Here is a 57,671-nt window from a genome sequence, read left to right as displayed (position 1 = left end):
CATTTATTTTTTATGCAGGATAGAACATCAAGTAAATAACGCGAGTTAAACCCTATTTCTATAGGGGCTTCATTGTAGTCCACTTCTATGGATTCAGTTGCATCATTGCACTCTTGAGAGTTTGAATGCAGAGTCAGCAGCTTTTCTTGTAGTGAGAATTTAATGGATTTTACTTTATCAGATACAACAACGGAAACTCGATCTATAACATCTGAAAGTTTTTTACTTTCAATAATCATATGCTTATCTTGAGATGCTGGAATAACTGCTTTATAATTTGGAAAAGTCCCATCTATTAATTTTGATATTAGAATATATTCACCGCATGTAAACTTGATTTTTCTGTCTGAGAGTTTTACATTAATTTCACTACAGTCGTCCAATATTTTTAACAGCTCCATAACAGTTTTACGTGGAATGATCACACCAAATTCGCCATTGATGTTCCCAGGCTTTGGTCTCTTTATACATGATAAACGGTGACCATCAGTTGCAACGCAGTACAGAAACTGCTCGTCTGTATGTAGATATATTCCATTTAAATTATACCTTGTATCATCTAGTGATACAGCAAATTTTGTTTTAGTTAATAAGTCTATCAGGTCCGTATTTAGTAGAATAAAATCATGTTTATAATTGTCTTCTTCAAGAGCAGGAAAGCTGCTTGAAACTACATTCGGTAAAGAAAAGTTTGCATTTCCGCAAGACATCAATAATTTTCTTTGGTTGTTTACTTCAAAATTGACATCCAAATCAGCGGGTAACTTCTTCACTATGTCATGTAAAGTATGCGCTGAAATTTTTACTTCTCCTTCTGTTAATACGGTTGCAGCAAGTGAGGCAAACATTGAAATGTCAAGATCAGTTGCCATTAATTTTATGCTGCCGTGTTGTGCTTTGATATTTATACATGCCAAAACATCTATTGCATTACGCCTTTCAACCACTCCACTTACTCTGGATAATGTATTTAAAAGACTTGTACGGCTCACGCTAAAACGCATCTGCTCGCACACAGAATTTTTTTTGATTTCTGTATCTACACCTGCAACCTCTGACATTGCTAACTCTCAAAAATATATTTTAAATGATATCCACATCCTATATAAAGTAAAGTGCTATTTATATTTCCATTGAAAGAGTAGTCCAGTTTATACTATAGCTGGGTATTTTGTTACAATGATTTACTTTGTATGACATAAATCATGCATTTTTTGATACGCTTTTTGAAAACCAAGTAGGGAATAAGTATCATCAATGGTCACTGTTTTTGTTTTTCCATTAACTACCATTGATAATCCCTGCTTCATTTTTAGAATGAGATCTTGATCTATTTTTGTATGCTCTGCCCACGCAAAACTTCCCTGTATTATAGGCAGTGTATATTTAATTTTTTTGTCGATATTGAGAGCTACAGGCTCCTTATCATACTGAAAACCAGAGGTAACGCTTACCTCATCTGCTTTTTTATCAACATAACTGACCATTACATACGGCTTGCGATTGGTTGTATAATGCTCGCTTTTTGTCTTAGGGTAAGATACAATGTAACACACTTTCTCTCCATCTTCTGATGTAGTATATACAAGCCAGTCTTTGTATTTTTCCTTCAATTGCACATCACTAACCGATGCAAAAGCGCCTATTGAAAAAAATATTAGAAATATAAAAAAACTACGCATGCAAACCAAATTTCAAACTTTCTGATTGTATATATTGTTTTACCTTAGCCATCGCCTGCTCAGCCAACTGTCTTATTCTTTCTCTTGAAACACAATATTTTTTACTAAGTTCATCTAGAGTTTGAGTGTTTTCAGACAAATATCTACTGATAAAAATGTCTCTTGCCCTTTCGTTAAGGCTTGCTAGTGCATTGTTTAAAATTGTTTCTTTTAATTCTTTTTCTTCATGATTCTGATAGGTTACTTCTTGACTGACCAAGTTACATGGGATCATATCTTGCAACTCCCTTTTAGAGTCATCACCTATTTTTATGCAATCGTTTAGCGACTGATCCTTACAAGCCAAACGGTAATTCATCTGCAGAACATCTCCTTCGGATACAGAAAGCTCATTAGATATTGCTTTTATTTCTTCATTGCTTAAAGTCTCTCTGTTTGTATACTGTAAAATTCTTTTTTTTATTTTACGTAAACTAAAAAATAATCTTCTTTGTGCTTGCGTTGTGCCTATTTTCACGAACGACCAAGATTTCAATATAAAGTCTTTTATTGAAGCTTCAATCCACCACACTGCATAAGTTGAAAAACGAAACCCTAAATCAGGATTAAACTTTTTTACTGCATGCATTAAACCCATATTCCCTTCCATGACCAGATCCATCAACAATAGTCCATAATTTTTGAATTTCATTGCAATTTTCACTACCAAATTCAAATGGCTGGTAATCAATTTATGAGCAGAAGAAATATCCTTATATTGGTTCCAATTTTTTGCTAATCGTACCTCTTCCTCTTGAGACAGCATAGGAAATTTTTGCACTCTAGCAATATATTGCATGAGATTGGTTCTGCTATCAACACATAAGCTTGCCATTGGGGTCAACATAACAACTTAAATTAAAACTTCATATATATAATATATTGATTTTCAAGCAAAAATTCAAGCTTTGATTTGAAAAAAGTATAAACCTTCTATCTAATTGGGATCTTAAAGACGATAAGCCCCAGCACAGCTACCTGGGTAACACTATATATGACATCCTGCCAGCGTGTAATGATGAACATTATAGTTTAAATACTTAGTAAGTGGTGTTATTCCAGTGCCTTGACACTGGAATCCACATTTCTTTTTTCTAGATCCCAGTGGGCTTTGTTGCATAGCAACGTAAGTTTTTTCCAGAGTAAATAATTTTATGCGACTATTTCAAATTTAGGCATACCAATTGCAGTAAATTTGTTCATTAAGTAGCATTTAATAAGCAGTTTCTTCTCTCTATTTGTCTCAGATTTATTCTTAAAACTAAACCCAAATATTCGCTTCAACCTTGAGAAAAATCCTTCAATATACGATCTTTTTCCGTAATTTACTTCTTCTTTCCATCTTTTTATACCATTCTCACCATGTAATTTCATTAACTGAATAGCGGCATTTCTATCAAGCATATAATCCAATTTTGGATGCTCTGCTGCGTTGTTTTTCGGAGGAATTTTCGTTTTTATGCCATATTGATTACACAGCTTATAGAGCTTTTATAGCATATTTAACATCAAATTTCCCCAATGCTCCATAGTGATCAGAGTAAACGCCATTACTGTATTTTGTAGCTATGACTTGTTTGCTCAACATTATGTGCAATTTTCTTACTTGTTTATAGCCGCGGTACTCTCTATCTTTGCTATTCTCTTTGCTGTGTGTTGTTGTATATACTAATTCCTGTACTGTCTATAGCAATTTCGATATCTTCCATGTTATTTTTATCAACTCTGCAATCATTGATCTTAATATCAAGTTTCTTTTGATGCTTGTGAATAGCTGCAAATTTTTTCCTATTTGTTCAATGTATCCCTCTAAAAATCCCACTCAAACCTATTCTGAATAGATGGGTTATTATATGTATCAAAATTACCACTTTGTTGCTGTAAATATTGTTGCCACCCTACATTTTTGGCCCAATTTCATACCAATTTTCTATGGCTTCGTTGATATAATGAAAAATATTTCCTCTTTTTTCTAGAAATTTGTTATATTCTCTATGGTTACTGACTCTCATTTTTTGTGGCATATTTATCCTTAAATCGTCATTTTATAATGAATTTAGTCAGTAATCACTAGCTTTTCTGCTGCTATGCAACAAAGCCCACTGGGATCCAGATTGGATACTGAGTTGGTGAGTATAAAAGTATAGCTAACGTGAGCTCTGCGTCATGCCGCCACGGTATCTCAGCAGATCCCGCTAACAAGCAGCGGGATGACGATTGTCAGGGTGTCATCCCAGTGCCTCTTTTTTGTCATCCAAGTAGCCCCTTTTTTTGTCATCCCAGTGCCCAGACACTGGTTCACTCTATAATGGCAGTGCCTCTATGATGTAAGGAATCCAGTTTTTATGCAATCTCATCAAGAACGTTGTGTTTTAACGTAAGGTTGGCTACTGTTTACACTCACTAACTTAGCTGGATCCCAGTGTCTGGGCACTGGGATGACAGCAGTCCTACGTCATACCGCGATTCATTCGCGGTATCTCTTAACATAGATCCCGCTAACAAGCAGCGGGATGACACCTCTCTTGGGCTCTTTTAGCTACAAACGTTAAGAAATTTACCAAACGAAAAAAAAGGCAAAAGAAGCCCTGGTTATTGTCTATTTTCTGTATTGGCGTTTTTTTAAGTCTTAAACACTGCAATTTAGCTGCTTTTAAGTGCAGCTCACCTTAGTTCAAATGTTTAAGAAATTTACTAAGCAGAAAAAAAGGCAAAAGAAATCCCGTGTTAGCTAGTTGTCACTCTCTAATCCTGCAAATTGGCGTACTATACTGTCTTAAACGACTTATAAGCGCGTTTCAGCTTATATAGGTAAAAACCCAGAAATGTTGTGAAGACATAAGGTGCACATAGTGCAAAAAATTAAAAATAAGACGCCAACTACGTTGTTTTCTTGCTGTTTAATCTGCACAGATGAAGATAACTGAATACCTTCACTATCATAATAAGGGGGCTGGCGGAGTTTGTCAAGTAGTTTTGCATTGTGAAAACAACGATCACAAAAATCCTATATCACCGGTCATGAATACGTTATTTGCCCATTCGATTAATAACTTACCTCCTGGTAAATCTACTGAAGTCTGTTGGGCAGTCAGATATCCACGTAGTGTGGATGCAACAAGTGCTGCACAGGCTGCACTACCGCATGATGCAGTAATGCCTGTACCTCTTTCCCAAACTCTTAAAGCTATTTCTCCAGACTTTTCAACTTGTGCAATACTAATATTAATTTTCTGAGGAAATAGTACGTGATTTTCTAGCTTTGGTCCTAAATTTCGCAATGGTATTTCACTTATGTTATCAACAAAAAAAACTATATGAGGGTTACCAATATTTACTGCAACAGGATCTTTTAGCATTTCAAGCTCTATAGGTAAGTGAAGAGTGTCACACTCAGTAGACAAGGGAATTTCATGCCATTTTAGCAAAGGTTTACCCATGTTAACCTTTATGGATTTATCACCAACTTTAAAACACTCTAAAATGCGTTTGTTTACCAGCTCAATAGTGATATACTCAGTACCTTTTTCTGACATTATCAAATATCCAACACAGCGTGCTGCGTTTCCGCACATTTCAGCTCGACTACCATCAGCATTATAGATATGTATAAAGCAGTCTGCAGCATTAGACATTGTTATAATTATCACTTGATCACAACTGCTTTGATCAGCAATTTGTCTATAGTTCCAGTCTAAATTGTTTGTTGAACGTGAGTCTATGATAACAAAATTATTGCCAGTACCGTGCATCTTGATAAAATTTTTAGGACCTTGGCCACTCATCATAAAAAAATATTTCTTCTATTGGTCTTCTTTTTTTCTTACTTGTTTCAGCACCCTCTTCTTCGTAACCAACCGCTATCACTGACATTACATTAAAATCATCGGATATGTTGAATCTTTCTACTATTTTATCTCTATCAAATCCACCCATTTGATGAGCCATTAAGTTCACAGATGCAGCCTGTAGCATAAGTGCATAATTTGCTGCACCAGTATCATGACTAGCCCAAAGATTTTCTCCTTTACCTCGTTTACGGAAGTTTTTAGCACTGAAAGATATGATTAACACTTGTGCATCTTTTGCCCATTTTTGATTAGATTCATCAAGACAATTTAGCAGCTTTTCCCATGCGCTTTGATTGTTCTGTTTGTTGCATATCACATATCTCCAAGGTTCATCACCAAAACATGAGGGAGTCAGCCTTACAGCTTCCATTAAAATATCCATGTCTTCCTGAGATATTGCTCTTGTAGTATCGTATGAACGTCCGCTGTGTCTTACTTTCATCAACGATAATAGATCTTGTTTACTTATCATTTTTAATTTAATAGTGCATAAATAATTCATTGTAGCACAATATAAGCAAAATTTAAATTGCAAAACCTCTTATATATATTATATTTTATAAGTTATTTTTATTGGGAAGGTATGTTTATAACACAATCTAGCAGTAGATCAACACTGGCTGAAATATTGTCTTGCGTTTTACTTTTATTCTTGATGGCTCAAATAAGCGTACCATTGCAGCCTGTGCCTATCACATTGCAAACTTTAGGAGTAATGCTTATTGGGCTTAAATTTAACCGCAGAACAGCATTCTATTCTGTGCTTACATATCTATCACTTGGTGCAGCAGGATTTCCTGTTTTTGCGAATTTTTCTGGTGGTTATCACATTTTTCTCGGACCAACAGGTGGATATTTAATTGGCTTTTTAGCTGCTGTCATAGTGATGGGTGAAGTAAATGAACTCTTAAGCCTTAAATGTGAATTACTCGCGCGCAATTCTTTAAGTTGTCTGGCTGGTACAGTTGTAATCTTTATTTGTGGTGTTAGTTGGCTTGCTGTTTACTTGGGTCTGGGACAAGCAATAATGGTGGGTGTTTTACCATTTATCCTTCCTGGTTTGGTAAAAATTTTTCTACTCGTAGCGGTTTTGCAGTATTTGAAAAAGTGATAAGGTTTCGTCCTCATCATTTCATGTGCACCCTCGCGTTTCTGGGATATGGGTATTCTCAGGGTTTTGTAGAAAATTATAAAAAGATAGCAAGCAAAGTAATGAGTGATCCTAACACTCAAATCAAAGTAGTTGGCAATCTTGATAGTATTTGTAGTGCTTGCCCAAACCAGACTAAACAAGGTAAATGCACCGAACAAGCTAAAGTTTTAGAGCTAGATAGAAGGCATATGGGAATTTTAGGAATAAAAATTGGCGAGACTTTAACTTGGAATGAGGCGGTAAAAAAGATTAGAGAGAAAATGTCTTTAAAGAAATTTGATTACGCATGTGAGGGGTGCAACTGGCAGCCATATGGAATATGTAAAAATGCCCTTTTAAATTGTCGTTCCTATAAAGGTAGTTGACAAAATGTTAAGATAAATTGAAGCATTTTTGTGGAAATAGACTTCTTGCACTACCTCCCAAGCCACAACTGTCATTCAGTAGAAAAAAAACTTGCTTGACAAACTCCGCCAGCCCCCTTATTATAATAATAAGGGTATTCATGACTCAAAACTTGTTTTTGACCTGCAGGCTCAATGACAAAATTCAGTAAAAACTCAGGGTATTTATTGGCGGATTACATAAAATTATAGCGGCTGCATGTCTTTTAAATTTTTTCTACATTCAGCCAAATCGCGCTTATTTTAAGCGTTAGCACATTATTACAGCGCCACTTACAGTAATATAGAGTCAAAACTCGCACCACGGGGCTTCTTTTGCCTTTTTTTCCGCTTGGTAAATTTCTTAAATATCTTCTTAAATTTTATAGCTAATCAGTACTGGGATGACAAGAAAGGAGCACTGCTATTATAGAGTGAAATGAGATCCCAGTGTCACGCACTGGGATGACATTATAGGAGCACTGGGATGACATTATAGGAGTACTGGGATGACATTATAGGGGCGCTGGAATGACACCCTGACAATCGTCATCCCGCTACTTGTTAGCGGGATCTAGAGATACCGCGGCGGTATGATGCAGGAAAACCTAGCCAGCGTTAGCCATAACACAACACTTTTATACTCACCAAACCCAATGCATTACTTGCAATTAAGTTTCCTGGATTCCAGACTAGAATGACACCTTCATAAAAGAACCAGTGTCAGCTACTTGCATGACACCTTCCTGATAGACAATGTTCGTACAGTGTCAGCTACTCAGATAACAGGAAGAAGGTGCTGGGATGACAGGAGATACCGTCTTGTTAGTCAACAAAAAAATTATAAAAATTTCCCAAGTTGCATCATAAAATCAAAAAATACTTCCAATTGTGTAACAGTACACAGATTATAGTTAGTGGATATGTTGATAAGTAAACTTCATCTGTTTTGTGCGTATAAAACTAATTTACTTATCAACATATCCACTAACTATAATCTGTGTACTGTTACACAATTGGAAGTATTTTTTGATTTTATGATGCAACTTGGGAAATTTTTATAATTTTTTTGTTGACTAACAAGACGGTATCTCCTCTTTCTTTGAGGTCATTTAGCACTCCCAACCAGAAGTTAGCTCCTTCACTTTCAGCCAAATAAAAACCTAATACTTCTTTTTTGCCATTTTGATCTATGCCTAATATGTTATACATGCATTTACTTACGCAATGCCCGTCCTCTTTGACTTTAAAAAACCATGAAAACTATCGGATATACAGACTGCAGCGGGCGACTACGCCATTCGTTGATTACTGGTAGCAATTTGTCAGTAATACTTGATATCTCTGCCACCGATATTTTGTGATCATAAATTTCCTCAACATGTGACACTATATCTCTATAGCCCATACCACTGGCAAATGTGCTCAAAATCTTCGTTTCAAGCTCTGGATGTAAGTTTGTTTGCCTTTTTTTGACTATTTGTGGTTCGAAACTTCCTTCCCTATCTCTTGGCGTCAAAAGCTCAAATGACCCTGCGCTTGTACGTAAAGTCTTTGCATTCCTCCCATTTCTTCGATTATTCTCTTCGCTTTCAGCCGACAAGTGGTTTTCTATTTCACCTTCCAGGCTTACCTCCAGCAACTTTTTTATAAACGGTGTTAATGCTCCATCTCTTCCTGTCAACGGTCTTCCTTCTCGTATAGACAACAGGATATTTGTTTCTAATTCTTTATAATCTACCAAACCGGTAGTTCTGTTTACTACTTTCTGACTCATTGTCAAACCTCCATTTTTTTATATCAATTTATTACTTTTTTTTCGGTTTGACACAGTTTATTTAACACTCCCTTTACCTCTTAATAAATGGTACTTCTGTGTCCTATTTCTGTGATGATTACTGTGTTCTCTAATTTATCTACTTTATAAATAATCCGATAATCGCCTACTCTTAATCTTTTACTTCCTACTAATCTACCACTTAATGGTTTACCAAGATTAATTGGATCAATTGTAAGCCGCTCGTCTATAGCTCTTCTAATTCTTGATCTTATTGTTGGTGGTAAAGTAAGGAAATCTCTCTCAAGAACCTTTTCTGAATAGATAATATTGTATTTCACTCATCTTTAATTGTCTTTGCAGATAATATTTTATCCCAATCGACATCCTCACTTCTGACCGTCTTTGCATCTGGCACATCACGTTCTTTTATAATTTCAGCCATCTCTTTCTCTGCTTCAAATTCTTCTTTCACAAGACACACTAAAACTTCTGGTATAGTTTTATTCCATGCTTTTGCGACCTCTGTAAGATACTGAGCAAATTCACCCTCGAAACTTACATTAATATTGAGCTTTTTTTGACTTTGAGCCATATGATTAACCAGAAAACATCAACTATAGACTATAACATTTTTACACAATTTTGTCAATCCCCTTACTCGTTGAAATAACAATCTTTCTCTTTGGCTTCACACCTGCAACTTTTAACTCTGCTTTGATTCGTTGTCTTAAATCCAATAGATCTTTTATCTGAACTTCCCCATACCTAACCACATGATCGCTGTACGCAATTGATACTACTCTCTCTCCGCTCTGTAGCTTCTTTATCGCTTCTTCTACTTGAGTTAAATATTCTTGGTTGTACATCAACTTTTCTCACTCAACCATTGACTTCTTCTCACTCTCTTTGACTTTTTAGCTTTTTCACCTGCTAAACTTTCCCATTTACTCTCTGGCCAACGATCAATCCCCAGGGCAATAGACGCTGCTCTTGCGTAAATTCGGCAATCTAGTACTTCATTTCGGTCTCTTATCTTTTGCCACTCTTGTTTGGTATATCCTTTTACTACCTTGGTAATTAGTTGCTCTGCGGTTAGCTGCTTAAAATATTCAGGTGGATATTCGGGAAAATGACAATACCCCCGCGCCCCTTCTGTTAAAACATTAAGTAGCTGAAAAAGCTCGGACTTTAATATCGATACTCCAACTGGCCACAGCTTCATTCCTCTCTTTAGCTTTTGTCCGCTAACTGTTACATCTACTCTACTTGGGCTGCTAAGTGGCACTAGCGCTTTGTTTGCACCTTTCACTGCCATTACCCTCCCAGAGCCCTGGTGACCTCTTACCCAGTTGTATACTTCTTGTGTTGCATATCCAGCATCTACCGCCATCATACTTATCATGTATTCAAGCCCATTTTCACCGATAAAATGATGATTGAGTAGCTCCGAAAGTTTTCCCCATACTTCTTCTCCTCCCGGATGGCTTTGTTGCATCGCTAGCTATGATGGATTAAAGATAAAAAAGATGGAGAATATCAGTAGCTTATTATTCTGGTATTTATAACAAGAACGGTCAGTGAATACCTAAATTTGAGTAAAAGAAATTTCACTACCACTCACTAATCCGGCTAAAATTCAAGAATTTCAATGCTTTAGCTATTTTCAATAGAATTAAGTTTATTAATATAAATAATAAATTACTATTCTTAAATTTGATCAGATTGATTGCAAAAAAACAAGATTTTCAATAGGTTGCTTATAATCCTAGCTATAGTTAGCCTTTCATAAGTAGCGATGCAACAAAGCCATTCTGGATTATCGCTAATTAAAAAAAATGACTTCTACTCCTAGTTTCTTGAACTCTTCAAGTAATACCATCTGATATGCATACTTGCGAGATAAACGATCAGGAGAATGAATATAAACCTTATCAATGCTACCTTCTGCTATTTTATCACGTAATTTTTCTAAACCAGGACGGATTATATTAGAACCATTATCAATAAATTTATATTCATTTAATAATTTATGTCCGTCCATACTAATTTGATTCTCTATAGCAGCAATTTGACTTGCTATTGTACCTTCTTGTGCTTGTCTCCCTGAAGAAACTCTTGCATATAATCTAACTGTTACCATTTAACCCTCCTCAAATCTACTTTCTTACATTCAGAGTTTTCTTCCTTTTTGCTCACTTTTATTGGTTTACTTAACACTAATTTTTCATATGCATCTAATAGATACAACTCTGCTAATCTATTCACTTCATAACTACAACGAATACAAACTATTAATTTCTTGTTGCCCATTAGCTCTCCCATTTATTATTCATCGAGACATATGGTTATTTGATCACTAGCTCTATAAATAAATTCAACTCTCTGTTCTTTTTGTAGAAGCTTTCGGGAAATAGTTTTCTCAAGTTTCAGATTTCTTCCAATATTGTTGGCGGAGTCCCTACGTCATACCGCCGCGGTATCTCTTAGCCGCTAACAAGTAGCGGGATGACGATTCTTCAAATCGTCAAGGTGTCATCCCAGTGCCCTGACTACTTGGATCCAGAAAACTTAACTTTAAATAAGTGGCTGCATAATAAAGACTAGATTCCAGCGTCAAGCGCTGGAATGACACCATTTTCGGTCTCTTAAGTTGCTTTAGCTACAAACATTAAGAAATTTACCAAATAAAAAAAGGCAAAGAACTCCCGTGGTGCGAGTTTTGACTCTATATTACTGTAAGTGGCGCTGTAATAATGTGCTAACGCTTAAAATAAGCGCGATTTGGCTGAATGTAGAAAAAATAAAAAAGACATGCAGCCGCTATAATTTTATGTAATCCGCCAATAAATACCCTGAGTTTTTTACTGAATTTTGTCATTGAGCCTGCAGGTCAAAAACAAGTTTTGAGTCATAAATACCCTTATTATCATAATAAGGGGACTGGCGAAACTTGTAAAGTAATTTTTTGCAATATCAGGGGATAATTTCGACCATAAACCCCTACCAATAAATTTTAACAAAAATACTTTAGTGCATTTTCAAATATAAGCATTCCATCACCATATTTTGGCACAGCAATACCTAAACGCTTGCTCTTTTCTTTTTCAAGAGGCCAATTATCTTGCTGAGTAAAAAATATTCCCCTCTCTGGATGGGGCATTAAAGCTAGCACTCTTCCACTTTTATCTGATAAAGCTGCTAGGTCGTATGTAGATCCGTTCGGATTGTAAGGAAATTGTAGGTTAGCATAGTTGCCATTTTCATCAATGTAACGTAATGCGGTGGAATTGCTCTCAATCAATTGGTTCAAAATATCTTGATCCATAAAAAATTTGCCTTCCCCATGAGCAATAGGGAGATATAGTTCACTCAGGCCCCGTAGCCAAACAGAATTACTCTGCGGATTAACTCCCACTCTAATCCAACGGCATTGATAATTGCCTATATCATTATGGATTAAAGCTAGACTAGAGAACTCTGGAATTAATTTTACTAATATCTGACAACCATTACATATTCCTATAATCAGCTTGTCCTGAGATAAAAACTCTTGAAACTCATCCAACAAGTTGTTTTTAATACGTAAAGCAAACGCATTACCAGCACCAGTGTTATCACCATAGGAAAAACCTCCTGGAATTGCAAGTATATTGCTTAATTTCAGTTCACTTGGATTATCTATGATATCATTAATGTGAACGATTTTTACTTCAATATTACTAATACCAAGTTTTCTGCTGCATTCCATAAATGCAAATGCGGTTTCTTTTTCGCAATTTAAGCCATAACCAGATAGGACTGTGATTTTCATGAATTGCTAAAAATTAAAAAATTCGAATTTCTTTTTTACAAAATTTGCTACTAAATTTAACGCAAATAACACCAATAATAAAGCTATAATTGCAATAGCAGCAAGTTCAATAAATGCAATTTCAGGACTACTTGACCATATGTATATTTGCACAGGCAGAACAGTCGCCGGATCGAAAAAGGACGTAGGTGTATCAGCAATAAATGCCACCATACCTATCATAAGTAAAGGGGAAGATTCACCTAAAATCCTTGCAATTGCAAGCACAGTACCATGTATTATTCTTGGTAACGCAATCGGTAAAGAGTGATCTAATATCACCTTGATGTGAGGCGCACCGAGCGCAAACGCTGCATCTTTTATCGTAATAGGAACATTCGCAAAGGCATTTTTTGTTGCAATTATAATATTAGGTAACATCATAAATGAAAGAGTCATTCCACCAACAAGTGGTGAAGAGCGCGGTAGCCCAAATATGCCAAGATAGAGAGTTAAGCCCACTACACCAAATATTATTGAAGGCACTGCAGCAAGATTATTCATGCTAATTTCTACAATATTAGTCATTAGCCTATTTTTAGGCATAAATTCGTAAAGACAGATGCCCGACATAATTCCTATTGGTAATGCTAATGCTAGGCACACTATAATTGTCATTAATGAACCGATAAATGCCCCTAAAATCCCTGCATTCTCAGGTTCACGAGAGTCAGATTTAAGGAATAAAGACTTATTAAAAAATTTTTTCACTCTCCTCTTTTCTTTTAGCCAATCAAGTAATTTAGCATAACGATCATTCAAATGTTTATCTTTATTTATTGAATTAATTATACTTGACGCGGTAAACCAGATCTCATATTCACCACTATCTTTTACTTTCTTACGAAAAAATTTCTCTAGTTCTTTGTAAGAATTACGACTTAAAATTTCGTCACTGTCTTTAAAATCAGTTCCTTTAAACACCTTACGTAAAGAATCGTTGAGTAAGCCAATGGACTTATACCGCAAATCACTAGGATTATTTGTTAAAGTAAGATCAGCACTTATTTCAATTGGCAATAAAATTTTCGTTACTGTTAAGGCACTGTAAGAGTTAACTAATATACTCAACAATATACACACAGGACAGCCAAGTGAGATAACTAGTGCCGTGAAAGAGCAAAAGCGTAACGCTCTGTTCTTTTTATTTTTCCTTTTTATACGAGCATGTACACGCCTTGACTGAAGTAATTTAAGGAATTTTTTCTTTATACTCATTTATTTTCCCTGGATCCTATCGTCAAGCCCACAGCTGTACAAACGTCCAGTTTAATAAACGTTGATGTCATTCCAGTGCTTGACACTGGAATCCAGTTATAAAAATATTTACAAATCAGGCAATTGGTAACAGACTCCATGCTAAAAATAACATCCATGATATAGAATAAGGTAGATCCCAGTATCAGCTACTTGGATGACACTGGGGAAGTGCTGGGATGACACAATTGACATCACTCCCTATTGTATCTACTTAGATTTCTTTTTAACATAAGTAGTACGCTCTTTGATCCTTGCAGCTTTTCCAAATAGTTTGCATAGATAATACAGTTTTGCTCTACGAACCTTTCCTTTTCTTGTCACTTGCACTGAAACCAGTGCAGGAGAATAAACAAAAAATTGAGACACTATACTTTCTCCATGGCTCACTTTTCTGACTGCAAAAGAAGAATGCAACCCGCGGTTCCTTTTTGATATACATACACCTCCAAATATCTGTATACGTTCACTTGCACCGTCAACTACTTTAAAAGTGACCTTTAAATCATCACCAGGACGAAATTCTGGTATTTCTTTAGCTAACACTTGCATTTGCTGTTCGTTAAATTTTTTAAGTAAATTTGTCATTTATCTCTCCATTCAATAATTCAGGCCTACGCTTTTTTGTTATAACATGAGACTGCTTCTGCCTCCAATCACTTATTTTTTTGTGATTGCCAGATAACAAAACCTCAGGTACTTTATATCCCTTCCACTGCTCAGGTCTAGTATATTGAGGATATTCAAGCATACCACCATCATAACTAAAACTTTCTTCAATAATACTATCGGAATTATTTACTACACCTGGAAGAAGTCTAATGCATGCATCGAGAACCACCATCGCAGCTGGCTCACCTCCTGAAAGTATATAATCTCCGATACTTAATTCATAAGGAGTATACGCATCAATTATCCTTTGGTCAATACCTTCAAATCGACCACACAATATTGTTATATGAGGAAACTCTAATAATTCTCTGGCAATATTCTGATTAAACTTAGTTCCAGATGGAGTCATGTAAATAAACTTAGTGTTTTTATGAACAGAGAGCATACTATCTACTGCATCACCAACTACATCAGAACGCATAACCATTCCTGCTCCACCTCCATATGGAACATCATCCACAGTTGAATGTTTATCTTTCGCAAAAGAACGAATATTTATTACTTCAAGGTTCCATATTTTTTTTTCTAACGCTTTTCCGGCAAGAGAATAGTTCAAAAACCCGGGGAACATTTCTGGAAATATGGTTAATATTGTAACATTGAATGCCATTAAGGTTTATTTTAAGTTATTTGGAGCTATACTCTAAGAACAGTAAATTGATATAATATATAGTTAAATTAAGCATGTCACTGAATAAAACAATATACGAAGGTAAAGCGAAAGCCATTATTGAAACTGAAGACTCATCAACTGTTATACAGCACTTTAAAGATGATGTTACAGCATTCAATAAGAAAAAATATGAAATTATTGAGGGCAAAGGAATAATTAATAATCATGTTAGTGCTTTTATCATGGAAAAGCTTGAAGAAGCAGGAACTAGCACGCACTTTATAAAAACTCTAAACGAAAGAGAACAGCTAGTCAAAAAGCTCAAGATAATACCTCTTGAGGTGGTAGTTAGAAATGTTGCAGCTGGCAGCTTTTGCAAACGTTTTAATATCAAAGAAGGTGAGGCACTTACATCTCCTATAATCGAGTTTTTTTACAAAAATGATGACCTAGCCGACCCAATGGTGAATGAAAATCACATACTGTATTTTGATTGGCTATCTAGCAAAGAAATGGATGAAGTTAAAACTACAACTTTAAAAATCAACGAAATCTTAGTCCACCTATTTTCAAATGCAAGTATATATTTAGTTGATCTCAAGTTAGAATTTGGCAGATTAATAAATGACAGTACTAAAATCATTTTAGCCGATGAAATCAGCCCTGATAACTGCAGGTTATGGGATAAAAATACTTATAAAAAGCTAGATAAAGACGTCTTTCGTTTGAATTTAGGAGATTTAAAGGAAGCGTACCTAGAAGTTGCAAAAAGACTGTCAGTAAAGTTAGACTAACTAAATACTACTCTATCAAGTGGAGGGTTACATGCCTCATCAAGTTTTCCAATAATTTCAATTTTTTCTCCACGTTTTTGGAAATGATTTTTCACGTTTTGCATATTCTCAGGACTTACGATCAATACCATGCCAATACCACAATTAAATGTTTTTAGCATTTCTTTCTTCTCTATTTTACCCTCCTTTGTTAGCCATAAAAATATATCTGGCCATTTCCAGGAATTAATGTCTATGTTTGCAAATAAGTTTTTTGGAAGAATCCGCGGAATATTATCTATCAAGCCACCACCTGTTATATGTGCAATGCCTTTTACCTTTGGCATAATAGGCAACAAAGAATCAACATATATTTTTGTTGGTTCGAGCAACACTTCTTTCCAAAGCTGATTATTCCATGGAGATGAGTCGTTATAATTTATACCTAAGCCTTTGAAAATATGGCGCACCAAAGAAAACCCATTTGAGTGAATTCCACCTGACTCTAAGCCAACTATATAATCACCTACTTTCATCATGCTACAGTTTGGAAGAATTTGCTTTCGATCAACTACACCAACCACAAACCCTGCAAGGTCATAGTGATTATTATCATACATTCCAGGCATTTCTGCAGTTTCCCCACCAACCAATGCTATTTTAGCTTGCTTGCACCCCTTTGCAATGCCTTGGACCACAGATAATAAAACGTCCTTGCTCAAAACACCTGTTGCAAAGTAATCAAGGAAAAATAAAGGCGTTGCTCCTTGTGCAAGTAAGTCATTTACACACATTGCAACTAAATCTATACCTATAGTATCATGCCTATTCACTTCTTGAGCTATCAATAGTTTCGTACCTACTCCATCAGTTGAGGAAACAAGTACTGGATGGTCATATTTCTTACTTAGTGCAGCAAAATCAAACAACGCAGAAAATGAACCTATTTCGCTGATTACTTCTTCTCTAGTAGTTTCTTGAGCAATAGGCTTGACTTCTTTTATTAACTTATTATATAGTTCAAGATCTATTCCTGATCTGATATAAGTATTCATAATCCTTCTATAAATTTTAAAATTGTTAATACTATATTAATGCCTTGATATAAAAAGTGCAACGAAACTTTCTCTTAATTGACTATTATATGTTTACCAATATAGGGTAACTTAAATCATTTATAATTATCCAATGAACAAAAACATCAAAAACATACTGTTAATAACGGAGCTGCTATCAGGACGGCTGCTTCATGACTTTGCTAACTCTATGAATGGAATAATGTTTGGCTTAGAAGAGCTTGAAGTAATAGATAAGAACGATGCTGATGCGCAGAAGGAAGCATTGTCGTTTCTTAAAGAAAGCTCCGATGATTTAATATATAAACATAAAGTTATGAAGCAGGCATATTCTTCTTCAGCAGATAATTACAGCTTTGATCAGACCAAATCTAATATCGAAAATTATTTATTAAAAAAAAAAGTAAAGCTTACGTGGAAAATAGACGCATACTCTGCAAAAAATAAGGAAGATTTAATTGAAAAGATAAATAAGATAATTTCTAATATGGTGCTAACTATAGCCAGCGCAGTGGCGGAAGTTGAACTAGTGTCTGTTTTACTGAGTCAAACAGAAGATAAAATGCTATTAACTATAAAAATTCTAAATGAACACAAACCAATAAGCAAATCATTAGTAGACAAATTAATCAAAAAAAATGACACTAATTTAAATACAAAAGATATTAATATCTATATGACCTCTTTATTATTAGAGTACTATAAAACTGAAATGCATTGTACTTGCGAAAATAATTTGCTGGAGATAGGTTTAACTATACCTTGAGTTGCATATTTGGTTATTACAACTTTTTCTTCGTTTCAAGGCAAGACATTCCCCGACAAGGGGTACCAAATCTAATTTTTGTAATCACTTAAGTCTAGTACTATTTTATTAATGTAGCGCTCATTTGCATCTTTGATGATAAACTTCATACCATTTTTATATTTAATGACTTCATCTACAGAAGGCACTTTACCAGCAATCGAAAGAATCAAACCACTAAGTGTAACATAGTCTTCTTCAGGGTCACGTAATTCTATTTTTAGATCCTCTTCTATATCCTTTATAAGAACCCTTGCTGACACTTCAAACTTATTTTGAGACAATTCAGTAATGGTATATTCTGAATTTATTTCGTTCTCACTATCAATGTTTGGTATTAGCTCCTCTATAAGATCGGTCATTGAAATTAAACCATCAGTTCCACCATATTCATCCAATACAATAGCTAAGTATGACTTAGAAGATTTCATCCTAACAAAAAGATTAGTTGTCTTCATCGAGGGCGGAACAAATATTACGCTTTGTATAATATTTCTCAGATTAAAATTTTTATCCCTATTAAAAATAACATCTTTTACATAAAAAAAGCCTATTACGTTATCAAAGTTATTTCTATAAATTGGTATTTTAGTGTGGCAAGTGTTTTTTATCTTCTTTATTATTTCACGCTCGCTTGACTCAATGTCTACTGCGCATATCTCTGTACGTGGAGTCATTATATCCATTATACCACAATCGCGGAATTTTAATAGACCATTAAATATATTAAGGTCTGGCAGATCTTTCATTAATGCTTCAGTCGCACACTTTTTCAACACAGAAGCTTTTTTGAAAAGGAAGAGAAAAATTCTATATGCTATTTTTTCTACTAAGGTTCCTTTTTTACTCAATTTATTCCCTGTAATGGCAAAAACGTTTTCAGATCAGATTTATCAAGAAAACTGTTATTAAATGTTTAATAAGCATGTGAATAATGTCAAATTAATTTGTGAATTATTTGTTGATATAAAATACCAACAATTGATCAACAGTTTTTTCAACGACATATACATAGTTATGTAACAATGCATGATGGTAAAATGTTTTCCATAAAAGAAAATTACTAACACTCTGAACATCTTACTTATACACATAAATCATAACAGAAAATCAATAGCATATAGAAGTTGTTAACATATTTATCCACAAATTAAACAACGCCAATTTTTACTGAATTTTAAGTTAGTAACAAGTTGTTGATAGAACTATTATTACTACTATACTTTAGTATACAGAAAAATAGATAAAATAGATTGGAAAGCAGCAAAACAACAATAGTAGAAGTTATCAAACAAAATGAGCCAGGTGAAAGAGTGCCTATTTGGCTAATGCGTCAGGCTGGCAGGTCTCTTCCTGAGTACCGCAAAGCAGTGGAAAATATGAATAATTTTATGGAGATATGCTACAACACAGATTTAGTGACAGAATTGACGTTACAGCCAGTGACAAGATTTGACGTGGATGCGGCGATAATTTTTTCAGACATTTTAATAATAGCTGATGTTTTGGGTTGTGACGTGAATTTCCTGCGCAATGTGGGCCCGAGAATAAAACCTATAAAGAATCCTAAAGAATTGAAAAGTCCACAAGACATTGAAGCTAAAATTTTACCAATTCTAAACGCTATAAAGAAAGTCAGAAGTCAGCTATCAAAAAAAAAGTCTCTTATAGGATTTGCTGGTGGCCCATGGACAGTAGCTTCATATATCATAGAAGGTGGAAGCAGCAAAACTTTTTCCAAAGTATTAAATTTTTACCCTTCGTATTTGAAGGAAATAATTGAACGAATAACGGAAGCAACGATTATTTATCTAATTAAACAGATAGAATTTGGAGCAGATGTTATTCAGCTATTTGACAGTAATGCTGGTGCATTATCGGAACCATTGTTTAAAGAATATGTTATCGAACCAACAAAGAGAATTACCTTGGCAATAAAGGATAGATTTTCTGATTTTCCAATAATAGGATTTCCAAGGTCTGCTGGAAATCTTTATAAGGATTACTGCGAACAAACAGGTGTATCTGCAGTAAGTATAGATTATAATGTCCCAATAGAATGGGCGAAAGCGAATCTAAAAATCCCTCTACAAGGAAATCTTGATCCTAATCTTTTAGCCTATAATAAAACGGAAGCAATAAAAGAAGCAAAACGTATAATAGATTGCTTTAGAGATTCACCCTTCATATTTAATCTCGGACATGGAGTACTCCCTGATACTCCAGTTGAAAATATCACTGCGTTGGTGAATTTGGTAAAAAGCTACTAATACAATACACAAAATTCCTAGCTTTTTTGCTGTACAGGGTTTATCATTTGAATTTAGCTTCAGTAAGATATGTCAGACCTTGCAAAAAGAATGTCCCTAATAAAACCATCACCTACGATTGCTGTAACTGATAAGGCAAATAAGTTGAAAAATAAAGGAAAAAAGATCTGTGTTTTAGCTGCAGGAGAACCGGATTTTGATACTCCAGATCATATAAAAAAAGCAGCTATTCAAGCAATAAGTGAAGGTAAAACTAAGTATACTGCTGTTGATGGAACGCGTGAGCTGAAAGAAGCAATAATTAATAAGTTAAGAAGGGATAATAACCTCGAGTACACGTTTAACCAAATCTGTGTTGGTACTGGCGCTAAGCAGGTGTTATTCAATTTGTTTATGGCAACAATTAACTCTGGAGATGAAGTTATTATTCCAGCTCCTTATTGGGTTTCATATGTTGATATGGTAAATCTTTTTGGGGGCTTACCAGTTGTAGTGGAATGCAAACAAAATTTTAAACTGACAGCGGAATTATTGAAAAGCAGGATAACTAAAAAAACTAAATGGTTAATTCTTAACTCACCGAACAATCCTGCAGGAGTTGTGTACACATATGATGAATTGAAAGACATAGCACAAATATTGCTTGAATATCCACATGTGAATGTCGTTACAGATGATATTTATGAGCATATAATATACGACGAAAAGTTTTTTACTATCACTCAGGTTGAGCCAAAGCTTTACAACAGAGTTTTTGTAGTCAATGGAGTGTCAAAAGCCTATGCAATGACAGGCTGGAGAATAGGGTATATTGCAGGTAGAAGTGATGTAGTAAAAGCTATCTCTACGCTGCAGTCTCAGAGCACTTCTAACCCAAATTCGATAGCACAAGCAGCAGCAGCAGCAGCATTAAACGGTGACCATAGTTTTTTGAAAGAAAGAACAAGGATTTTTAAGAGTCGTAGAGATTTTATGGTGAAAAAGCTAAATTCTGCTCCGGGATTATCAGCATCCATTCCGCAAGGCGCATTTTATTTATTTGTCTCGTGTGAAGGATTGCTCAGTAAGAGTACAAAAAGTGGTAAAGTAATAAATAATGATCTTGATTTCACTGAATACCTGCTAGAGGATCATTTAGTTGCTGTGGTTCCAGGAATTGCGTTTGGTCTAGAAAATTTTATCAGAATTTCTTATGCAACCTCTCAGGAACAATTAGAAATTGGATGTGATAGTATTACTAAAGCGTGCCAGGAGTTAAAATGAAATAGACTATCCATAAATTACCCATTTCACCGCGTCAAAAATATTCACTAAGGGAGTATTAAATAAACTGTGTCAAACCGCATTTTTAGTTCAACTCAATTTTCAATCTGCCAGGAAAGAAAACATCAAGTTGAGAGATAGTTAATGCCCAATCATGTACAGGCATCGTCCACTTTTCCTCTGCCTTCTTTATAGCACAATATACCTGCTTATACAAGGCATTTATGCTGGTAAATGAGCCTTTGGTCTTAGTGAATTTCCTAATTTGCCTATGTAGCCCCTCTATGGGATTGGTGGTGTAGATTATCCTCCTAACTGGACCAGAATACTTAAAATAACCAGACAAGTTTTCCCAATTATTCTGCCAAGATTTTATAACCATAGGGTACTTTGTGTCCCATTTTTCATCTAATTCCAACAGATAATTCTCGGCAATTTCCTTGCTTGAAGCTTGATATACCTTCTTTAAATCGCTCAAAAAACTCTTCGCATCTTTACTGGCCACATACTTCAGTGAGTTGCGTATCTGATGCACTATACACATCTGCACTTCCGCATTAGGAAAGACACTGTTTATAGCTGCAGGAAAGCTTTTCAGCCCATCAACGCAGGCAATAAGGATATCTTCTACTCCTCTTTCTTTGAGGTCATTTAGCACTCCCAACCAGAAGTTAGCTCCTTCACTTTCAGCCAAATAAAAACCTAATACTTCTTTTTTGCCATTTTGATCTATGCCTAATATGTTATACATGCATTTACTTACGCAATGCCCGTCCTCTTTGACTTTAAAAAACCATGAAAACTATCGGATATACAGACTGCAGCGGGCGACTATGCCATTCGTTGATTACTGGTAGCAATTTGTCAGTAATACTTGATATCTCTGCCACCGATATTTTGTGATCATAAATTTCCTCAACATGTGACACTATATCTCTATAGCCCATACCACTGGCAAATGTGCTCAAAATCTTCGTTTCAAGCTCTGGATGTAAGTTTGTTTGCCTTTTTTTGACTATTTGTGGTTCGAAACTTCCTTCCCTATCTCTTGGCGTCAAAAGCTCAAATGACCCTGCGCTTGTACGTAAAGTCTTTGCATTCCTCCCATTTCTTCGATTATTCTCTTCGCTTTCAGCCGACAAGTGGTTTTCTATTTCACCTTCCAGGCTTACCTCCAGCAACTTTTTTATAAACGGTGTTAATGCTCCATCTCTTCCTGTCAACGGTCTTCCTTCTCGTATAGACAACAGGATATTTGTTTCTAATTCTTTATAATCTACCAAACCGGTAGTTCTGTTTACTACTTTCTGACTCATTGTCAAACCTCCATTTTTTTATATCAATTTATTACTTTTTTTTCGGTTTGACACAGTTTATTTAACACTCCCGAGCTTGGACCAGTATTCAATTCATCAGAAGACTCAGCTACTAAATTAGAGGCTTGAGATTCATGTATATCATGATTAATTGACCTACTTTCACTTCTTTCTTTATTAGTTTTCTTTTCTTGATTCTCCTGAAATCGTCTCATTAGCTCTTGTATTAACTCTTTTTGGCCCTCCATTAACTCTTTTTTAAAATCTTCCTTGTCTTGCTTCATTTGATTCATCCCTTCTTGATGTCTTTCCTCTGCTCTTTTCCTTTCTTGCTTCATTTGATTCATCTCTTCTTGATGTCTTGTCTCCGCTTCTTTTTTTGCTTTAGACATCTCTCTTATTAACTCTTTTAAGTTCTCTTGTTCAACTTTAGAATTCTCTCTTTCCTTTTTATACCTTTTTTCATCTTCCTCCGCTTGCTTCATTAAATCTTTTATCCCTTGTTCTAATTCATTAATCAACGCTTGATTCCTTCCCCCTGTTTCCTCCCCTTTTTTAACTGCTTCTTTCAACAGCTTTTGCAACCTTTCTGTTTCCTTTTGCAACTTCTCTCTTTCCTCCGTAGACTTTTCTCTCTCCTCTTTAGATTTGTTAATTGATTCATTAAGTTTGTCTGTTAGATTTTTGTTTTCTTGTTTTATTGCTGCGATTGCAGAATTACACTCCTCTTTAACTTCTGTCAATTGTTTCTCAAAACTTTCTAACATTTGCTTATTCTCAGCTTCTAATTTTGATATCATTTCTTCCTTCTGAGATATGGTATTATTTTGCACAGCTATAGCGTTATCCTTCTCAGCTACAACATCCTCTAGTGTAGCTATAGTATTATCTCTCTCAGCTATAGCTCGATTTCCAGTAGCACTACCAACAATACCACCTAACACCACCAATAGCACTACCAACTGCAGCACCAGCAACTCCAGCAGCAATAACTGCAGTATCCACTCCAAACATATAACCTCCTCTTAAAATAAAAATTATTATGTATAACAAAATTGATTAGTAAGTCAACTACCTTTTTCAAAAAATACTTTCAATAAAAATGTAAGTCAATTAGCACCACAAAAAATCTAATTATTGACTTTTTCTAAAATTGCAAAAAAGTACCTACCTTTGTGAGAACTTATTGGGTAAAAATAGGGTTGTGCAAATAAAGGTGTGAAATTTTTGCAATAAAGCTAGGTACGTTAGTTCGCACCTAAATATCACAAAAATAGGCTAATATAGCTGATTTTACGATATAGTAGAATTATTATATAGAAAAGTTCGCACAGAACAAGCGGTAGACCAACTGATTCCAAGAAAAATTGTTCTCACCGTCCCTGGTTTTGAGCACTGAAAATGGCTATATTATTTAAGCTATTAGTAAAATACGTTGTTAGATTAATACTAATTTTCTTAAGGAGGAATTTAAGGCAAACTCATAATGAAAACAGAATTTGAAGGTAAAGAAAAATCCCGTACCGACCTTCTTAAGAGACTTTTGCCTAAAACTACTTTGGGTTAGAAAATTTTCTACAATAATGATTGACAAGTTTTAAAGATAGAATACTATACTTGACTCCTGCAACAATGTTGCAATAAACTTTGGTCCGCTTTTCCACTGTGTGTGAAAGAGTCTGGCAGCTCTTTTACTCGAAACACGATATGCACGTCTTCATGGTTAATCTCAATTCGCTTAACTAATGTTCTAATGATATCACGTCTAGTTAGCCAATCTGCGTTATCAAGACTTGAGTTAACGCTAGAAGAAAACTCTTCTAAAGTAGTCACCACTAGAGTTAGGTCTTGTTCAAGTCTTTTTTGATCAAATATCTTTTTCTTTTGCTCTCCGATCATTTGTAAGGTTTGTTTCATTGCTTTAATTCTTGGTTTAAACTCTTCTTCATTGATGTATCCTTGAGTATAGCCATCAATAAGCCTTGCAATGCCACAGTTTAATTGATCTTCTTTTTTCTCAAGAAAGTCACTTTTTTGATCTAATGGTGATTTTTTAATCTCTGAAAGTCTACGCTTGTATTCTTCTAATATCCGAGTAGGATTTTTCAATAGGTATTTTACCTCTTCCCATACAGCCACGTCTAATACATCTGTACGAATCATTCTATTATTACACATTTTATTGCCACCAAAGTGACCTCGCTCCGTACCAGTACAACGATAATATGTTCGACGAGCGCTAGAGCAAGTGCTAATACCATGATATCCATAATGACAAAGCTGACATACTGTTAAACCTTGCAACAAGTAATTTGCTCCCATTCGTCTTCTCCTAGCTATTCTTTTATTTTCAGTTAGCTGTTCTTGAACTATATCAAATAAATCTTCGTTTATAATATTAGGTACAGGAATATAAATCCAATTTTCTTTATCAGTACGAAAAGTAGAATAATTGTCTTTCGGTTGCTCACAAGAGCGTTTCTGTGGTCTTACGTGTTTTAATTTTACTCCTAGCTTTTTTTTACCGAATGCTGCTTGTCCTTTATAAGCAGGATTTTGTAATAGACGACAGACTACACTCCTATCCCAATACCTTTTTCCTGTTCGTGTTACGATGGACATAGCTCTTAATCTATGACATACTTCTCCAATGCTTACTCTTCCCCTTCCCACCCAAAAAAACATTTTACGAATGACTTCAGCTTCCTCTTCATTAATTTCAAAAAAGGCTTGTCCTCCTCCTATATGCTTATTTATATAACGATAGCCATAAGGAGCTCCACTCATTACATTTATACTGCCTTTATTGGCTGCGTGAATCTTGCCTCTACGACTTCGTTCCATAATTTTTGCACGTTCATATTCTGCTATCATACCCTGTATTTGTAATAGTAATTGAGATTCTGGATTATCGTCAATTTGACAATTCAAGAAAACTGTTTCTACACCCAATTTCTTAAATTCATCAACTAATAACATTTGATGTACATATTTGCGAGCCAAACGATCAGGAGAATGAATATAAACCTTATTAATATTACCTTCTGCTATTTGATCTCTTAATTTTTCTAAACTAGGACGTATTATATCAGAGCCACTATAACCATTATCAATAAATTTATATTCACTTAGTAATTTATGTCCATCAGCACTAATCTTATTCTCTATAGCAGTAATTTGGCTTGCTATTGTATCTCCTTGCACTTGTTTTCCTGAAGAAACTCTCGCGTACAGACTAACAGTTATCATTGCTCCCCCTTAAATTGATTCTATTGTTACATTCAAAAATTTTCTCCTTTTGGCTCCCATTTACTTGTTTATTTAATGCTAGTTTTTTATATGCATCTAATAAGTACAATTCTGCTAACCGATTAGGTTCATAACTATAGCTAACACGAACAGTCAGTTTCTTTTTTCCCATGAGCTTTCCTTGAAAATATATAAATATGTTCATATATCACTCATCGAAACAGATGGTCAGTTGATCGTTGGTTCTATAAGTGAAAACAACTCCTCGTTCTTTGAGTAGAAGCTGCCGGGAAATTATTTTTTTTAGTTTTATGTTTGTTGCAACATTGTTGCAGGGGTATTAAAATGTAATTGATAATCTAATTAATTAAGGTAGTGGCTATGTTGCGTTCAGATATTCCAAAAGTTTTGTTTTCGTCTATTAAAGAGGATGATCCCCATAGAGCATCTAAGCTTTTTCAAATTGAACGCTGGTGCTATGCAAATTGGCGTCTGCACCAAAAAAGTGGCAAGAAAGGACGTAATTTTCTTGCACAGGTATTGTCTAGCGAGGATTGTTGGAAAAAAGTAGACAATTTACACGGAGTTAAGCTTGATAGGCAAATGGTAGGTAAAAAATTGATTGTGCAAAATTCAAATAGTCCTTTTAGTACTGATAAAAGATATGAGATTGCCTGTCGTTATTGCCTGGAAGAAGATATTATTGCTCTATTTGAAGAGAGAAAAAATAAACTATCAGCTCAAGGTAAGAGCAGTCTGTTGGAGTATGGTCACTTAGTTAAGACTCTAGGAGGCAACCTTTTAATAGTTTTTTGGTCACATTTTGTTAGTGGTTACATCTCTAAACTAAATTTAGATGGCTGTCATCCATATGAGTACGGGCTTAAATGTGCTGTGAGTCTTAAGCAAGAGCAGGCAGTGGAATTCTTCTGGAATAAAATAAAATCATTACCTGAAAGTGAGATGAGCGAACAGAAAAAGGATGAAATCTTGATGAAGACAGCAGTATATGTAGCAGGGAACCGTTGTAATAGTTATCCTGAAATATTCGAGTTTTATTTTAGTCAAATAAGTCCTGATAAATATCCAGAACTTCTAAAAAGAGACTTAGCTGAAAATGGTTATTATGGTAGTCTAAACACGCTACAGGGTGCACTTCGCTTTGATCAATTTCAAGCATTGTTTGACTATTTGAAACCAAGTAATGTTTCAGAAGATAAATATCTTGTCTGGCTACACTATATAAAAACAGAAAACAGCTCATATTATGCTGGTGAAGGTGCAAAGCTTTTCATGCATATGTGGAGAAAGGAGGGATTTGATAGCCATCGTACTTATGTGCTGAAGGAAGAAGTTTGTAATAGATCTTGCTTTCTTGTTACAAGTTTATTAGTACCTTGGGTAAATCAAAATTACATGGAACCGGTATGGGCAATATTAGATAAGGCTAATTCTGATCAAATTAAAGAATTTATGGATTCTAGGCAAGCGGAGTATATACGATCTGTGTTAGAGCAAAGAGATATTGATTCATTAAATAAATTTTTATCATACGGTAAGTCTACAGCTGAAGGGTTTACTAGCTTGACTGAGGTTAAATTAAGCAAAGCATGTGAGCAATTAGGGTTGGGCAATTAAGGTATTATAAGGCAATTCTATAAAACAGGTGATGGTTTCTTGTTACTACTTTAGCTTCTGTCAAAAAGGCGTTGCATTATAATATAAATGTTATATATCCAAGTTAGTATGCAGGTAAAAATAGCTTATATTGTTGATATCTCTGATAATAAATAGTGGATTTGGTATAATGTAATGAAGGGGGCTTTATGTTTAAGACACAATATCTAACAGATCACCTTATATGTTAAAAACAAGTTCATAAATATTACAAAGTGGTAATATTAAGAACATGCAGAGAAGAGGAACCGTAGATCGCCTTGGTCATAAAGGACCGTAATTTAGCAAGGTTCTCTTCCCTGATTATTTACTGAAAAGTTCCGAACAACTGATTGAGCTTTTAGGCTCGTATATAAGGGTGGAAAATGCAGTATTACATGTTATTCTATGGAGGAATTATGAATTTATCAAATATCATTGCTGGCATTGATGTTAGCAAAAATAAACTAGATATCCACATTCATCCACTTGGACATTATAAAGTATTTGAAAATAACGTTCAAGCTATTGATCAAATACTCGACTTTCTGCATTTACATAATGTAATCAAAGTTGGACTTGAAGCAACTGGTGGGTACGAAAAATTATGTGCTTATACTTTACTAAGCCATGGTTTCGAAGTATATGTAATTCAACCTAGATGGGTGAGAGACTATGCAAAAAGCCTTGGTATTGCTACTAAAACTGATAAAATAGACTGCAGCATTATCTCACGTTATATTAATAATACAGATATGCGCGTTACTCCTTTAAAAGTTAGTAATGTTGACTTCTTGAGGCAAAAGCTATCTCGTAGAAATCAACTAGTAGAAATGGCAAAAATACAAAAAACTCAAGCTCATCAAGTAACTGATATATCCATAATCAAACAAATGGAAGAGCTACTTGTCATATTACAGAATCAAATTCAAGTTTTAGAAGATGAGATGATTGAGTTGATTGAACAAAGTCAAGAGCTTAAAAAAAAATACATATCAATAACTAGTATACCAGGTGTAAGTAAAATCACAGCTATTACTATTATTTGTTATCTGCCAGAATTAGGAACTCTTCAAAGAAAGCAAATATCTAGCATTGCCGGAGTTGCACCTTTTAATCGAGACAGTGGTTTTAATAAAGGAAAAAGGTGCATTCAAGGCGGTAGGTCACAAATTAGAACAGTCTTGTATATGTGTATTCTTAGTGCGCGGAAATGGAATTCTTTCATAAAAACTTTTTTTGATAGGTTACATAATCAATATAAAAAACCATATAAAGTTGCTTCCACTGCTGCTATGAGAAAGTTACTTTTACTTGCTAACTCTTTAGTAAGAGATGACAGGGTTTTTACTGAGGAATACAGCCCTAAGTCTGCTTAGATCCAACACTAGCAGATTAGTGTGGATGTGGATAAGTGCGCTTACACAGACTGAAAGCACTTATCCACATCCACACTTTTTAAAAGAATTTAAATCAAATATTACAACTTATTTTTCCAACAGTTGCTGGTGCTCCTGGAACTTGAGTTGGAAGTAGTGCTAAAAAACCGTTTTGTTCTTCAATGGCAATATGGCGAAACCTTACTGATTTACTCGGAAAAAGTTTTAAACTTTCAGTTCGACCAAAACTAATTGGTAAAATATTAATAGCTCCAGTTAATGCTATCATATTGAATGCTGGATTTGAAAGTGGATTTTGCATAATGTTTAGCTCCTATTAAAAATTAATATAAAATTCAGATTCCTTTACGGACAATAATACCCCTCTCTTCAAGTTGTTTTATTGCTGCTGTTTCTTGCTCTTCAGTTATATTTGCTGGCCAGACAATTGCATGATCAGCAAGTAAAGCTACGCGAGTAATGATTACTGCTTTAATATCTGCATCTTTACTATTTACATCGTTTATAATCACACCTATTGCTGTTTGAGTACCATCTGTGCCTAGCGGATTTAGAGCTCTTATAAAGCCCCCATCATCTGTCTTTTTGCTAACCACTGCTTCAAGCTTTAGGTTTTGTCCCTTAGCAACAGTAATTTGGTCACGTGAGTATAGATTTGATGCCTCATATTTTAAGAGGTCACCAAGATTATTTGGTTCAGTTATACAAGACATGTTTTTCTCCTGGAAATTTTGGCTGATAAAGTTATTAATTTTGTTTTTTCCGCTGAATTTGTAGTTGCTATAGTCCGCGGAATAGCTTTAGCTTTGTAGGTTTATATATTTTGTCGTGCCTTGGCTGCCTGCATCAATAAATCCTCCGAAATTACGTAAAATATGTTAAAAGCATCTTTGGCTTTATAGCCCACCAAGTAAAAATTATTTTTCAGTATTTTTCATTTCTCTATTGACTTTTAACACAACTGCTAAAAAAAGAAGGCGTTAATTCAAAGATTACCGAATTATCGGATCAAATACAATATATAGAGCAAGCTAAAGAATTTTATCAACTTAAGCGTTATCGTAGATCTGATGTTGATTCCGAAAGTGGAAGTCAGGTTAAGAGAATCGATGTTCCAGGAGACGGTAGTTGCTTATTTTGGTCTGTTACTATGGCTTACTTAATACCCGTCAGAAACGACGATGCTTTATTTCGACAAAGGTATGAAGTACTATTTGGAAATGATGGAACTGTAACCCAAAATTTAGATCATATTAGAGGTTTGGTTCGGAATTTAGGTGCTGCGAATTATGATGATACATTTGCAAATTTAGTAAGAAACGTATTTCGTAATCGAGTAGTTGATCACATAAGTTCTTATAGAAATGAGTTCAGAGATTTTGTTGAAGGTGATTTTGAGCGTTACTTGGAAAACATGAGGAACCCTGATACTTGGGGAGGTGAACCTGAAATAAGAGCAATGAGTGGAATGCTTAGCGCAACGATTAGTGTTTCTGGTGAGGTTGAAACTCAATATGGTAATGGAAATACTCAAATACAGTTATTTCATGTTGGTGCACCAGGTAAACGAAACCATTATAATTTTGGTCTTGAAAGGAATATTATTGATAATGATAAAGAGCTTGCAAAAGGCTTAAAAAGAGTCATGGGTAAAGTAAGACCACAAGACTTTGAGTTAATACAGTTATTGATAGAGGAAGCAAGTAAAGAAGTTGGTATAAGCCAGCAAGATGAGGATTTTAAATCTTTTGAACCGAGATTTCAGTCATTTGTGGATCAGATTCCATCTTATTTACACTCTGTAGAAAAAGCAGGATTTTTTACACACTTCTTCCTAGGGAGCTTTTCTACTTTGCCAGATATAAAAATTGCAGAAAAGTTAAATATTAAAAAGATTTATTTTAGTTTTGATACTTCAAAAACTTTAAAAGTAGCTATTGTTAAAAATGGTCAAATTGGAAATGCTGAAGATGCTATTAATAATATAGATTTATTTTCCATTTCAGAAGGTAAGCGTGGCCATCAGTTTACTGTTAATGAGTTGGAGAACATATTAAGAAAGAATATAGATAGGAGTAAGATTAGAGATCGGGATGTTGAGAATGAGATCCTAAATATTAAGAATGAAATTCAAGATAGAATAAAATCTAGATTAGTACAGATCTATAAAGGAAAGGGTGATATTTTTGTTAATATGGAAGCTAAAGAGATACTTGATTCTGCTACTAGCAAGGAATTTTATGAAATAGAAAAAGGAATATGGAATAATCCGGAAGGTGATATAGCGAAGCTATCTGATTCTGATGCGCAAACAGTTAGCAGGTCTTTAAAAAAAGTTCTTGAAAAAATTAATAACGTTCATTCTGAGTATGTAGGATCAGTAGTCTATGATAATAGTGCACGTGAAGCAGCACATCATGGATTTATGGTAGGCGTTTTCATGAATTTCCACTATAGGTATAATCTTAGAGTTTACCCAGAGCAATTTGCAGGAAGGGGTTATGCAGATATTATCTTGCTGGCTCGTGGTCCTGATCGTGCATTGGATTCTATTCCCATTATTATTGAATTAAAAGCGGGAGCAGGTTCTAATGCTACTCCAGATAAGGCTTTGCAGCAAGCAGAAAGGTATGCACAAGGTTTCCAACCAAATGTTCAGCGAGTTTTAACTACTGCAGATAACATTTTATATGTTGGTGTCAACCTTGATAATCCGTCTCCTATCTCTGATATTAAAGTATCAAATCGTGGAGAAGAAATAATTCCTCTTTTTCAAGATATGTTAAAATCCTCTGATGATTGGGATACGCAAGAGATTGGTAAAAGAGAATTAAAAGAACAGATAAAAGATAATATGGAACGTATTTATCATACGTTTCCTGGTACATCAGAGAAGGGAGATAATCATTATTTTAGTAGGTTTTTACTAGGGCAATCATTATTATTAAGTGAAGATTCAGGAACAAGTTTAAAAAAGTATATTTTTATCTATGGAGACAATATACCTACTGAAGTGCATCCTAATCTTCGTAGGCTTGGACGTCCGGCAGCTCAAAGAGCCAGAGAAAGACTGTCAGCTAACCTTGATGCAAGCCATGCAGTTGTAACAATGGTGCTCATCCCAGAAAATACAGAGAAGTTGGTTTATGTGATGAATATTGTTGAAGCTAACAGAAAAGATGTTTTGAACGGGCTGAATGAAGTTCTTCCTCTTGATAGATTAAATAGAGAAATAGGGAATAGGGAAATAATCGAATTAAGTCTTAATTTTGATACTAGATACAAGTCAGATTTTAAAAGATATCTTACTATTTGGGCTGAAAAATACAATTCTTTACAAGAGTACAACAACGGAGATAATAGATTTCAAGGTACTTTTAAAGAAGTTACTTATCCTAATGAGTTAAAAGAAACATTTGATAAAGCACTAGATATCCAATCCTTATCAATAAGAGGATATAGTAGATTATTAGAAAAAATTGGAGAAGGAATCTTTCCTTTTAAGAGTCTCGTTAATAAAGAAGCTCATTTCCAGGGAATATTGAATGGAGTGTTTAGTTATTATAGTGACTTAAAATTACAGGAATCACCAGAAACTAGAGCATTAGTTTTAACTGAGTTTCAAACTGGTAGAGGGGAACGTATTGACATGCTAGTTCATGGTATTAAGTTTGTGGCTCAAGGTGGAAATGCTGAGGAGTACACTCCAATAGGGTTAGAACTTAAGGCATCAAGGCAGGGTAAAGGGGCTCAAGCTTTATTGAGGGAAGCAAATGATCAAATAAATGAAGAGTACAAAGAAGGTGTTACCTATAAAACACTTACAGATGGTGATGAGGTAAAATTTATCGGTGTTGTTTTCGATAAAGGATCTAATAATCCGAATAAACTTATTTTAACAAGTAGGACAACCAAGGAAGGATTTATTCCTGTTGAAGTAGTTCATAGTTCAGTTCATATGCTGCCTACTGGTGAAGCAACACAATCTTTGAATAAGTTAAATCTTAATGGCTGTGCAAAGCAAAGCAATAGAAAGAAGAGAAGTATTAAATGTTTATTTTCAAAGGATGATGTGGAAAAGTTTAGTAAAGGAAGGGTAGATAAAAATAATGTAGGTAAGGTTATAATTGATAGTGAAAAGTTCCTAACTTATGTTAAAAGCAGTCAAGATGAAGGGAAAAATGCTCAGCTAATAGAGTTTATTGGAAACAAAAATATTGAGGGTGACTATAAATATTTAGTTGATAAGGTGATTGGAGACCAAGGGTATGAGCGCTATATTCAGAATGAGCGTATCAAGGATTTATATGGTGACGTTTTACAGCAAAACAGTGATTTAACAAAAAACCCGAAATTAAAAAGCAGATTAATGAATGCTGCAGGTGGAATACAATTAATAAGAGGAATTCATGGTGCTATTGTATCTTGCAAGGATGGAACAGCAACGGATTGTGGATTAAATCTAGGTGGAATAGGATGGTCTTTTGCGTCTCAACCAATTGAGAATGTAATGGTTAAAATTGCTCCAAAAGTTGTAACATCAGCTGAAAAAGTTGTAGGAAGGATTATACCGGGTACTTTAGGTAAGCAGACAAAATTTGTTGTTCAAGTTGCAGGAGTAAAATTTGGAAGTAAAATAGCGAAAGGCACGGCAGGAGCTATAGCTGGTATATTTGATATTATTGATATAGGCATATCAGCAAATAACCTTGTAGACTGTAAAAATAGAGAAGATAGTAATAATCCATGTGGAGAAAAGGAGATAAGAGATAATATAGCTTCTATAGCCTTTTCTGGTGTGTCATTTGTTTCTGGTGTTGCTCTTACAGCAGCTAGTCTGCCTGGAGTTGGTATTGGAGTTGGATTTGGACTCATGGTAACTCATGGAGTTTATAGTGGTATTAGCAATATTATAGAGTATGAAAAGAAGTATGATACAACTCATGGTGAGAATTTCGATATCTTTTTGCATACGCTTTTACTTTCATCTATGCCATATGATCTGGAACACCTTGCAGCCAGAAATAATATGGTTAATAGTCAAGCTAAAAGAGCCTGGAAAGCTTTAAGTGATAGCCCTAATGATGTAGTTGCCTATGGAGTTGGTTTTGGGGTGGATAGCGACACGCCATCTCTTCATGCAGGGTATGGAAAGATTCTAATGAATAGAACAGATGCTGATACAACAAACCTTTCACGTGTTATACCTGACCCAATTCAAAATGCTACGATGATTTGCTTACCACAAGTCACTAGCGAAATTTATGAAAAAGGTATTAAAAAATCAGTTCCAACAGCTGTGCATCACTGTGAAAATACAATGGTTATTGCTGATAGAAGAAGAATGCAAAATGGTACAATAATTCTTTATAATTTAGAAAGCATAGATGAAGGTACCATTGTTGGAAGTAATACATTAAATAACTACTTCTTGATTTTTAGAGGAAACACAGGAATAACTGGTGGTAATAATACTGTTAACAAATTTATTCTTGTGAAACCTGGAGGTTTTTCGGGTAAAATTATTGGTGGAAGTAATGCTACTAATATACTTGACCTAAGTCAATCAACAGAATACGACTTTGTACAAGCAAAAATTGACTATCGTTTTAGACCTAACGCTCCCGGTCTTTTAAGGTTAACAACAAATCTTCATCGATTGATCAATGATTATGTTGATAGCAATGTCGATGCTTTCAGGTATAGCTATATTGGAAGGCAAAATAAGACAGATAATGTTTTATGTACATATAATTCTAGGCGCCTTACTAGAAACGATAATCGTGACGTCTTTATAAATAGTGGTGGAGGTTTGAGCAAAAATGAGAAGGATACAGTTGATAATTGTAAAAAAGTAGCTATTGCGCCATACACTAAAGTTACAGGTGCAGAAAATGATTATACCTTTTATATAAAAACCACAGATTACGAGGCTAAAGATTTATATTCAGAAATTGATGTAAAAGGAACGGGAACTGTAATCTTTCCGGAAACTAATCTGCTAGATGATTGTGATGAAATATCTTATTTCTCGACTAATAATACTTTATCTTTAAAAATAGGGCTGGGTCAAGGTAATCAATATACCCTTGATATTAAAAATTATATTAAGCAAGGCAGTAATCAACCTAATTTTATGCTGATAGATAAAAATGGTAGTAATATTATTCCTAAAATTGAGAAACTAGAATCATCCATTACAAAAATTAACTCGTTCGAGTTACATACAGAACATTCTCTTGATAGCTTTGATGCTGCAGAAAATCATTACAAGGAAATACTCATTAATAATAAGGACTATAAAGTCTTTGGTGTTGTTAGAGCAAAACTACAAAGCAATAGCGCATTCCAACATATGGTATTTGGTTCTTCAGGAGAAGATATAATAAATTTTGACCAAAGGAGTATGTTTGCTAGAGGTGGAAATGGAAGTGATATGTATGTTATTGATAGCAACACAGAGAAAAGAGAGATTATTATTGATAATAACTCAGGTGATAAAAAATTAGATATGTTGGTTATGCCAGAAGTTCCTGAGGAGTTTTCAATTCAACAGTGTAACTTGCATTTAAACTATAGTAATACTCATGTTCAAGTAAGAAATTATCTTAAGGGTAACAGCTATAGGCACCTTATGGTTATGAACAGTAAAGGAGAAACCTTTATTCCTTATGTACAATCAATGTCATGTGCTGGCTCTTCCGTAGAAAGTGGCAAATTATCTCCCTTTTTCCATGCCACACAGACTCAGAATATGTTTTTGTTGCCTAAGGATTTTGAAGGTGATCATTTAGTGATTGATTCTAATCTTGAAGATATCGAGAAATATAAAGATGAAGATGATCTCTTATTAACAAGAGAAGGTGAGATTCCTTTTATTATTAGAGTAGAAGATTTTTATAATGACCAAAGTAAATGGAGAGATGTTAATTTTCTTCTGTGGAACAATGGTAATTTTTTTCCATATTTAGGTTTACAGCAAGAGGTTGATGGAATAATGGACTATCAAGATAAACTTAAGAATGATTATGAAAAAATTATAAAAGAATATGTTATAGATTTCACTAAGTCTATCAGTATCACACATAATCAAGATGGCACTTTAACTTCGGTGGGGCAAGATGAAGAACGCATAGGAGTAGTGATATTAAAAGATATTACTCCAGATCAGATTAGGGTTTCCAGTAGTAATACAGATTTGGTGTTTTCCGACGAAGTATCTAACCATGTAATCAATGTAAAAAATTGGAATAATTCTGAGTCTTATAGGATTTCTACATTGGAATTCGATTTAGGGTTAGAACCAATAATAATCCGGAGATTAGACAGGTTTAGTTTGTCTGATATAGCAGAAATACAAGGTCTGATTAATAAAGCTTCAGAGATTTGCCAAAAGAAGGCTGGGTGCGAAGCTAACATTGAAGCTAAAAATAACGATGGCCAAACACTTTTTCATGTTGCTGCTCAAGAAGGCAAATTGCGTTCTATTAGGTTTCTTATAGGTAAAATTGAAAGTATGAATTTTGAAGATAATTTGTATTCAGAACCTGATGAACTAGTAAAAGCAGTTCGCCAAAGAGAAAGATTAAAGTCTCTCATAAATGAAAAAGATAAGTTCGGTTATACACCGCTACAATATGCTGCTAAAAATGGCAAGTGGGATATAGTTAATCTTTTCCTTGATAAAACTGCTGAAAGAAATCAAGATGACGTTGCAGATAAAGATAAATTCTCAACAAGCTGGACTACCGTGCACTATGCCGTTTACAATGGTAATATGAGTCTATTTAATGATATATTTCAATTTCTTTCAGATAAAGAAACTATGATTAATACTAAAGACAGTAGTGATTGGACACCTCTACACTATGCTGTATATTACAATGCTTTAGATGTGGTAAAATTTCTTGTGAATACCCCTGCAACAATGTTGCAACAAACATAAAACTAAAAAAAATAATTTCCCGGCAGCTTCTACTCAAAGAACGAGGAGTTGTTTTCACTTATAGAACCAACGATCAACTGACCATCTGTTTCGATGAGTGATATATGAACATATTTATATATTTTCAAGGAAAGCTCATGGGAAAAAAGAAACTGACTGTTCGTGTTAGCTATAGTTATGAACCTAATCGGTTAGCAGAATTGTACTTATTAGATGCATATAAAAAACTAGCATTAAATAAACAAGTAAATGGGAGCCAAAAGGAGAAAATTTTTGAATGTAACAATAGAATCAATTTAAGGGGGAGCAATGATAACTGTTAGTCTGTACGCGAGAGTTTCTTCAGGAAAACAAGTGCAAGGAGATACAATAGCAAGCCAAATTACTGCTATAGAGAATAAGATTAGTGCTGATGGACATAAATTACTAAGTGAATATAAATTTATTGATAATGGTTATAGTGGCTCTGATATAATACGTCCTAGTTTAGAAAAATTAAGAGATCAAATAGCAGAAGGTAATATTAATAAGGTTTATATTCATTCTCCTGATCGTTTGGCTCGCAAATATGTACATCAAATGTTATTAGTTGATGAATTTAAGAAATTGGGTGTAGAAACAGTTTTCTTGAATTGTCAAATTGACGATAATCCAGAATCTCAATTACTATTACAAATACAGGGTATGATAGCAGAATATGAACGTGCAAAAATTATGGAACGAAGTCGTAGAGGCAAGATTCACGCAGCCAATAAAGGCAGTATAAATGTAATGAGTGGAGCTCCTTATGGCTATCGTTATATAAATAAGCATATAGGAGGAGGACAAGCCTTTTTTGAAATTAATGAAGAGGAAGCTGAAGTCATTCGTAAAATGTTTTTTTGGGTGGGAAGGGGAAGAGTAAGCATTGGAGAAGTATGTCATAGATTAAGAGCTATGTCCATCGTAACACGAACAGGAAAAAGGTATTGGGATAGGAGTGTAGTCTGTCGTCTATTACAAAATCCTGCTTATAAAGGACAAGCAGCATTCGGTAAAAAAAAGCTAGGAGTAAAATTAAAACACGTAAGACCACAGAAACGCTCTTGTGAGCAACCGAAAGACAATTATTCTACTTTTCGTACTGATAAAGAAAATTGGATTTATATTCCTGTACCTAATATTATAAACGAAGATTTATTTGATATAGTTCAAGAACAGCTAACTGAAAATAAAAGAATAGCTAGGAGAAGACGAATGGGAGCAAATTACTTGTTGCAAGGTTTAACAGTATGTCAGCTTTGTCATTATGGATATCATGGTATTAGCACTTGCTCTAGCGCTCGTCGAACATATTATCGTTGTACTGGTACGGAGCGAGGTCACTTTGGTGGCAATAAAATGTGTAATAATAGAATGATTCGTACAGATGTATTAGACGTGGCTGTATGGGAAGAGGTAAAATACCTATTGAAAAATCCTACTCGGATATTAGAAGAATACAAGCGTAGACTTTCAGAGATTAAAAAATCACCATTAGATCAAAAAAGTGACTTTCTTGAGAAAAAAGAAGATCAATTAAACTGTGGCATTGCAAGGCTTATTGATGGCTATACTCAAGGATACATCAATGAAGAAGAGTTTAAACCAAGAATTAAAGCAATGAAACAAACCTTACAAATGATCGGAGAGCAAAAGAAAAAGATATTTGATCAAAAAAGACTTGAACAAGACTTAACTCTAGTGGTGACTACTTTAGAAGAGTTTTCTTCTAGCGTTAACTCAAGTCTTGATAACGCAGATTGGCTAACTAGACGTGATATCATTAGAACATTAGTTAAGCGAATTGAGATTAACCATGAAGACGTGCATATCGTGTTTCGAGTAAAAGAGCTGCCAGACTCTTTCACACACAGTGGAAAAGCGGACCAAAGTTTATTGCAACATTGTTGCAGGAGTCAACAAAGGAGCTGATATCAGTGTTAAAGATAAGGATAGTAAAACACCTTTAGACTTAGCTGCTCAAGAGAATGACACAAATGTAGCAGAGTTTCTAAAGCAAACGGAATTAGATAAAAAATTGTTAGCTGCAGTGCAAGATGCAGGTCTTAATGAAGTTAAAGATCTTATTAATCAGAAGGCTAATATTAATGCTAAAGACATGTACGGTTGGACGCTTTTACACTTTGCTGCTTCTCGTGATAAACTTAGTGTAGTTGAGTTTCTCTTCAATAACAATGCTAATATTAATGCTAAAGATGTGTATGGTAATACACCATTACATGTAGCTGCCCAGTACAGTAGTAGTCTTGAAATAGTTAAGTTTCTTTTAGACAAGGATATTAGCGGTATTAATAATATAACCAATAATGGTTGGACACCATTGCATGTAGCTATACAAGGAAACAAATTAAATACAGTCGAACTCCTTCTTGGCAGAGGTGCTGATATTGAAGTTAGAGATATTTATAACCAAACATCTTTAGATTTGGCTACTCGAAAAGGTTACCTAGATATAGCAGGAATTTTGAAGCAAGTACAATTAGATAGAAAATTGTTGACTATTGTGGAAAGCGGTGGTTTTAATGAAGCTAAAGGTCTTATTGCTCAGGGTGCTAACATTGATACCAATGACAAGAACGGTAATACACTACTGTATTCAGCTGCTGAAATCGGTGATTTAAACCTAGTTAAACTCCTTCTTGATAACGGTGCTAATATTGAAGCTAAAAACGGAGAATATCAAGCAACTCCATTGCATGGAGCGGTTGAAAACTACAGGATAGATGTAGTCAAATTACTTCTTAATCGTGGTGCAAATGTTAACGCTGAAGACAAAGACAATTGGACACCTTTACATTATGGTGCTGATACCAACAGTCCTGATATAGTAAAAGTTCTTGTCGATGCTCATGCTAATCTTGGTGCTAAAGGTAATTACGGTAAAACACCGCTAGATATTGCGAAAGACAAGGGGCACAATAATATTGTGGAATACTTAGAAAAAAAGCTCAGGGGAGGAAGAGGAGAACGCAAACGCCGTCATCACCATGGAGATCACAATTCTCATAACTTATCACGCAAACCCCTTGCTATAGACCAACCTCAGATAGCAACAAGCAGTGGCGCAAAACCATCTTCATGGATAAATGATTTATTTAGTCGGGTGAAAAGCTCTGTAGGTAGATTATTGAGTTCTAAATCTGAGGGGACTGCAAGTTCATTATCACAAGTTGATGGGCAATTTGCCAAAGCGTCGATAAGTAATAGTAGTTTCACAGGTACCACACTACCATCTGATGGTACAGATAAAAGACAAGAAAATGGAGGTTTCTTTCGAGACAACGTCGATTATGTAAATGCAAATCTAAAACGAATGTGTGAAAGGCAAGCACCTGTTAAATTTAAGCCTAAGGATAGAAATACAATATTAGAAATGGGAGATCACTATCTATCACAGGTTGACTTTAATGGTACAATAACTTTATTTGACTTATTGATTAGAAGGGTTACAGGTCAAAAGTATATTTCTACAATAGATCAGTCTATATCTCCACTAGAGGCACAGGAATATACACTCAATATTACAAAGGGATTTGAGAAAGTAGTAGAGCAAGCTGGATTAAAAAGTGGTGTGTCAATGCATCGATTAAATATTGATTTTGTGGAAATACAGAAAGAAGTTACAGGAAAAATCATGAGTGGTAAATTTGATGAGATTTCGGGGATTTTCAACTCATATGTAGAGAAAGCATGTTCTGGTAAAGAAGCTGGTAAATTAAGTCCGAAGAAATTTGAAAAGTTTATAGCTCAATTTAATAAGGGTCTGCTAAATCAATCAATAGAGCAGATATTACACAACAGAGATGGTAGATTAGAAGTTGATGGTACAAAAAAACAGCAGATAAGTTTAGAGCCTCAAAGTTATTTAAGTAATGCTTCAGTTCACAGCCATTCAGAAGTATCAACTTGTCTTTCTGAGATAGGAGTAACCAAGCTTGGAGGTAATATCAATAGGTAGGTTATAATATAAGAGGTGCAGCTATAAAATGCCAAGTAGTGAAAATTTTAAAGTGAAGGTAGCAAAATTAGCCAAAATAATTAGGGAAACCAGTAGCAAGTTTGATGGTCCTAATACTAAAATGGATGAAGTAGACATTAAATACTAAGTGGTTAATGTGTTTTCCATATTGAACTTACAGCACGTAGCTTTGATATAGAAGTTTGAGTAACGTTATGATAGTAATTTATATAATTCTATGTGCAATCCTTATAGCTATTTTAGACAGTTCATTAGATTCTTAATTAGGGAATATATCTAACTTAAAGAAGATTTTCATAAATGTTGAAGTGAATAAGTTGTAGTATTTATGTTTTTTCCCTGAGTTGTAAAATTTCAGAATGAGAGAGACCGGTAATTTGAGCTATAACATCTATAGGGACATCGGCCTTGAGTGAATTTTTTGCAACTTCAATTTTACCTTCAATTTTACCTTTTTCATGGCCGATTTGGATGCCTTCTTTCCTGCCTTTCTCTTCTCCAATTTGGATTCCTTCATGTTTAGCATCATCGAGTTTTTGAGCAAGGATAGCGTTTTCTTTCTGCACGCTCAATATTCTTTCTTCATATGCGATCAAATCCTTTTCATTCCAGCGAAACCTGTCTAATTCATCATATGCTAGCTTTATTATCGGAGCTTCTGCTGCTATCTTTTTTAGATCTTCTTCAGTTGTATCTTCTGCGTATTTAAAAAAGAAACACCATCTCTCTGTAGTATTCTCTAATTGCTCTACCTTATTTTTTGTAAATTTAGGCAACTCAATAAAGACAAATTGTAAATCTTTCAAGTAATGCCCATTGGTTTTGATATCGCGTATATTATGAGTAGAAATATAGTCAACTTCTTCAGGCAGAAGGTTACAATTGGAAATAGCAATAAAGAAGACTTTCTGAAGATGAATGTAATTACCAGATTTATCTAATTGCCGAGAGTAAGCTTTAGCAGCATAAAGTTGAGCACGTTTCTCAAAGCCTTTATCACGAGCGAGTTGCATTTCGATAACAAATCTATTACCAATAGAGTCTTTGCAAAGAACATCAACAATGCTTTGTTTGTCAGAGGCAATTTCAGGATCCATAATGGTACTAAGGAATTCAATTTCCATTATTTGATCAGAAGTAGAAAAACCTAAGATATCGTTGAGGAAGTGAATTAAGATATTTTTATTCTTTTCAGAGCCAAAGATCTTTTTAAAGCTCAAGTCATTTTTGGGATCAAGAAATTTCGAAAGAGCCATGACGAATTAACCTAAAAAGCATTAGTAATTATACACAATTGTGAAGAAATATTCAACTAAAATTCAAACATAGAAAGAAGCATCCCTTTTGTATATCTTTATTTGGTAGTATTAAACTGTATAATATTTATGGCAAATATCTCTATAAGGTATCAGATAGCACAAAAAGTAAGGAGCTGGAGGTTAAAGCGAGGCTATACTCAAAAAGATTTAGCGGGAAAAATCGGCGTAACATATCAAATAGTACTACAATATGAAAAAGGAACACGAAAAATTTCGATTGAAAAGTTGTGCGCTATAGCAAAGGTGTTATCAATTAATATTACGGATCTTATTCCTGTATCAAATGAAAAAATCTGTTTTGAAGATAAGGGAGAGGAAATATTAAATCTAGTAAGAAAATATAAAACGATTAATGATCAAGAGTTGCGCAAGGTGTTTTACTTGCTAACAAAATTTACCCGAGTTGGTGAGAAAAGTAGTAAAAAAGCAGAGAAAGTAAAAATTGCAAAGGGCCTGGTTAAAGCAGGGATTTCTGTTGATATTGTTTCACAAGCAATTGGCCTCTCTGCTGATGAATGTGTTGAAGAAAAAATAGGTTCTATATACTGCAAAATAGGAAAGAAGATAAAAGAATGGAGACTAGTTGTACAGTCCCAGAGTGTGATGGTATGATAAAATATGAGAAAAAAATACCATCAAAGGAGGAGTTATGGGACAAATATTACATGGGTGCGCCAAAACAACACAGACGATTCGTAGAGCAATACAAAATAGAAAAGAGAGCATAGCAAAACTCTCCAAGCATTATAACCTTAATCCAAAAACTATTATTAAGTGGAGAAAACGTTCATTTACGAAAGATGCTGATATGGGTCCAAAGCGTCCAAGATCGACTGTTTTAACGCTAGAAGAGGAAGCTATAATAGTTACATTTCGCAAGTATACACTACTGCCACTAGATGATTGCCTTTACGCTCTGCAGTCTACAATTCCGCATTTGACTCGCTCTAGCTTGCATCGTTGTTTACAAAGACACAACATTAGCAGATTACCAACTGTTGATGGAGAAGTTAAGTCAAAAAAGAAATTCAAACAATATCCTATCGGTTACTTTCATATTGATATTGCTGAAGTTAGAACTGAGGAGGGCAAATTACATTTGTTTGTTGCTATTGATAGGACATCCAAATTTACCTATGTTGAGTTGCGTAACAGTGCTACAAAACCCATAGCTGCTGAGTTCTTACGTAATTTGATTAGAATTTTACCGTATAAAATCCATACTATTTTGACAGATAACGGTATACAATTTACAAACCAGAAGCGTCATAAGTATGCTTTCCAACACATATTTAATAGAGTTTGCGAAGAGAATGTTATTGAACATCGTTTGACAAAAGTTAGCCATCCTTGGACAAATGGGCAAGTTGAGCGTATGAATAAAACTTTAAAGGATGCTACAGTTAAGAAGTATTACTATCAATCGCACCAGCAACTTAAAGAACACCTTTATAACTTTGTTATGGCTTATAATTATGCAAAGAGACTCAAAACTCTTAAGGGTCTTACTCCTTATGAATTTATATGTTATCAGTGGACACAGTCTCCAGAATTATTTATACTAAATCCACACCATCACACTCTGGGACCATACAACTAGTGCGGGAATATACTCAGAAGGATTTAGCAAAGAAAATGAGTACAACACGTGATGAAATAAGCAACTATGAACAAGGAAGAACTGCTGTTCCACTGGGAAGATTATATGAGATAGCAAAGGCGTTATCGATTAATATCATGGACCTACTTGAACTAACAGAGGATGCAGATGATAAAGTGGTACCTAATTTAATTGAAGAATACAAAAAAATTGAAAGCCAAGAACTACGTCATGCACTAATGAAATCTCTGTTTGAAAGCATACAAATTTGCGAAGAGAAAGTGAAAAGAGCAGAAAAGATGAAAATTGCAAAGGATTTAGTTAAGGAAGGAATTTCTATCAATATTATTTTAAAAACAGTAGGCATCTCTTTAGACGAAATTCAACAAATTTAAAATAAAAAATCAGTATCTATTAATATCTTTACTTTTTGATGAAAAAATAAGTAAAAAAGATTGAAAAATTGATTTGACTTCACTCGGAAGCTATGGCTCTATGCCAATGCTGATAAAGCAGTAAATATTAAAAAAAAGTTTGTTGTTAGTGAAGGGTAAATTATATGAATAATAATAAGAATAAAGAAGAAATAGAATTCAGAATATTAGAAAGCAAAGGCAAAGCACTACTTGATCGTGAAATAATGGAAACATTTTTAAGTGCAGTACATGAAAGGCCGCAAGCTCAAGAAATTGCTAAAAATCTGGTGAATACTTATGCAGGAGTAGGAAGGATTTTAGGTAGAGAAATGGATGACCTGAAAGTTATAGAAGGAGTAACTGATTCTGCAGTAGCAATGATTATGTGTGTTAAGGAAACACTAGAAAGGGTACTGAGAGAAAAGCTCAAAAGTGAGCCAATAATGGACTTACAAGGGCTAGTAGAGTACTTAAACGTAAGTATAGGCCACTCAGAAAGGGAATGTGTAAAAATACTGTACTTGAATAAAAGGCGTCAACTAATTGGAGAAGAATCCTATATTGGTGAAATGGAAAAAGCACCAGTATACATAAAGGAAATTACAAGAAAAGCATTAATAAAGAATGCAACATTAGTAATAATGTCACACAACCACCCTGGGGGAAGTTTAGAACCTTCAGAAGAAGATCAAGAAGTAACAAAGAGCTTAGCAGCAGCATGTAGTACTGTAAGCGTTAGATTATTTGATCATATTATCATTACAAGTGGGGGTTATTTTAGCTTTAGAGAAAACGGATTGTTATAGCAGAAAGTATTTGCAAATCTACTCACTATAATTTATAATGAGTAATATAATGTATAATAATAAAGTTTATTGTACGCTTAAAAAGTATTTTTAATAGTGGAGGTAATATGGGTAATAAAATAATCGTACCTTTTGGTGATAAGGAAGGAGGTATCTACGAGTTAAACGTTGATCTTGATAAATTGTCAAAAGGTGAGATGTTAAATGCTATTGTAGGAATTGGTCGTACTAGCCAGCAGCCTACTTTTGTAAGCAAAATTAATAAGGCTAAAAAGCTTGTAGATAAAGAAGTAGTACCTTTCCCTGGTAGAGAAGTTCGCGAAAACAAAATCAACTATGGGAAAGGACTTGACTACATATATGGTACAAAACCTGTAAGTGATCAAGAAGATAAAAATCCATTTGCTTCAGCTTTGAAAAAAATAAAGCCAAGTGCAGAAAAGTTGAGCTGGTTTAAGAGTGCTGTGGTAAGAGCAAAAAGTCCAAATGAACTGCACAAGGTTGTAGACGAAGCACTAGCTGCTGGAGCAAGGCTAAATGCATGTAATGATGGAGAGTGGAGATTTTGCTCTCCCTCTCAATAGGGTTAAAAGACTGAACAGTATCTTTGGAATTATATCCCGTATTTACAAGGTTAGTCTAAACTCTCAACCTAATTTATAGTCTTGGAGGCAATTTTATGCAAGCAAATGCTGTTTTAGGTGTGGACATTTCTAAAAAGAAATTTGATGTTTGTTTATTGGTAGGCAACAAAGAACGGTACAAAGTCTTTCAAAATAATCATGATGGTTTTGAAAAGCTTGTGGCTTTGTGCAATCATCATGGAGCAGAACTTATTCATCTGTGTCTCGAAGCAACCGGTTGTTATAGTGAAGATATAGTTAATTTTATGTATGACTTGGAGCATAATGTAAGTGTGGTAAACCCAGCCCAAATCAAAGCTTTTGGCAGAAGTGAGCTACTTAGAAACAAAACAGATAAGTCAGATGCTGCCATGATTGCTAGGTTTTGTATTGCTAACAAACCTAATCTTTGGAAACCTGCTCCTCCCGAAGTTAGGCGTTTAAGAGACCTTTATCGTTGTTTGCAAGCATTTAAAGATGACAAGCTACAACAGATGAATCGCTTGGAAAATAAAAATACGGATTCCCATTGTAAACAAGCAATACTTGAGGTCATTGCTACAATAGACACACAAACTGCTGCTCTAGAGAAAGAAATTAATGAACATGTTAATAACCATTTGCATCTAAAAAATATAACAGAAAAGATCAAGACTATAAAAGGCGTAGGACATCTTACAGCTGTTGCTGTTGTTGCAGAAATGCCATCAGTTGATAATTTTGATAATGCCAGACAATTCACAGCTTTTGCTGGTCTAAACCCAGAACATTATCAATCAGGATCATCCGTAAGTAAAAAAAGTCGAATATGTAAAATAGGATCTGAGCGTATTCGCAAAGCTCTTTATATGCCAGCTATAGTAGTCAAGAATCATAATTCTTACTTTCAAAAGTTTTGTCAGCGTTTAGCAAGTAAAGGAAAATGTCCAAAGGTTATAATTGTTGCTTTAATGAGAAAACTAATGCATGTATTTTTTGGTATTCTTAAAAATGATCAACCATTCAATGGTAATTTAGTGAGATAATTTTGACAGTAAAAGCTTGGATCTTATGCTCAACTGTTTAGGATGTAATTTAACATGTACTTTGAGTTATAATATGTATCATTTTGATTTTAACTGAGCTCTGTACTTTGTAAAACTATTCTCAGAAGATTAAGAAGATATGGTCCTATAACTGTGGATAAATACGTCCACACACACTTAAAGTATTTATCCACAGTTACACTAATTTATAGAAAATGCAGATAAATTTTTTGTTGTTTTATAGCTAAATAACTTGTTGACAATAAAGACAGTATCTCCACTACGGCCTTACTGGCATTAGCTTCGCTACGGCTTCACCCTCTCCTATAAGATATTTTAGCTCTAATACCTTACATTATAAAGATACAAGCTTCGCGGAATATGTGATACTGGGCACACATTTTCATAAATTTGATAAGGCTGATCGTAAAAAGCTAATACGTAAATTAATGCTAAGTGGTGCAGAGTTTCATGATACTCTACTGCAGAATAAACTGATAGGTGAAATCTATAATGAGCTACAGCCAGAAGTTCAGCCACAGATAGATAAGCAACTAGAAGAGCTAGAGGAAGCTGGCGAAAATGCTGTGCAAGAAGGAGAATTAATAGATGTTGAGATAGATAATACAACATCGTATATAGAATTTTCTGGGAATAGTAAGGTAGAGGTAGCCAAAATACTGGAAGCAAACAGAAAGTTAGGAAGTAATATCTTAAAAATTGGTAATGATGCAGTTGAAGTTAAAAGTGAGAAGGGAGGTATAAGAAACTATACCGATATTTCAGATGGCAGCTCTGTCATGTTAGAATTTCCTACGAGCATTGGTAAGCTAAATATTGTGTTGTACCAAGAGGCAGATCAGGTGCAAGTGAGAGTAGAAAATAAGGAAATGTGGGCTGAGTTACAAAAAAGAGACGAAGAAATAGGAAAAAACTGCCTTTTTGGGGGAGTAAAACTTCAAGAAGCAGTAGAGAAAGGTAATTTCACTAGATGTGGCATATGGAGTGAAAAGTATGCTATAAAAGAGATTAGCAATGATGAAGTATTGTCTCCGTCTTCATGGGTAAATAGGGTATGTGGAGGTAGTAAAGAAACCTTTCGGGAACTTTAATGCGTCTACAGGCAACTTTAAGGTTCCAGAGGTTTTTTTTACCATTATATCTGGAGCCTTTGAGCTATAGTAGAAAATATTATATATGGTTCTTTGCGTGGAAAGAAGTCTAGATTATAAAGTGGGAGAAAAATTAAAAAGTTGGAGGTTAGAGCGAGGGTACACTCAGAAAGATTTAGCAGAGAAAATTGGTGTAAAATACTGGGTGATATTGCAATATGAGAAAGGGAATCGTAGAGTTCCAATTGAAAGGTTGTATGCTATAACTGAGGCACTATCAATCAGTATTACGGATCTTATTCCTGTATCAAAAAGCTGTCTTGAAGATGAAGAAGAAATATTAAATCTAGTAAGAGAATATAAAAAGATTAACGATCAGGAGTTACGTAAGATGTTTTGTTTGCTAACCAAATTTGTCCAAGTTAGTGAGAAAAGTAGTAGAAAATCGGAAAAAATAAAAATTGCAAAGAGTCTGGTTAAAGCAGGAGTTTCTGTTGATATTGTTGCAAAAACAATTGGTCTGTCTGCTGATGAATGTGTTGAAGAAAAAGTTGGTTCTATCTACTACCAAATAGGCAAAAAGATAAAGGAATGGAGACTAGTGAGAGAGTATACTCAAAAGGATTTAGCGGAGAAAATGAGTACAACACGTGACGAAATAAGCAACTATGAACAAGGACGCGTAGCTACTCCACTGGGAAAATTATATGAGATAGCAGAAACATTATCGATTAGTATTACAGATCTACTAACAGAGGAAGATGAAGGTAGTAAAGTGGAAAATGAGCTACCGAATTTGATTAAAGAATACAAAGAAATTGAGAGCCAAGAACTACGTCATGCACTAATAAAATCTTTGTTTGAAGGGATACGTATTTGTGAGGGGAAAGTGAGAGAGATAGAAAGGATTAAAGTTGCAAAGGATCTAGTAAAAGGTGGAATTTCTATTGATACTATTTTGCAAGCGGTAGGTTTATCTATTGATATGGTTTTAGATGGATAGCTCGTAAAAAAATTATAGCAATAAAGTTTTTTTCTTAAATGGAGGATAAATGTTTGTTTCTGCAAGCAATGTTAGTTACGGAATAGGGCAAAGAATAGAAAATTGTAGGTTAATGCGAGGGCATACTCAAATAGGATTAGCAAGTCAAATAGGTTTAACATACCAAGAAGTAAACAGCTATGAAGATGGGTATATTCCTATTCCAATTGAAGTACTATATATAATAGCAAGAGTATTATCAGTTGACGTTGTAGATTTATTACCTGAACCAGTAATAGTAAGGGAAGACAGCTATGAAGACGAGGAAATACTCTATCTAACGAAAATATACGAGAATCAAAAGTTAGGCAAAATAGTACCTTCATTAATCAGGTTTGTTCATATTAGCGAGAAAATCAATCAAGAGGAGGCAAGATTAGAAGTAGCAAAAAATCTAGTTAAAGAAGGAGTTTCAGTTGACATAATTTCCCAAGCAACCGGCTTATCTATTTACGAGTATGATAATACAGAGAGAGAAATCTGCACTGATTCTATATATTACAGAGTAGGGCAAAGAATAAGAGAATGGAGATTGATAAGAAGGTATACTCAAAAAGATTTGGCGGATAAAGTTGGTGTAACACTCAAGGAAATACACGAATATGAAAAAGGATATACTGAAATATCATTTGATAAATTATATGAAATAGCAGGGGAATTATCAGTGAATATTAAAGTTCTGCTGCCTAAAACAAGAGAAAGCAAAAAGCTATTGAGTTTAATGGATGAGTACGGAGAACAAGAATCATTAGTCAAATCTCTATCTGAAGATATGAAAAGTGGCAAGGAAAAAGTTAAAAAAACAGAAAGGATCAAGGTTGCAAAAAATCTAGCAAAGGAAGGTGTTGCTATTGATATTATTGTGCGAGCAAGTGGCCTAACTGCCGATGAGTGTGAAAATTGAATTGTGTTTAAGATATAAGTAAAAATGGTTAATATATTATCTATTCTAAACCCTTATTTAGCTCTGCAGAATTTTTTTGGCATTTCTACGTATCAAGATAAAACATCACAGAATTTATCGACTACTTTTTGATTTTCCTCTATCATTGCATTTGCTTCTTGCTGAAGAGATTTGATATTTTTTGATGTAATATTATCCATGTCAGGTGATGCTATTTTTAGTTGCGATTGTATACGTATATATTTATCAGCTATAACTTGATCAAGTTGGTAATTTACTGCATCTAAACTTGAGGCAAACATTACGTTCAACAGAGGTTTTATCCAACCTATCTTTCCAAATCTCCTTGAATTAGCTATGCTTCTATCTCTTCTTCCAGTACCTATTGATAACAGTAGAATATCATCATTTGGAAATAACCTCTTACCACTTGCATATGCACAAGCCGCTGGATTATTGGCAAACACCCCACCATCCACTAATACTCTTTTTATCTGGTTAATTTTGAGATGTTTTGGCATGAAATAAGTAGGTGCAGCCGTTGCAGCTCTGAGTGCATCTTTCAGCTTAATATTACCTTCTTTCCAGCTTTTAAAGAAAAATGGACGATTATTGTGAATATCATAACTTGTTATCAGTACCTTACTTAATGTGTTTTTTAGAATATCCTCTCCAAAATATTTATCCAGTACAGATTCAATATTTTTATGTGGGTATTGTGCGCAGTTAAACCAAGATAATATTGATTGCCTGAAGAATGAAGATTTAAAAATATATGACCCGTATTCTTGGTAAAATTCAACTAAATCATTGGCTGAGTATTGGGGATTTCCTTGTTTATCTTTTTTACATAATCCTGCTATAACAATTCCACCGGTTGAGGTTCCTGCCACTAAATCAAAGATTTCAGCTATCGGTTTCCTTGCCCTCTTTTCTATTTCTGCTAGTATAATGGCTGGTATGATGCCTCTTATGCCTCCACCGTCAACTGAAAGGATGTATTTTGCCATGGTTAGGTATTTATTGATTTTATTAACTTGTTCGCTTTTATCGGGATGTGTTTCCTGCCCAAAAGCCACAGTCTGCTTCACGCCTGGAGAAAATTGCACCAACCTAATAATTGATTCCGTGGATCATGCTAAAAAATCCGTGTTGGTTCAGGCATACCAATTTACCTCAAAGCCTATTGCTGAGTCCTTGATTCAAGCCAAAAAACGAGGTGTAGAAGTTAAGATAATTCTTGATAAGTCGCAAATTCATTCAAAATATAGTGTCGTCAATGAGTTATTCGAGCAAGGTATTAAGATTTATATTGATTTCAAACCAGCAATCGCTCACAATAAAGTCATGATTATTGATAACCAAAAAATCATAACTGGGTCTTTCAATTTCTCTGACGCCGCACAGAAAAAAAACGCTGAGAATCTACTAATTATAACAGGAGATCCTCCATTAGTCGAGCAATACATCAAAAACTGGAAGGATCGTCAATCTCAATCTGATGCTTACACACCAAAAGTAGAAGAATAATTACTTGTACTTCAAATTAGCTTTGAATTCATCTAATTCCTCAGAAAGATTCTTTACCCGTTCTTCCAGACGATATACCGTAACGGCCAATCCATTGTTCTGCTCTATAAATTTATCATGCATGTGTACCCGTAAGTCTAGCTTGGCGAGCCACCAAATTGTTGCTATGGTCTGTATTACCATCGTTATTATTACTGTGATTGGGATTTTTTGTTTTTGCATGCTTTTTCTGATTGTATAATAAAAGACTTTCAATTATTTCTTGTTTGGTAGTGTTCATAAGCGTCAAGTTAAGTGCAAGCGGCATAAGAAGGAAAATGGAAAAAACTATTTTAGAAATTGAGTAATAAGGTTAGTAATTTATGGATCAATCTAAAAAAATTATCTTAAACTTGACATGTATAAATATTTCCTATTGTTTCCCAGTTACGAAATATTACTGCTCAGATTTGTGTTCCTTTTCAGCATTATAGAGCAAGTGTATAATTTCATCGTATGGTTTATCTTTATTGTGCCGTGATCTTAGCACAGCTACATCTCTTGGGTTTTTTCCATCTTTATTTCTGATTGTAGGATTTGCACCTTTCTCCAATAAAAACCTTATGATTTCTAAATCCCCTCGATACGCAGCATTGTGAAGTGCTGTACTTCCATACCCGTTGATAATATTTACATTAATTCCTTCGTCTATCAGAAATTTGACAACTTCTAAGCATCCTTCTCCTGCAGCATAATGTAGTGTAGTAAGTTTAAAAATTTGCGTATCTATATCTAATAAATTTTTTACTGAAAACTTCGCAATTTCTAAGTTACAATTTTCAGATGCAATCCGCAATATTGTTTTATAATTATCTGTAGCTTTTGCTTTCGTATAGCAATAGGTAATAATAACACATACTACTGTTACTATAAACCACCAAAAATGTAGCTTATTTCTTGAGTCTCTGTTCATATTCAATACTTTTTTCAACATTAAACATTTGGTTTACTGATTTTTTCTTAACGTTGATGCTGATAACACAGTGCGATAACCTGAACTATCTAACACATGTTCTGCTCTGTCAATTATCCATTCACCGTCTATATCTTGATGAAACCCTAACAAGCTAAGTTTCGCCTCTGCAAATAGTTCTGGATTACCAGGCATAGTGATATCCAATACTGCATTATTTCGCTTTAGTTGTTTTAACTTAGCATTTGCTGCACTTAGTGCTGATTCTACATTAGAGTAAAGCGTTTGTATGGTATAACTTGGACTACCAGAGCCAACTGTTTCTGATATAGTTTCACCCTTTTCATAGCTATGCCATTTTGCAACCACTGAGTTGTACCTACTCACGGTAAAATGCACTTTCCAATTGATTGTGTCTTGAGGTCTAATAGCTGTTGTTCCTAAAGCTTTTCCAGTTGCCGACTTTGCTTTGCCTTTGGGAATAAAGAGTATGTATCCGCCAGCTAGCTTTGCCATTGCTCCGTATTCTATTGCTATTTTTGTTAATAAACTTATATCACTTTCTTCTATTTGGTTAATATGTGGAATCAACACATTTTCAAACTCTTCTGCAACTCCGTACCCATATCCGTGCTTTTCTGCTATTTCCTTAACCAAGTTACCTAAAGTAATTTGATGCCATTCCTTAGATACTTTCTCTTTTAATGACAGTCTTAAATTTGTTGCATGGGCTTTTATTAGTAAGGTTTTAGGTGGACTCTGCACCGTAATTTCATTAACTGTATATACACCCATTGGCATTACTCCGATTTCCCTGTACCCTAAAGAAATATTCAATTCATTAGGAATATCTATGTCTTTGTCCCTATAATCAACATGTACTTCAACTACATTGTCTATTGTCCCAGATTCATCGGTAAGGCGCAATGATATGACTCTATCTTTAACTGATTCACATTTATCTATTATAAAATCTGGCTGCATTTATTCCCAGACCTTTAATTTTGACTTTTGTACTGGTTTCTGAATAGTAGGAAGCTTTATCTTTAATCCTGCAGGCAAAAAGCTTCCGTATTCTGCCAAACCTAAGTTCTCTGCTAGTACTAATTCCACTACTCCATCCGTAAATCCGTAATGTTTCCAGCAAATCAGATCTAGCATTTCTCCTTCTTTGGCTAAGTAATATATAATCATCTATAGCTCTTCAAACTCAAACTAAATTCAACTTTTCTTGGTAGTCCACTAGGTAAAAAATACATCTGCTTTTCTTCTAACCTGGTAATTACGAACTGTCCTAAAATATTACCTAAACTATCTACTAAAATATGTGGTTTTTCAGCTTCTCTCATATTCTTTAATTGATTTAGCCCATTGAGATTATGTAGATAAATCGTTCCTTCTAAATCTATATCTTCTATACCTTGACCGATATTTTGTAATAGTGGCATATTTTCAATACACTCAATTGTGCTCCAACGATTCTCTCTATTATACTTTAAACTTCTTGGAACAAATTTATACGGGCCAAGAGACAACATTTTAATAAACAGGGTCTATGGTATCAAACAGAACATCACGTGATTTTTCTCTTATCCTTTTTATTACTTCATCAGCAAGGCTACGAACATCTTGATTTGGTGCTGCTTGTACACTTATGTTGAAATAATTATGTTGAGTTTGGTTAAAAGTTTTATTTTCATATTTGCTTTTTACGTACTCTTTTAGATTGAGATCTTTCTCATCTGCTATAGATTTCTTTTCTGCAATAGCATGTTTAATTTTGAATCCTTCAACATTATTCCAGCTATTTTTAGAAATTCCTTTCATCACACTATTATTTGATAAAGGATTCCCATTATTAAAAACACTATTTTTAGAAAGTAAATTGCTAGCTTCTCCATCAACTAACGAAATAACAGTTTTTCTCTTCTCAAATTCTTTTATTGGACTATTTTCTGATACTTTCCAAAATACGCTACTAACTGTATCTCCCATCCATGAAAAAGCCTCTCCTATCGGTTTTATGATTGATTTCCAAAAACTAGCAAAGAATTCCTTCACTTTTTGCCAGTGAGTGATAACAAGTGCTGCACCAGTGACAAGTCCAGCAATTAAAAGCCCTATAGGATTACTCATTACAGCAAGCGTTATTGCTCTTAGCCCTGTTATTACTGCAGGAAAAACTATACTTGATAAAGATGAAAATGTTGCAAGTATTTTTGCCCTTAAACCGAGAACTGTACTTGCTAAAAAAGTAAACCCATAACCTAAGCCTACTACTAAGATTTTCAAACTTATTAAAGCTGCTATAGTTCCCATGATTGCTGTAGTTAAGGTTGGATATTTTTCTGCAAATAAGGCTATGCTCCTAGTTTTTTCTTGTAAAAATTCAGCTATAAATTTTAAAGTAGGCAGCATCACCGAGCCCAGGTTCATACCAACTTCAGCTATTGCATTTCGAAGGAGTCTTAATTTATTGGCTGTAGTGTCTGCACGATTTTTGAATTCTTTTTGCAGAGAGCTTCCGTACTTTTCTGTGTTAGCCAATAACTTTATTGCATCCTCATACTTATTAAAACTTCCAGCTAATAATGCAATATCATCTTGATATTCCTGACCGAAAAGTTTCATCAGGATTGTAGAACGTTCCTGATTATCCATTTTCTTTAGAGTTTGAAAAAAGTAGAGTAATGCTTCTTCCCCATTTTCACTTATTCTTTGCACCATTTCTTCTGTGGCTATACCCATTTCTTCTAGCGCTGCCTTAAATTCTTTTCCTTGTCCTTCAGCAGTTTGAAGCTTAGAAAGTAAAGCATTTATAGCAGTTGCAGCTTTTGCTGGTTGTTTGCCTAAACTAATGAAAGCATTTACTAAACTGCTTGTTTGTTCAAACTTTAATCCAAACTGCTTTGCAGTACCACCAACTATTGCTAGAGCTTCAACCATATCTTTTGCTTTAGCAGCAGTGTTATCTGATAAGTGGTTGATTACATTACCAACGTGCTCCATTTCACTAACATCAATTCCATAAACGTTAGAGAGTTTAGCTATGGAATCACCTGCTTGCTCTGCAGACATATCAAATGCTGTAGACATTTTTGCCACCGTTTCTGTAAATTTGAAAAGATCTTCTTTTTTGATACCAAGTTGACCACCACTTGCAGCTATTTGTGCCAGTTCTGCGGCTGATAATGGTATAGTACGTGACATCTCTTTTAACTTTTTTGCAAATTTATCAGCTTCCTTTGTCTTTTCATCAAAATCAACTACTTTTGTAACATCAGCCATAGCACTTTCAAAGTCAATTGCAACTTTAACTGGAGCTGCAAGCGTTAGCCCTAGCCCAATAGTCTCTATAATTTGTGACTTAAAATGTGCTTTGCTTGCTAAAAAACTTTGGTGACTACGTATTGCAGATCCAAGCTTACCATACTTACCTTTTAATACTTCAATAGAAGAGCCAAGTTTATGTTGGTCACTTACTAAGTACTTAATATTTCTTCCACTTTTTCTTACTTCTTCACTAAATGAATGCAAAACATCTCTCTTTTTCAAATATGCTTCTTTTGCTTTTATTGCGGAGGTTTTGGCCTTGTCAAATTCTGCTTTTAAAGTTTTGCTCGGTTTCTCTATTGCCTTCATTTGTTTAGCTAAAGATTTTACTTGATCTTCAAAGCCTTTCCATGACCTCTTGCTAGTCAAAACATCATGACCTAACTGCTTAAACTTTGATACTGATTTTAAAGATGAGTCAAGCTTTCTTATATTCTCACCAAGATGAGTAAGTTGACTGCTACTTCCTTTTATTACAGTACTGAAACTGCCATCTAGGACTGCTCCAATTTTTATAGATAACGTTGACATTGTACCTTCCTCGCTGCTTTATGCCATAAGATAAATTCATTAATCTCCATATCAAGTATTTGTTCAACCCCGCCTCCTACAACAGAGCTGAACATTAATACTTCTAATCTCAAGTTTTTTGGATAATCGGTGAAAAAAAATCCTTTAATACCTCTTGCACTTTTACATAATCAGCAATATCTAACTCTTCAATTGCTTCTTTTGCAACTGATGTCAGGTTGGCAGTCAAAGTTACTTCCTTACTTAGATCACTACCATTAAGTCTCTCAATAGCTAGATAATCTCTAACTTTTGGACGTCTAATGGTAAGCTCTGAGATAGAAATACCATCAACTGTTATTGGATTATCAAGTTTTACTGTTGTCATACTTTCTCCTAAAAAATAAAATTCTAAAATCTTTTAAAACTAAACCTAAATACCTAAAACCGTTTGCAGCAAGGCCATTTGATCAACACCATTTATCTTTCTAATCATATTTTCAGCATCGATTTCTATCAGCTCATTGCCACCCATCGTAAGTTTATAATAATGGGCAGCTACAGTGCATTTGAGAGTGGCTTTTTCTGCTGGCTTCCAACTGCCAAAATCAAATTCTTTAAAAATGCCTCTTAAATTGATTATTACAGCTTCAATATCATTACTACCACTACCTTGCATTCCACCTCTGAGTGTCAAAGCTACTGAATTTCCATTTATCAACCCAAATAGCCGAAAGAGCTCTGTATCGTATTCAGAAAAAGTGAAATCTGCTTCAAGCTTTTCCATGCCCATGTCAATATTTATTGGGATATCCATACCACCAGCTCTATATTCTTCAGTTTTTATGGTAAGCTTTGGTAGGGTAATTTCATCTATTTTTCCTGCGTAACCACGACCATCTACGAATACGTTAAAATTCTTTAAAATCTTCGGTAACATTTTTTCCTCTTTTTTATAATATTGTACCACCCACAAGATGTGACCTGAAAGTAATCTGTTCTGCTGGATATGGTGGTGTAAACTCAAAGTCAAAGTATACTTTTCCACTTGCAATGTTTGTTGGTGTATTGAGTTCTGGGGTTGCATAACATTTTCCGCTAATAATCGCCCCTTGTGCTTTTAAACTTGCCAGATAAGAATTCACCCCCTCAATTACATCATCTATATAAGTTTTGGTGATATTGCGATCAACTGCCCATAAATGAGCTCGAAGTAAACTATCATTGATTAAATCTGCAGTCCTTCTCACTGACAGAAAAGCCCATTTTGAGTCATTTGAACATGTTCTATTTCCCCAAAGCCTATAGCCATTTTGATGAATTATCGTTGTTACTTCATTTTCATTCAAGTGGTTTGCTCTACAATTTGTATTACCGAGCGTAAAATCAATAGGCCTGCTTGTTCCAACAATACCATTTATCTCTTTGTTTGAAGGTGAATGCCA

General features: G+C 34.5%; 50 protein-coding genes and 9 pseudogenes (2 of these 59 cut by a window edge). 22 read left to right on the top strand and 37 right to left on the bottom strand.

The annotated features are described in order from the left end of the window. From dnaN to ABWU38_RS08090, 7 genes are all read right to left on the bottom strand, one after another. Nucleotides 1-1,061 carry the 5' portion of a DNA polymerase III subunit beta gene (gene dnaN / locus ABWU38_RS08120; protein WP_353272261.1) on the bottom strand. The gene continues 94 nt to the left of window position 1, outside the view, so the window shows 1,061 of its 1,155 coding nt (coding positions 1-1,061); its start codon is at nucleotides 1,059-1,061; its stop codon lies off the left edge, out of view. A gap of 123 nt (nucleotides 1,062-1,184) precedes the next feature. After that, on the bottom strand, nucleotides 1,185-1,682 hold the full coding sequence (locus ABWU38_RS08115) for an invasion associated locus B family protein (protein ID WP_353272262.1): 498 nt from the start codon (nucleotides 1,680-1,682) through the stop codon (nucleotides 1,185-1,187). Then, a complete protein-coding gene (locus ABWU38_RS08110; protein WP_253309418.1) occupies nucleotides 1,675-2,568 on the bottom strand; it encodes an RNA polymerase factor sigma-32 in 894 nt (297 codons plus the stop codon). Before ABWU38_RS08110 ends, ABWU38_RS08115 begins: the two co-directional genes overlap by 8 nt. A gap of 305 nt (nucleotides 2,569-2,873) precedes the next feature. Continuing rightward, nucleotides 2,874-3,125, bottom strand: coding sequence for a hypothetical protein (locus ABWU38_RS08105; protein WP_253309417.1), 252 nt, complete (start codon nucleotides 3,123-3,125; stop codon nucleotides 2,874-2,876). Nucleotides 3,126-3,619: 494 nt separating this feature from the next. Further along, the gene (locus tag ABWU38_RS08100; protein WP_264732015.1) at nucleotides 3,620-3,745 is read right to left on the bottom strand and encodes a hypothetical protein; all 126 of its coding nucleotides are present in this window, start codon (nucleotides 3,743-3,745) and stop codon (nucleotides 3,620-3,622) included. A 972-nt stretch (nucleotides 3,746-4,717) separates the two neighbouring features. Beyond that, nucleotides 4,718-5,506 (bottom strand): diaminopimelate epimerase, encoded by a 789-nt coding sequence (gene dapF / locus ABWU38_RS08095; RefSeq protein ID WP_253309959.1) that lies wholly within the window; start codon nucleotides 5,504-5,506, stop codon nucleotides 4,718-4,720. After that, a complete protein-coding gene (locus tag ABWU38_RS08090) occupies nucleotides 5,487-6,074 on the bottom strand; it encodes a nitroreductase family protein (RefSeq protein ID WP_353272263.1) in 588 nt (195 codons plus the stop codon). Before ABWU38_RS08090 ends, dapF begins: the two co-directional genes overlap by 20 nt. 81 nt (nucleotides 6,075-6,155) lie before the next feature. Here ABWU38_RS08090 and ABWU38_RS08085 point away from each other — a divergent pair, with 81 nt between their 5' ends. Together ABWU38_RS08085 and ABWU38_RS08080 are read left to right on the top strand one after the other, a co-directional pair. Further along, nucleotides 6,156-6,683: a biotin transporter BioY gene (locus ABWU38_RS08085; RefSeq protein ID WP_264687867.1), complete on the top strand. Its 528-nt coding sequence runs from the start codon at nucleotides 6,156-6,158 to the stop codon at nucleotides 6,681-6,683. Then, nucleotides 6,680-7,090 carry a DUF1284 domain-containing protein gene (locus ABWU38_RS08080; RefSeq protein WP_353272264.1) on the top strand — a complete coding sequence of 137 codons (411 nt, stop codon included), beginning with the start codon at nucleotides 6,680-6,682 and terminating at the stop codon, nucleotides 7,088-7,090. The genes ABWU38_RS08085 and ABWU38_RS08080 overlap by 4 nt, the downstream gene beginning before the upstream one ends. A gap of 1,092 nt (nucleotides 7,091-8,182) precedes the next feature. Here ABWU38_RS08080 and ABWU38_RS08075 read toward each other — a convergent pair. The 11 genes and pseudogenes from ABWU38_RS08075 to trmD all read right to left on the bottom strand — a co-directional run. After that, nucleotides 8,183-8,885, bottom strand: a pseudogene (locus tag ABWU38_RS08075) (transposase); the annotation flags it as partial. An 80-nt stretch (nucleotides 8,886-8,965) separates the two neighbouring features. Then, nucleotides 8,966-9,226, bottom strand: coding sequence for a type II toxin-antitoxin system RelE family toxin (locus ABWU38_RS08070; protein ID WP_253303276.1), 261 nt, complete (start codon nucleotides 9,224-9,226; stop codon nucleotides 8,966-8,968). Then, entirely contained in the window at nucleotides 9,223-9,480 is a 258-nt protein-coding gene (locus tag ABWU38_RS08065) for a hypothetical protein (protein ID WP_264688165.1), read from the bottom strand. Before ABWU38_RS08065 ends, ABWU38_RS08070 begins: the two co-directional genes overlap by 4 nt. Before the next feature lie 40 nt (nucleotides 9,481-9,520). Beyond that, nucleotides 9,521-9,754, bottom strand: coding sequence for a hypothetical protein (locus tag ABWU38_RS08060; protein ID WP_353272265.1), 234 nt, complete (start codon nucleotides 9,752-9,754; stop codon nucleotides 9,521-9,523). Then, nucleotides 9,754-10,365: pseudogene (locus ABWU38_RS08055) on the bottom strand (terminase gpA endonuclease subunit); the annotation flags it as partial. The pseudogene ABWU38_RS08055 and the gene ABWU38_RS08060, both read right to left, overlap by 1 nt. Nucleotides 10,366-10,710: 345 nt before the next feature. After that, nucleotides 10,711-11,028, bottom strand: a complete 318-nt coding sequence (locus ABWU38_RS08050) for a recombinase family protein (RefSeq protein ID WP_264687852.1) — start codon at nucleotides 11,026-11,028, stop codon at nucleotides 10,711-10,713. Continuing rightward, entirely contained in the window at nucleotides 11,022-11,198 is a 177-nt protein-coding gene (locus ABWU38_RS08045; RefSeq protein WP_264687851.1) for a hypothetical protein, read from the bottom strand. Before ABWU38_RS08045 ends, ABWU38_RS08050 begins: the two co-directional genes overlap by 7 nt. Nucleotides 11,199-11,901: 703 nt before the next feature. Then, nucleotides 11,902-12,699: a phosphoribosylformylglycinamidine synthase subunit PurQ gene (locus ABWU38_RS08040; RefSeq protein ID WP_264687850.1), complete on the bottom strand. Its 798-nt coding sequence runs from the start codon at nucleotides 12,697-12,699 to the stop codon at nucleotides 11,902-11,904. A gap of 6 nt (nucleotides 12,700-12,705) precedes the next feature. Further along, nucleotides 12,706-13,956, bottom strand: coding sequence for a PstA family ABC transporter permease (locus tag ABWU38_RS08035; RefSeq protein ID WP_253307221.1), 1,251 nt, complete (start codon nucleotides 13,954-13,956; stop codon nucleotides 12,706-12,708). Nucleotides 13,957-14,205: 249 nt separating this feature from the next. Then, nucleotides 14,206-14,583 (bottom strand): 50S ribosomal protein L19, encoded by a 378-nt coding sequence (gene rplS, locus ABWU38_RS08030; RefSeq protein ID WP_253307222.1) that lies wholly within the window; start codon nucleotides 14,581-14,583, stop codon nucleotides 14,206-14,208. Further along, entirely contained in the window at nucleotides 14,567-15,277 is a 711-nt protein-coding gene (gene trmD / locus ABWU38_RS08025) for a tRNA (guanosine(37)-N1)-methyltransferase TrmD (RefSeq protein ID WP_264328690.1), read from the bottom strand. The genes rplS and trmD overlap by 17 nt, the downstream gene beginning before the upstream one ends. A gap of 74 nt (nucleotides 15,278-15,351) precedes the next feature. Between trmD and purC the strand changes: the two genes are divergently transcribed. Then, a complete protein-coding gene (purC, locus tag ABWU38_RS08020) occupies nucleotides 15,352-16,074 on the top strand; it encodes a phosphoribosylaminoimidazolesuccinocarboxamide synthase (RefSeq protein WP_253307224.1) in 723 nt (240 codons plus the stop codon). Here purC and purM read toward each other — a convergent pair. Then, nucleotides 16,071-17,108, bottom strand: coding sequence for a phosphoribosylformylglycinamidine cyclo-ligase (gene purM / locus ABWU38_RS08015; RefSeq protein WP_353272266.1), 1,038 nt, complete (start codon nucleotides 17,106-17,108; stop codon nucleotides 16,071-16,073). The two genes, purC and purM, sit on opposite strands and share 4 nt — an antisense overlap. A gap of 133 nt (nucleotides 17,109-17,241) precedes the next feature. Here purM and ABWU38_RS08445 point away from each other — a divergent pair. Beyond that, nucleotides 17,242-17,532, top strand: a pseudogene (locus ABWU38_RS08445) (hypothetical protein); the annotation flags it as partial. 434 nt (nucleotides 17,533-17,966) lie between these two features. On the opposite strand, the gene ABWU38_RS08005 reads toward ABWU38_RS08445, so the two are convergent. Continuing rightward, nucleotides 17,967-18,785, bottom strand: coding sequence for a transporter associated domain-containing protein (locus ABWU38_RS08005; protein ID WP_353272267.1), 819 nt, complete (start codon nucleotides 18,783-18,785; stop codon nucleotides 17,967-17,969). Nucleotides 18,786-19,187: 402 nt separating this feature from the next. Here ABWU38_RS08005 and hemE point away from each other — a divergent pair, with 402 nt between their 5' ends. Beyond that, nucleotides 19,188-20,204, top strand: coding sequence for a uroporphyrinogen decarboxylase (gene hemE, locus ABWU38_RS08000; RefSeq protein ID WP_264687846.1), 1,017 nt, complete (start codon nucleotides 19,188-19,190; stop codon nucleotides 20,202-20,204). Between the two features lie 69 nt (nucleotides 20,205-20,273). Then, nucleotides 20,274-21,467: a pyridoxal phosphate-dependent aminotransferase gene (locus ABWU38_RS07995; protein WP_264687845.1), complete on the top strand. Its 1,194-nt coding sequence runs from the start codon at nucleotides 20,274-20,276 to the stop codon at nucleotides 21,465-21,467. A gap of 85 nt (nucleotides 21,468-21,552) precedes the next feature. Here the strand turns inward: ABWU38_RS07995 and ABWU38_RS07990 are convergent. The 4 genes and pseudogenes from ABWU38_RS07990 to ABWU38_RS07975 form a co-directional block, all read right to left on the bottom strand. Next, nucleotides 21,553-22,783 (bottom strand): annotated as a pseudogene (locus ABWU38_RS07990) (IS256 family transposase). Between the two features lie 23 nt (nucleotides 22,784-22,806). After that, entirely contained in the window at nucleotides 22,807-23,730 is a 924-nt protein-coding gene (locus ABWU38_RS07985) for a hypothetical protein (RefSeq protein WP_265016761.1), read from the bottom strand. A 664-nt stretch (nucleotides 23,731-24,394) separates the two neighbouring features. Beyond that, nucleotides 24,395-26,032 carry a recombinase family protein gene (locus ABWU38_RS07980; protein WP_353272803.1) on the bottom strand — a complete coding sequence of 546 codons (1,638 nt, stop codon included), beginning with the start codon at nucleotides 26,030-26,032 and terminating at the stop codon, nucleotides 24,395-24,397. Further along, a complete protein-coding gene (locus tag ABWU38_RS07975; protein WP_341819653.1) occupies nucleotides 26,019-26,237 on the bottom strand; it encodes a hypothetical protein in 219 nt (72 codons plus the stop codon). The genes ABWU38_RS07980 and ABWU38_RS07975 overlap by 14 nt, the downstream gene beginning before the upstream one ends. Nucleotides 26,238-26,413: 176 nt before the next feature. Here ABWU38_RS07975 and ABWU38_RS07970 point away from each other — a divergent pair, with 176 nt between their 5' ends. Next, complete coding sequence (locus ABWU38_RS07970; RefSeq protein ID WP_264376371.1) at nucleotides 26,414-27,670, top strand: hypothetical protein; 1,257 nt, start codon at nucleotides 26,414-26,416, stop codon at nucleotides 27,668-27,670. A 437-nt stretch (nucleotides 27,671-28,107) separates the two neighbouring features. After that, nucleotides 28,108-29,067, top strand: coding sequence for an IS110 family transposase (locus tag ABWU38_RS07965; RefSeq protein ID WP_253308968.1), 960 nt, complete (start codon nucleotides 28,108-28,110; stop codon nucleotides 29,065-29,067). Nucleotides 29,068-29,179: 112 nt separating this feature from the next. Here ABWU38_RS07965 and ABWU38_RS07960 read toward each other — a convergent pair. Both ABWU38_RS07960 and ABWU38_RS07955 read right to left on the bottom strand, forming a co-directional pair. Further along, a pseudogene (locus ABWU38_RS07960) lies at nucleotides 29,180-29,389 on the bottom strand (major capsid protein); the annotation flags it as partial. Nucleotides 29,390-29,423: 34 nt separating this feature from the next. Then, complete coding sequence (locus tag ABWU38_RS07955; RefSeq protein WP_353272463.1) at nucleotides 29,424-29,801, bottom strand: head decoration protein; 378 nt, start codon at nucleotides 29,799-29,801, stop codon at nucleotides 29,424-29,426. 437 nt (nucleotides 29,802-30,238) lie between these two features. Here ABWU38_RS07955 and ABWU38_RS07950 point away from each other — a divergent pair, with 437 nt between their 5' ends. The 4 genes from ABWU38_RS07950 to ABWU38_RS07935 all read left to right on the top strand — a co-directional run bounded on the left by ABWU38_RS07950 (nucleotide 30,239) and on the right by ABWU38_RS07935 (nucleotide 41,033). Beyond that, nucleotides 30,239-37,033: an ankyrin repeat domain-containing protein gene (locus ABWU38_RS07950; RefSeq protein WP_353272802.1), complete on the top strand. Its 6,795-nt coding sequence runs from the start codon at nucleotides 30,239-30,241 to the stop codon at nucleotides 37,031-37,033. 104 nt (nucleotides 37,034-37,137) lie between these two features. After that, a complete protein-coding gene (locus ABWU38_RS07945; RefSeq protein ID WP_341819653.1) occupies nucleotides 37,138-37,356 on the top strand; it encodes a hypothetical protein in 219 nt (72 codons plus the stop codon). Next, on the top strand, nucleotides 37,343-38,986 hold the full coding sequence (locus ABWU38_RS07940; protein ID WP_353272801.1) for a recombinase family protein: 1,644 nt from the start codon (nucleotides 37,343-37,345) through the stop codon (nucleotides 38,984-38,986). Before ABWU38_RS07945 ends, ABWU38_RS07940 begins: the two co-directional genes overlap by 14 nt. Continuing rightward, nucleotides 38,928-41,033: an ankyrin repeat domain-containing protein gene (locus ABWU38_RS07935; protein ID WP_353272800.1), complete on the top strand. Its 2,106-nt coding sequence runs from the start codon at nucleotides 38,928-38,930 to the stop codon at nucleotides 41,031-41,033. Before ABWU38_RS07940 ends, ABWU38_RS07935 begins: the two co-directional genes overlap by 59 nt. A 347-nt stretch (nucleotides 41,034-41,380) precedes the next feature. On the opposite strand, the gene ABWU38_RS07930 is transcribed toward ABWU38_RS07935, so the two are convergent. Further along, nucleotides 41,381-42,310: an Rpn family recombination-promoting nuclease/putative transposase gene (locus tag ABWU38_RS07930; protein WP_262986565.1), complete on the bottom strand. Its 930-nt coding sequence runs from the start codon at nucleotides 42,308-42,310 to the stop codon at nucleotides 41,381-41,383. 129 nt (nucleotides 42,311-42,439) lie between these two features. On the opposite strand from ABWU38_RS07930, the pseudogene ABWU38_RS07925 reads away from it, so the two are divergent. From ABWU38_RS07925 to ABWU38_RS07885, 9 genes and pseudogenes are all read left to right on the top strand, one after another. Beyond that, nucleotides 42,440-42,958 (top strand): annotated as a pseudogene (locus ABWU38_RS07925) (helix-turn-helix domain-containing protein); the annotation flags it as partial. A 64-nt stretch (nucleotides 42,959-43,022) separates the two neighbouring features. Further along, the gene (locus ABWU38_RS07920; RefSeq protein WP_353272270.1) at nucleotides 43,023-43,973 is read left to right on the top strand and encodes an IS481 family transposase; all 951 of its coding nucleotides are present in this window, start codon (nucleotides 43,023-43,025) and stop codon (nucleotides 43,971-43,973) included. Then, nucleotides 43,967-44,368: pseudogene (locus tag ABWU38_RS07915) on the top strand (helix-turn-helix domain-containing protein); the annotation flags it as partial. The gene ABWU38_RS07920 and the pseudogene ABWU38_RS07915, both read left to right, overlap by 7 nt. Nucleotides 44,369-44,532: 164 nt before the next feature. After that, nucleotides 44,533-45,195, top strand: a complete 663-nt coding sequence (locus tag ABWU38_RS07910; protein WP_230609182.1) for a RadC family protein — start codon at nucleotides 44,533-44,535, stop codon at nucleotides 45,193-45,195. A 107-nt stretch (nucleotides 45,196-45,302) separates the two neighbouring features. Beyond that, nucleotides 45,303-45,761 (top strand): annotated as a pseudogene (locus tag ABWU38_RS07905) (hypothetical protein); the annotation flags it as partial. 113 nt (nucleotides 45,762-45,874) lie between these two features. Further along, complete coding sequence (locus ABWU38_RS07900) at nucleotides 45,875-46,843, top strand: transposase (protein ID WP_353272799.1); 969 nt, start codon at nucleotides 45,875-45,877, stop codon at nucleotides 46,841-46,843. Between the two features lie 365 nt (nucleotides 46,844-47,208). Then, a pseudogene (locus ABWU38_RS07895) lies at nucleotides 47,209-47,955 on the top strand (hypothetical protein); the annotation flags it as partial. An 85-nt stretch (nucleotides 47,956-48,040) separates the two neighbouring features. Further along, on the top strand, nucleotides 48,041-48,958 hold the full coding sequence (locus ABWU38_RS07890; RefSeq protein ID WP_141456911.1) for a helix-turn-helix domain-containing protein: 918 nt from the start codon (nucleotides 48,041-48,043) through the stop codon (nucleotides 48,956-48,958). A 49-nt stretch (nucleotides 48,959-49,007) separates the two neighbouring features. Continuing rightward, complete coding sequence (locus ABWU38_RS07885; RefSeq protein WP_141456913.1) at nucleotides 49,008-49,901, top strand: helix-turn-helix domain-containing protein; 894 nt, start codon at nucleotides 49,008-49,010, stop codon at nucleotides 49,899-49,901. 92 nt (nucleotides 49,902-49,993) lie between these two features. On the opposite strand, the gene ABWU38_RS07880 is transcribed toward ABWU38_RS07885, so the two are convergent. Beyond that, entirely contained in the window at nucleotides 49,994-50,911 is a 918-nt protein-coding gene (locus tag ABWU38_RS07880; protein WP_353272798.1) for a patatin-like phospholipase family protein, read from the bottom strand. Between ABWU38_RS07880 and ABWU38_RS07875 the strand changes: the two genes are divergently transcribed. Beyond that, a complete protein-coding gene (locus ABWU38_RS07875) occupies nucleotides 50,910-51,431 on the top strand; it encodes a phospholipase D family protein (protein WP_353272841.1) in 522 nt (173 codons plus the stop codon). The genes ABWU38_RS07880 and ABWU38_RS07875 overlap by 2 nt on opposite strands. On the opposite strand, the gene ABWU38_RS07870 is transcribed toward ABWU38_RS07875, so the two are convergent. The 9 genes from ABWU38_RS07870 to ABWU38_RS07830 all read right to left on the bottom strand — a co-directional run. After that, the gene (locus ABWU38_RS07870; RefSeq protein WP_143688910.1) at nucleotides 51,432-51,653 is read right to left on the bottom strand and encodes a hypothetical protein; all 222 of its coding nucleotides are present in this window, start codon (nucleotides 51,651-51,653) and stop codon (nucleotides 51,432-51,434) included. A 214-nt stretch (nucleotides 51,654-51,867) separates the two neighbouring features. Further along, nucleotides 51,868-52,383, bottom strand: a complete 516-nt coding sequence (locus tag ABWU38_RS07865) for an ankyrin repeat domain-containing protein (protein ID WP_244226858.1) — start codon at nucleotides 52,381-52,383, stop codon at nucleotides 51,868-51,870. A 33-nt stretch (nucleotides 52,384-52,416) separates the two neighbouring features. Continuing rightward, a complete protein-coding gene (locus ABWU38_RS07860; protein WP_264376858.1) occupies nucleotides 52,417-53,367 on the bottom strand; it encodes a contractile injection system protein, VgrG/Pvc8 family in 951 nt (316 codons plus the stop codon). Then, nucleotides 53,368-53,577, bottom strand: coding sequence for a tail protein X (locus tag ABWU38_RS07855; RefSeq protein ID WP_208571687.1), 210 nt, complete (start codon nucleotides 53,575-53,577; stop codon nucleotides 53,368-53,370). Then, nucleotides 53,574-53,921 (bottom strand): phage tail protein, encoded by a 348-nt coding sequence (locus ABWU38_RS07850; protein WP_264376859.1) that lies wholly within the window; start codon nucleotides 53,919-53,921, stop codon nucleotides 53,574-53,576. The genes ABWU38_RS07855 and ABWU38_RS07850 overlap by 4 nt, the downstream gene beginning before the upstream one ends. Before the next feature lies 1 nt (nucleotide 53,922). After that, complete coding sequence (locus tag ABWU38_RS07845) at nucleotides 53,923-56,247, bottom strand: phage tail tape measure protein (protein WP_264376860.1); 2,325 nt, start codon at nucleotides 56,245-56,247, stop codon at nucleotides 53,923-53,925. A 109-nt stretch (nucleotides 56,248-56,356) separates the two neighbouring features. Next, nucleotides 56,357-56,614 carry a phage tail assembly protein gene (locus tag ABWU38_RS07840; RefSeq protein ID WP_264376465.1) on the bottom strand — a complete coding sequence of 86 codons (258 nt, stop codon included), beginning with the start codon at nucleotides 56,612-56,614 and terminating at the stop codon, nucleotides 56,357-56,359. A gap of 45 nt (nucleotides 56,615-56,659) precedes the next feature. Further along, a complete protein-coding gene (locus ABWU38_RS07835; RefSeq protein WP_264376861.1) occupies nucleotides 56,660-57,166 on the bottom strand; it encodes a phage major tail tube protein in 507 nt (168 codons plus the stop codon). 13 nt (nucleotides 57,167-57,179) lie between these two features. Further along, nucleotides 57,180-57,671 carry the 3' portion of a phage tail sheath subtilisin-like domain-containing protein gene (locus ABWU38_RS07830; protein ID WP_353272797.1) on the bottom strand. The gene runs 690 nt beyond the window's last position, so 492 of the gene's 1,182 nt are visible here — the last part of the coding sequence; the start codon falls outside the window, past its right edge; it ends in the stop codon at nucleotides 57,180-57,182.

This window comes from Wolbachia endosymbiont (group A) of Urophora cardui, assembly GCF_964028435.1.
Classification (GTDB): domain Bacteria; phylum Pseudomonadota; class Alphaproteobacteria; order Rickettsiales; family Anaplasmataceae; genus Wolbachia.
This window is presented reverse-complemented; position numbering and strand designations above follow the sequence as displayed.

Excerpts from the sequence above, each read along its gene's own strand:
- ABWU38_RS08115 (WP_353272262.1), bottom strand. The coding sequence starts at position 1,682 with ATGCGTAGTTTTTTTATATTTCTAATATTTTTTTCAATAGGCGCTTTT.
- ABWU38_RS08110 (WP_253309418.1), bottom strand. The coding sequence starts at position 2,568 with ATGTTGACCCCAATGGCAAGCTTATGTGTTGATAGCAGAACCAATCTC.
- ABWU38_RS08105 (WP_253309417.1), bottom strand. The coding sequence starts at position 3,125 with ATGCTTGATAGAAATGCCGCTATTCAGTTAATGAAATTACATGGTGAG.
- ABWU38_RS08100 (WP_264732015.1), bottom strand. The coding sequence starts at position 3,745 with ATGCCACAAAAAATGAGAGTCAGTAACCATAGAGAATATAACAAATTT.
- dapF (WP_253309959.1), bottom strand. The coding sequence starts at position 5,506 with ATGAGTGGCCAAGGTCCTAAAAATTTTATCAAGATGCACGGTACTGGC.
- ABWU38_RS08090 (WP_353272263.1), bottom strand. The coding sequence starts at position 6,074 with ATGAATTATTTATGCACTATTAAATTAAAAATGATAAGTAAACAAGAT.
- ABWU38_RS08085 (WP_264687867.1), top strand. The coding sequence starts at position 6,156 with ATGTTTATAACACAATCTAGCAGTAGATCAACACTGGCTGAAATATTG.
- ABWU38_RS08065 (WP_264688165.1), bottom strand. The coding sequence starts at position 9,480 with ATGGCTCAAAGTCAAAAAAAGCTCAATATTAATGTAAGTTTCGAGGGT.
- ABWU38_RS08060 (WP_353272265.1), bottom strand. The coding sequence starts at position 9,754 with ATGTACAACCAAGAATATTTAACTCAAGTAGAAGAAGCGATAAAGAAG.
- ABWU38_RS08050 (WP_264687852.1), bottom strand. The coding sequence starts at position 11,028 with ATGGTAACAGTTAGATTATATGCAAGAGTTTCTTCAGGGAGACAAGCA.
- ABWU38_RS08045 (WP_264687851.1), bottom strand. The coding sequence starts at position 11,198 with ATGGGCAACAAGAAATTAATAGTTTGTATTCGTTGTAGTTATGAAGTG.
- ABWU38_RS08040 (WP_264687850.1), bottom strand. The coding sequence starts at position 12,699 with ATGAAAATCACAGTCCTATCTGGTTATGGCTTAAATTGCGAAAAAGAA.
- ABWU38_RS08035 (WP_253307221.1), bottom strand. The coding sequence starts at position 13,956 with ATGAGTATAAAGAAAAAATTCCTTAAATTACTTCAGTCAAGGCGTGTA.
- rplS (WP_253307222.1), bottom strand. The coding sequence starts at position 14,583 with ATGACAAATTTACTTAAAAAATTTAACGAACAGCAAATGCAAGTGTTA.
- trmD (WP_264328690.1), bottom strand. The coding sequence starts at position 15,277 with ATGGCATTCAATGTTACAATATTAACCATATTTCCAGAAATGTTCCCC.
- purC (WP_253307224.1), top strand. The coding sequence starts at position 15,352 with ATGTCACTGAATAAAACAATATACGAAGGTAAAGCGAAAGCCATTATT.
- purM (WP_353272266.1), bottom strand. The coding sequence starts at position 17,108 with ATGAATACTTATATCAGATCAGGAATAGATCTTGAACTATATAATAAG.
- ABWU38_RS07995 (WP_264687845.1), top strand. The coding sequence starts at position 20,274 with ATGTCAGACCTTGCAAAAAGAATGTCCCTAATAAAACCATCACCTACG.
- ABWU38_RS07980 (WP_353272803.1), bottom strand. The coding sequence starts at position 26,032 with ATGATAACTGTTAGTCTGTACGCGAGAGTTTCTTCAGGAAAACAAGTG.
- ABWU38_RS07975 (WP_341819653.1), bottom strand. The coding sequence starts at position 26,237 with ATGAACATATTTATATATTTTCAAGGAAAGCTCATGGGAAAAAAGAAA.
- ABWU38_RS07970 (WP_264376371.1), top strand. The coding sequence starts at position 26,414 with ATGTTGCGTTCAGATATTCCAAAAGTTTTGTTTTCGTCTATTAAAGAG.
- ABWU38_RS07965 (WP_253308968.1), top strand. The coding sequence starts at position 28,108 with ATGAATTTATCAAATATCATTGCTGGCATTGATGTTAGCAAAAATAAA.
- ABWU38_RS07955 (WP_353272463.1), bottom strand. The coding sequence starts at position 29,801 with ATGTCTTGTATAACTGAACCAAATAATCTTGGTGACCTCTTAAAATAT.
- ABWU38_RS07950 (WP_353272802.1), top strand. The coding sequence starts at position 30,239 with ATGGCTTACTTAATACCCGTCAGAAACGACGATGCTTTATTTCGACAA.
- ABWU38_RS07945 (WP_341819653.1), top strand. The coding sequence starts at position 37,138 with ATGAACATATTTATATATTTTCAAGGAAAGCTCATGGGAAAAAAGAAA.
- ABWU38_RS07940 (WP_353272801.1), top strand. The coding sequence starts at position 37,343 with ATGATAACTGTTAGTCTGTACGCGAGAGTTTCTTCAGGAAAACAAGTG.
- ABWU38_RS07930 (WP_262986565.1), bottom strand. The coding sequence starts at position 42,310 with ATGGCTCTTTCGAAATTTCTTGATCCCAAAAATGACTTGAGCTTTAAA.
- ABWU38_RS07920 (WP_353272270.1), top strand. The coding sequence starts at position 43,023 with ATGGGACAAATATTACATGGGTGCGCCAAAACAACACAGACGATTCGT.
- ABWU38_RS07910 (WP_230609182.1), top strand. The coding sequence starts at position 44,533 with ATGAATAATAATAAGAATAAAGAAGAAATAGAATTCAGAATATTAGAA.
- ABWU38_RS07900 (WP_353272799.1), top strand. The coding sequence starts at position 45,875 with ATGCAAGCAAATGCTGTTTTAGGTGTGGACATTTCTAAAAAGAAATTT.
- ABWU38_RS07890 (WP_141456911.1), top strand. The coding sequence starts at position 48,041 with ATGGTTCTTTGCGTGGAAAGAAGTCTAGATTATAAAGTGGGAGAAAAA.
- ABWU38_RS07885 (WP_141456913.1), top strand. The coding sequence starts at position 49,008 with ATGTTTGTTTCTGCAAGCAATGTTAGTTACGGAATAGGGCAAAGAATA.
- ABWU38_RS07875 (WP_353272841.1), top strand. The coding sequence starts at position 50,910 with ATGGTTAGGTATTTATTGATTTTATTAACTTGTTCGCTTTTATCGGGA.
- ABWU38_RS07880 (WP_353272798.1), bottom strand. The coding sequence starts at position 50,911 with ATGGCAAAATACATCCTTTCAGTTGACGGTGGAGGCATAAGAGGCATC.
- ABWU38_RS07870 (WP_143688910.1), bottom strand. The coding sequence starts at position 51,653 with ATGCAAAAACAAAAAATCCCAATCACAGTAATAATAACGATGGTAATA.
- ABWU38_RS07865 (WP_244226858.1), bottom strand. The coding sequence starts at position 52,383 with ATGAACAGAGACTCAAGAAATAAGCTACATTTTTGGTGGTTTATAGTA.
- ABWU38_RS07860 (WP_264376858.1), bottom strand. The coding sequence starts at position 53,367 with ATGCAGCCAGATTTTATAATAGATAAATGTGAATCAGTTAAAGATAGA.
- ABWU38_RS07855 (WP_208571687.1), bottom strand. The coding sequence starts at position 53,577 with ATGATTATATATTACTTAGCCAAAGAAGGAGAAATGCTAGATCTGATT.
- ABWU38_RS07850 (WP_264376859.1), bottom strand. The coding sequence starts at position 53,921 with ATGTTGTCTCTTGGCCCGTATAAATTTGTTCCAAGAAGTTTAAAGTAT.
- ABWU38_RS07845 (WP_264376860.1), bottom strand. The coding sequence starts at position 56,247 with ATGTCAACGTTATCTATAAAAATTGGAGCAGTCCTAGATGGCAGTTTC.
- ABWU38_RS07840 (WP_264376465.1), bottom strand. The coding sequence starts at position 56,614 with ATGACAACAGTAAAACTTGATAATCCAATAACAGTTGATGGTATTTCT.
- ABWU38_RS07835 (WP_264376861.1), bottom strand. The coding sequence starts at position 57,166 with ATGTTACCGAAGATTTTAAAGAATTTTAACGTATTCGTAGATGGTCGT.